Raw genomic sequence first — 57,671 nt, 5'->3', positions numbered from 1 at the left:
GAGAGTATGCAGCGATGTATAAGCAAAGCGACAGGGACAAGGACATTCTTTTCCGTGACTCTACAGGAAGGCTATTAGAACTCCCCAAGGACAAATCACGTATCGTATATCTGGATCGCAATACAACAAGTGACTTGATGGCCCTGGATTTGTTCCCAGTCGGTAGTCCCAAGAGTCTATTAGGCCAATTCATCGATACCGCTCCAATGCAAAACACAACTGAAATCAGCTTTCCCCCCAAGCCTGAGGAGATTCGAAAGCTGAAGCCCGATCTTATTCTCGTCGCCAACTACTATGGCATTTCTCTGGATGAAATGAATACCATTGCTCCAACCATTGTGTTGGATCGTGAGCAAACATTGGATAGCCGCTTGCGGACCTTGGGCCAAATTTTCGGCAAAGAAAAAGAAGCGGAACGTTGGCTGATCCGCTATGAAGCCATGGCTGAATACATGTGGAATGTGTGTAAAGGTGCATTTGAACACGGTACAAGTGCCACAGTTCTTGTGGACGGAAATGATGGAAAACTCTATGTCATGGCCTCTCAAGGTCTCACAAACACACTGTACCATGCCAATGGATTCAGACCTCCTCATGAAGTAGCGACATTAATAGAGCAAGGCGAGGCTTTTGTTAAGATCGAGGAAAGCGATTTTGAGCGTTATGTAGGGGATCGTATTTTTATGATATCTGCAACCAGAGATGGGGACGTCGATGACGCTACCTCTTATAAGCGCGAGATGAGTTGGCTGGAAAGCCCTCATTGGCGTGATCTTCCTGCTGTGCGTAACGGAAAAGTATATCATGTAGGACAACACTGGAATATGGAGGGTGCGCTGGAACGTATGCAAGTGCTACATGCTTTGCCAGAACTGTTGCGTAATCACTCCTACCCTGATAACTCGTGATGATAAACGAATCTAAACATCCATAAAAAAGAGCTACCAGAAAAATATCTTTGGCAGCTCTACAATCATTTTTGTAATCATCCGGAAGGCAAATGAACCTGCACCGTTGTCCCCACGCCCACCTGACTTTTCATTTCGACAGTTCCGTGATGGAGCATCACGATTTTTTTGACGATGGCAAGGCCCAGACCGTTACCACTGATGCTACGATCACGTGACAGGTCTGTTTTATAAAACCGTTCGAAAACATAATCCAGTTGCTCCGGCGCTATTCCAATGCCCGAATCGGTTATCGTGAAAATGATTCCATCTACCGACTGGCTCGTGCGTATTTCGATACGCCCACCCACGGGAGTAAACTTAATGCTGTTGCCTAGTAAATTCATCCACACTTGGTTAAGCTGATCCCGATCTGCCCTGATTTTGATACCGTCCGCCAATTCTAAGTGAATTCGAATGCCTTTGGCTGACCATTGAGGCTCGCAAGTCACCACCACTTGCCTGATTTGCTCATCAAGATTATAGGTGGTTGTCTCGAACGGATGATGATCGGAATCCAGAGACGCAAGCTCCAGCAGATTATCACTTAGTCTGGATAGTCGTCCACTCTCCGTAATAATGATATCGAGGTAATAGTTACGATCGGCCTCAGCGACCAGGCTGCTGTTTTTCAACGCCATGGCAAAACCGGAAATAGAGGTCAGCGGCGTTTGAATCTCGTGCGATACATTGGAAACAAAATCCTGTCTCATCTGTTCCAGCTGTTTAAGCTCACTCGCCATTTCATTGAAACTCTGCGTCAATGCTCCCATTTCGTCCACGCGCTTTGTTTGGATTTCCACATTAAAATCACCCTTCGCCAGTCGTTTGGTTGCCCGCGTCAACACCTGGATCGGCTTTACCAAATACCTTGCAGCAATAAGGATACAAAAACTCCCGATCAACAGTGCAAGCAATAACACCAGCAAAATCATCCGATTAATGATATTTTCGTTCTGCGGAGAATACTGCATAAACATGGCTTGTGGTTCCCCTTTGTATGGAAAAGGAAGACCGATGAACGTCTGCTCCACTTCTCCGGGAGAACGATAGACCTGACCCTGCAACACCTTTTGAACCACTTCTGGTGCGATTTCAACGGTCTCTGTATGGTCTAGGTCATAATAGGTTACGTTACCCGAAACGTCATATAGATGAATGGGATAGGTGGACACTTTCACCATACTTTTGATGAAAGCATCCCTGTCCTCAGGTTGCGTTTGCTCATATAGACGGATCAGTTCCTCCCCTACAGAAATCATGTCATTCTGACCGATATGATTTACTTCCTTTTTGAAAAGGAAGATCCCCATGAAGAAAGAGGTCAGCAAGCTGAAAACAATGACGACCAGAAACGTGCAAATAATACGAACATATAAGGTTTTGATCATGTGATGACTAACCGGTAGCCCAGACTACGAGCCGTTTCAATCTGAAAATGGTGTGCATCACCAGCGAATTTTTCACGTAGTCGCTTGATATGAACATCAACTGTCCGGTCATCTCCTTCATAGTCACTTCCCCAGATCTTAATGATTAACTGTTCCCGGGTAAAAATCTGCCCAGGCTGGTTTGCCAGCATGAACAGCAATTCAAACTCTTTTAAAGGCAAATTGATTGTTTCCTCTCCACGAATCACTTGAAAGCTGCGTCGATTCAGCATAATGCCCCCTAGTTGAATGGTCTGGGAGGAGACAATCAAGTAACGTTTCAGCAAAGCTTTTACTCGCATCACAAGTTCCAGCGGATCAAAGGGTTTTGTCAAATAATCATCTGTTCCCAACTGAAATCCCTTTACTTTCTGGGCCGATTCCCCTTTTACCGTGACCATTAGCAATGGCATATTCAGATCCATACGCCGGATCTCCCTGCATAATTCCCAACCATCCAATCGCGGCATCATAATATCAAGGATAACCAGATCAATTGGGGATTTCCCCACAATCTCCAGTGCTTCCGCACCGTCCTTGGCTACCACAATCTCGAATCCTTCATTCCGCAAAAACAAGGTAATCAGCTCACGAATATGCACATCGTCATCCACAACTAGGATTTTGGTCATATGAAATGTATGCCTCCGATATCTATCTTGTTCTTCCTATCTGGGCGCAGGTTTTCAACCAAAATGCCATCCCAGCAGGTTCCAATGATAGAAAAATAAACTCAAGATCACTGCTGCTACCATTACGAACGTATAATGCACACGCTTCAGTAACGTCCAATATTGGTTTTTCCATGCCAGGACGCTCATGATGAATATTGCCGCAGTCAACCCTACAAGGATAACCGGCATAAACAGATAGAGACGTAAAGATAGTGGAATATGGCTAAGCCGATCAATCAGATTCATGTTCATCACCAGAAGTGTTGCACCCAAGGTTAGCAATGCCCACACGGACGTAACGGTTGACAGTCGAACTGCCCATTTCTGTGCTTTTGGCATCACTCTGATTTCGCGTCTGCGATAAACAAATCCATGCAATACAGTGATGAACAGAACAACCGAAATGCCGAGCAAGAGGAGCCAGAACTTCGATTGGTTCATTAACGGTGCAGGTTCCAGCGGCATTGGGTTTAATATATCCAGAAACAGATACGTGACCTTGCCCTCTGCATCGGTGCGGAACCCCATCTGATGTGTCCCTCCGACCTCCTGGAATAAATTCACGCCAATCTGAGTATACACTTGCTGATCTGCACCACTTCCAATAAACAGTCGGTTATCCGAAAACTCAATATTGATTTGAGTCAGAAAACTGAAAAACTTATCGATCTTCGTGTGATTACGACGTGTAAATTGATAGGAGCCTGCATATTTTTCCAGAGACTCCCCTAATTCGATAGAAGTTTCATTAGGCTGCTTAGTTGCATGTACAGGATAGTATCGGTCAAAAAAGGCTTGCGCCAACCCTTCTGCTGCCGTTCCGCCTTCCCCTCCACTATAGGAAACAAAGATGCCCACTTTTTTGTCCGGTACAAGATAAAGCGCTGTATTAAACAGCTCATCGGCCCCTCCATGAGAGATCACACGTAGCCCATTCATATTCAACTCGTAAAAGCCCAGATCCATAGCGGGTAAACGTTCATCAAACTGGAATGCCGGAGAATGCATGAGCTTGGCTGTCTCCGGCTTGAGCATTTGTTTATCTTCATACCGCCCGTCTTGAAGATGGGCAATCATAAAATGAGCCATATCGTTCGCCGAGACGCTTCCTGATCCCGCAGGACGGAATCCTCCCTCATACGTTGGCCGTTTGGTTACAAACTCGCCGTTAGCTCGGGCGTATCCAAGGGCGGCATAAGGTTCCAGAGACGCTGGAACAGGCTCCTCTACCGTAGCATAATTCATGCCCAGCGGATCAAATATATTTTTCTGTATATAGTCATTGTAGGCAACACCGCTCACTTCTTCGACGATAAGTCCCGCGAGTGAAGCGCCATAATTGGAATACGACAGCATCTCGCCTGGTGGCTTAACCCGTGCAGGCATATGTTTCGCCATCGTTTCAGTAATAGAGACGGGAAGTTTCCCCGGATCGGTAGTGATCTGATAACCTACACCGCCTTCCTCAAAGCCTGCGGTATGGGTCATGAGATGGCGCAACGTAATCGGAACCTCATAGGTTTTCGGTATTTTCACCGTTTTTAGATAAGTGTTGACGTCTGTATCAAGATCAAGCTTGCCCGCCTCAACCAATTGCATCACGGCGGTCCATGTGAACAGCTTTGTTGTTGAAGCAATTCGAAATAAGCTGGTTTCGGGATCAACGGGTTTATTTTCTTCGATGTTGGAATGTCCGTATCCTTTGGAGAGCAGGATCTTCCCATCCTTCACAATCGAAATGACTGCGCCTGGGATCTGTAAAGATCGCATTTGCACATCCATCATCCCATCCATGAATGCCGTTAACTGATCAGCATCCTCCAGATTAGCTACGACTCCTTGCTCCAATTTGCCCGAATTTAATCCCTGATTGGATACTGCTGCCGATAGTGGCATGGTCCCTAATCCAGTTGCCCCTAATATCATGCCTAACAATAACACCAGTAAAATCATTTTCCCAAAAATCTTTCTTATCAACGATGACATGACTTGTCCCCACCACTCCGCATATTTTTTAATACCTGTTCCTTACGCTTTCTTTCGAGAGCATATCAAGCACGTATGAACGGAGCGTGAATCTTTTTTTCATATTTTGCCAAATTAAATTACCTTTAGTAAGATAGGAGCAGATTGAATAGGAAAAGGAGACTTTACATGCCTGACTTTTTACTGGTTTTATTTTTGTTTAACCTGTCTCTCTTTCTGCTTCACGAAATGGATGCCATCAGGCGGTCCGAGTGGAAATTGTTTATGGTGTTAAAAGATATGGAAGATGATAAAGCCTATAGGTATTTCACTTGGATTCACCTGCCAATGTATACCATCATCCTCTCTCTTCTTTTTAGCTCATATCAGACCATTACATTTTGGGTGCTGGATATCTTTTTCATCATACATACCGTATTACACTTCTTTTTCGAAAAACATCCTCGAAATGAATTTAAAAACGGGTTCTCCAGATCATTGATCTACCCTATGGGAATAATCGCTTTAGTTCATTTAATATCCCTAATCATCTAATCTGTTTACATCGACGGAATGAAGGAAGCTGGAAGGGTATTGTTGAATAACAGTGAATATGGAGGTGTGCCTATGCAGCAGCATCATGCAGAACGAGTTGAATTATTTGTTTCCAACACCCAGATCATCAAGAAGTCATTCAAATGGCAACATGCGATGATGCAACGTCTGGTTGCCCTGCTCTATGCAGCGGAGAATAAAACAGCGGATGGGGAAGCTATTCGTCAAAGCCATGAGTTGATTAAGCAAAACACAAAACTCTTCTCTGCATTCAGAGGTAATTCGGCCATTAGCATTGCTGCCATGCTCTCCCTTACAACGGATGAAGAGACGAGACTGGCAGACACCTTGCATGTCTATGACTTGATGAAAGAGATCAAATTTCGCAACTCCGATTATCTGGTTATTGCCGCCTATCAGATCGCTACTCAGACATCACCTGACCAGTTTCAACCTACGGTGGAGCGGGCCAAATCATTTTATGACGGCATGAAAGCAGAGCATCGTTTCCTCACTGGACAGGACGACTACATTTTCGCTGCCATGTTAGCCCTTTCCGATCTCGAGGTGGATACTGGTGTGGCACGTATGGAACAACTCTACGGGGAATTAAAAACAGAGTTCTCTTCCAGAAACAGTGTGCAGGCGTTAACACAGGTCCTGGTTCTTGGAGATGATCCCCCGGATGCAGGTGCTCGTGTGATTGCTTTAAATGAAGCTTTTCGCAAAAGGAATCTTCGAATGGACAAAACCTATACGTTAGCCTCTCTTGGAATACTTTCTCTACTGCCTTCGGACAGAGACTCATTAGTGGATGAAGTCGCGGAAACAAATGACTGGTTACGGACTCAAAAAGGCTTCGGTGCCTGGTCAATCGACAAACAGGAGTTGCTCCTGTTCTCGTCTGCTCTGGTAGCCATTCAACATGTGGAGAATCTGCGGAACGGTGTGCTTACGACAGCAATCTCAACCAGTATCACAAATATTATCATCGCTCAACAAGCAGCCATGGCCGCAACTGCCGCAGCATCGGCTGCTGCCGCTTCATCATCATCAAACTAGCAAATTAATTCGACTCATAAGACGCTCCGTGCAAAACAAAAAACGAGTACCCGGGTGAACCCTGAGTACTCGTTTTTCCTGTTGAACGCCACTCATTAATGGCTTAATTACTGTAAATCCTTGTCTTTCCCTAATCCAGAACATACAGAGGCAACGTGAAATAAAAAGAACTCCCTTTTCCGACTTCACTTTCTACGTGTATGTTTCCATCATGATACTGAATAATTTCCTTCGCAATCGCAAGTCCAATTCCACTGCCCTGAACCACATGCCGATCATGTTTCTCACGGAAAAAGCGATCAAATACAAATGGCAGTGACTCTTCCATAATACCCGCTCCATTGTCCTCCACACGGATGGTAAGTCGTCCTGGAGATTCACCGTCATTTTCCCATTCCTCAATGGAACAATGAAGACGAATCATTCCGCCTGCACCTGTATGCTGAATCGCGTTAAACACCAGATTGGTCAACACCTGAGTAATCCGATCCATATCAATCACGACTTGATATTCACTTCGCTGAGCAGTCGTAATGTTCATCTGAAATTCGTAGCTCATGTCAGCACGTGCGATGTCCAGCCTGAATTTGTCCTGAATGGTATCCATTAACTCCTGCAAGCTCATCATGATAAAGATCATTTCAGACTTGCCCGACTCCAGTCGGGACAACTCGAATAGATCGTGAATGAGACGGTTTAGCCCCAGCGCCTTCACTAAGACCATTTGCAGATATACTTTTTGATCCTCTTCATTATCCACCAATCCGGATACAATTGCCTCCACATAACCCTGAATCGCAGTCATCGGTGTGCGCAGTTCATGCGATATATCGCTCAGCAATCGTCTGCGTGACAATTCCAGACGGCCCATATCTTTATTTTTCTGCTCCAGCTCTACTGTACGATCCTGTATACGATGCTCCAGGTTGGTATTTAACTCGGATAACTGCTGATTCAACTCTTCAAGCTGCTGTGCGTTCAGACTCAGCTCCTGAGCAGACCTTTTTAACAACAACAGTGTGCGTACACGGCTTATGAGTTCATTACGTCCAATAGGTTTTGATATATAATCATTGGCTCCGGCGGCAAAACAGGCTGTAATTGTATCATCTCGATTACTTGCTGTCATAATTAGAATAGGTAACTCAATCAGACTGTAACGCTCCCTGATCAATCCGCATAGTTCATATCCAGACATGCCAACCATCATCATATCCGTGATCACCAGATCAAAATTCTGCAACTCATTGATACGCACGAGTGCTTCAGTGCCACTGTTCGCAATTTCAAACACACATGCCAGTGGTGCAAGCTGCTGAATCACCACCTGCAGGTTAACGGGCTCATCGTCCACAATTAATACACGATAAAGTTGGATCTCCGATTCTTTCGCGGAACTGACTTCCCTATTAAGAGCATGTGAACTTGCTGTCTTAACTTCTGCAACAGAACGAAGGGTGCTTACGCCGTTCTGAATGAATTCATTGTTTTGCTTATCCGGTAGCGCAGTTGGAACATTCTTCTTATGCTGCCTGATGGTGAACGAGAAAAGGGAGCCCTGATTCACTTTCGACTGTACTTTAATCTCTCCTCCATGCAGCTCGACAAGTTGCTTGGTGATTTTCAGTCCAAGTCCGGTACCCGTGTTATCAATGGATTCCAGCTTTTCGAATGGATTGAAAATCATTGCAAATTTATCCTCCGGTATGCCAATCCCTGTATCCTCTACCTGAATTTCTATATCGCCCTGCACAATCCGTGCACGAATCACGATATGACCCGATGGTGTGTACTTGATCGCATTGCCGACCAGATTAAACAAAATTTGCTGCATTCGATTCTCATCTGCTTCGATCGGTGGAAAGTGGGGATCAATTCGATTATGTAATAGAAGATCCCTACCAGTAATGAGCGGTTTAACCACGGTGAGGACTACCTGAACTAATTGGTGCAGATTTATTTTGGTTCGATTCAGACGTACATCGTTATTTTTAAGAAGTGCATAATCCAGAATATCGTTAATCAGAAAAGACATACGTTGACCACTTGAGACGATCATGTTCAGATGCATTCGCTGGTTATCTTCCAACCGGTCATCCATGCTGTGTAGCAACGACTGCGTAAGCCCGATAATTCCGTTGAGCGGTGTACGAAGCTCGTGGGAGGTATTGGCCAGAAACTCATCTTTTACCCGATCCAATTCAAGCAGGCGCGAAGATAAACGTTCATTGGTTTTAATGGCATTGGAAAATTTGGTGGATACAATAATCGACAGACAAAGAATGAGAAAGAGAAGACCATATGAGAAATAGATTCCTGTTTGAATTATACCGTTATTCATTAAAATATCATTCACTACGGTAATGAAGAATACGATGGTACCTGCCAGCATCCAGTGTGCCCCAGCAAGTTTTTTCATGGCAGCTCGGACCACATTTTGAATGATCACAATCCCGATCAGAATCGCGTATGCCTGCATGAACAACGCAAACTTCGTATATACCTGAGTAGGTGTGAACAGGATAAATACAGTGAATAGCAACCCTGGAATCCAAAATATACGTAATCGTTTGGACATCTCGTTGGGGAAAATGGAGTAACAAAAAAGTAGAGCAAGTGGAGAGCTGCCCAAGAAGCCTAAATACTCAATTTTAAGGAACGTATCACCACTCATTCCCGGAATAAGCTCTGATAAAATGTACTGGGAATCAGAGCTGTTCTTCATGGCCAGCAGAATGCAGATCAGACCAAAATACAGAGACTCCCGATTTTTGCGCAACAATGCATACAACAGGATATGGTAGAGCCCCATAATCAACATGCAGCCAATAATCATGCTCTCGGATACAATTTTGTATTTCATGGATTGATTCAATTGATTATATTCACCGATCGTTAGAGAGCCAAACAAACCCGCTTTTCGATGTGTATAGTTCGAAACTTGAATGATAATATCAGCTTGAGTCCGCCCTGCCTCCATTCGGATTAGAGCAGGCACCTTATATGAAGAAGATTCCTTTAACGTTCGTCCGACAATCCCACTTTCGGATACCAGTTTGCCATTAATCCACAATCGGTGTGCGGAAGTTATCCCTGAGGTTAGTAATCCCAGCTCTATATCTTGCTCAGGTAAATCCACCACCAGACGATACGTGGCGAATCCCGTATTATCCAGCTTATGCCCACTGATTTCATAATTCCCCCAAGATTCTGGAACATTAACGTAACTTACCGGACCCGTTCGTTCACTGGCAAAATCCTTGGGCTCCAGCAATTGTTTCCAATAGAATGCCCACTCGCCATCTAACCGACTTCCTTCTCCAGAGGACAGAGCTTCACTGGTAATCGTTAAACGCCCATCCTGAACTTCTGCATTCATCTGATTAGAAGGTAATTCGAACAAGATCAGTACCGTAAAAATCAGAAAAAATAGCATAACAGGGATGATGTAATACAGGAAAGAAGTACGTTTATTCATGAGATTCCCACCACTGTGTCCCCTCTTTTAACTGAATAAAAAACCGAACCACCGGGTTCATGCATGTATCATAGCACAACCCTATTGTTCAGATGCCATAGTTTTCAAGCCAGCGCTGAATCTTCTTCTCCTGCATGTGAAGATACGTATTGATCCACTGGTGGAGATGCATGCGGCGCGGATCAACGGCTATGGCAATATCGTCATCCTGATCCTCCAGCTGCACATATTGAAGGTCAAGGGAGTAGGCTGGATTCTGATCCAAATAACGTGAAATTTCAAAAGCATCATAGACTGCAGCGATCACTTCGCCTTGCCGCACACGATCAAACAATTCGGAAGTATTCTTGTAGGCAATCTGTTTTTGCGTGGGGAAAAGCTCACGTGTGAAGCCTACGTAAGACGTCCCTTGAACAATGCCGATCTGTGTTCCACGTTGCTGAAGCAGCGTTAGCACATCGGAAAATTCGTTTTTTTTGCCGAGCTCCGCAAGTTGAAGGCGGTTAATCAGCAGTGCTTGTTTGAAATGCAGATACGCATTAGAGAACAGTACTCGCTTCGCCCGCTCCAGGGTGATACTCAATTTGGATATGCCGACATCCACCTCCCCGGAAGACACCTGATCAATCACTTCATCGAAAGAATCCGCTGTTCGGATATACTCCGGTTTAACTCCAAGCTTAAGAGCGATGTCGTTGGCAAGCTCAACATCGCTCCCGCGCAGTAACCCTTCTTCATCGGTGTAAAAGAACGGATAACGGTCCTCTACCTTCAATCCAATCCTCAGCTTGCCCCTGCTCAAAATATCCCGAATATCTTGCGGATATCCTTCTAATTCTTCCGCAGTATAAACTCTTGGTTCCCTTCCCTTAACTGCATTAGCTGCTGTGATGTCCGTTTCTGCTGCCCGAGACGGAGCCGTTTCAGTCTGCGGACTTGGTATGGTTGATACAGCGTCTCGGGATACGCTTGTACAGGATGAGAGGATAAGTCCTATAGTTAACATGAACAACAGCAAGATGCACAGCCGGCCGTAACTTCTGATCATGGTTAGCCCCCTTCTCCTGCAAGTGGAAGCTGCGTTTTGCGAAAACAAGCTGCACATACGCTCATCTCGTACACTGCAATTCGAATGTGGCAGACTTTGCAACGCGCAATTGAAACAGTCGCCAGTCCACCGACAACCTCTTCCAGTTCTTCTTCCAGCAGTTCATCGGACTGGCGGTTCTCCTGCTCCGCATCGTTTCCATTCTGTTGATATCCCATCTTCTGCCTCTTTCGAAGATTACTGAAGCCGTATTGTCTCAGATCATATCAGAGAACAGACGGAATACCGTAACCCCACGTTATATTTTGACCACTCATGCCCTGACCATAATCAAGTAATAGGCCTAGACCTTGTACAAGCTCTTCCAATTCAGGCACAGAAGGTTTTAAGGTGAACATATCATAGATCTTCCTGCGACTTCGTCCGGCATTTATGTGGTTCTCCATACGGTGGTAACCAAACGTTAACGTATTGACCGAGACTCGAAAAGGCGTCATCTCTTTGGCAAAGCTTTTGACATATGCCTGGGCACCCTGGTTATACACCGGAGAAGAAGGAAATCCACTATAGTGCATCATATCTGCCAGTATGGGTACGATCATCTGTCCACTCTGTTTACGCGCCATAAAATGACCTGCTGCACGGGTATATAGAAAGAGTTCACTTAACTGACGATGGCTGGTTAGAGCAAAAGCCGCCGGATCACTTTGGAGCTTAGACAGTTCATCCACCCAGCTACTGCCATGAATATAGAAGTCGAGCCCCTGCATATGCTCGGCAGATGCTGACAGTACGGATTCAATTCCCTTCATTGCCAGGTCCGGCGCAACGATAGTCCGGCAGTTCTTCTGGTCGTGCACAGACAGATCGGAATGAAACTGCTCTGCTTGTTCTGATGTGGCGAAGCTTGCTGTAATCTGCAAGCCACGATGTAACAAATATACAACCATCATCTGCATAGCTGTACTTTCTGCATGATGCACATACGCCGTTTTCATTAGCTTCCCTCCCTCTGATTCCAATTCAAGTTTGCCCTTAACGCAAAAAGCCGCCATCCAGTTTTAATGTCTGTCCGGTATGATAACGTGCCGCGGGTCCTGCGAGGTATATTACCGCCTCAGCTACCTCTTCCGCAGACCCTTGCCTTCCGGTGAGGGTGTGGCGCAGAAAATCATTCAGCTTCTCTTGCGACACCTCCCCCGTCATCTCGGTATCAATCATACCTGGTGCGACGGCACTGACCTGAATGTTGTGTGATGCATACAGGCGGGCATATAACTTCGTCAGCCCCATCAAAGCGCCTTTGGAAGCTGCATAATTACACTGCCCTTCCCGGCCATATATACCGCTCACCGATACCAGGTTGATAATGCTTCCACTGTCCTGAAGAACCATGTAGCTGACTGCTTCCTGTGAGCAATAACAGGCACCAACATAATTGGTGTCCAGCACCTCATTCCACTGGTGCTCTTCCATCCGCAGTGCCATCTGGTCGCTCGATCTTCCGGCATTATTGATCAGGACATCCACACGACCAAATGTATCAAATACCTCTTTCATCACATCCGCTACAAAAGCATGGTCCGCAACAGAGCCCTTGAACAACTGCATCCGTCCGCCTGCTGCACTCACCTCTTCTGTTAGCCGGTCCGCTGCAGCGTCATCCCTGACATAAATGCCTGCCACAATGGCTCCCTCTGCAATGAATCTCATCGCTATGGCCCGCCCTATGCCCCGTGTTACCCCCGTAACCACAACGACGTGATCACGAAAGGTCATTGGCCTCGCGTTCCTTTGGTCTTTCTGGCCATAATCAGTTCGGCAATAGATTGCACATTTTTCAGATGAATCTGCAACTCTGTCGCGGGAAGGTCCTCGACCATCACGCCGTATACTTCTTCCATACCAACCATAACCTCAAACGCCTCCACAGAGTCCAGTCCCAGTTCTTCACCGAACAAAATCATGTCATCCGTAATTTCCTCTGCGGTGATGTCCTCCAGTTTGAGCCGATCAATTAACAACGTTTGTTTGATTGTCTGTTTGATCTCATCCATCTCTACCTCGTAATTCACTGTCATATGTGTAAGCCTCCTATAATTTTTTTCAATTAACACGGTTCACTCAGCGACGCTACTGACGATTGCCGCAGAATAACTGCCATTAACGGTAGAACTGATGGTCAAAATATGCTGATATGCAGATGTTCGCTCAGGCAGGCCCAGATGGGCGTAGGTACCTTTGGCAAGTTCGTGCATGACTCCCGGGCTTACAAGCTCTGCAGCCGCCGCGAGATGTAACATCGAACTGTACGATTCTCCATAGCCAGCCCATGCATTAAGGTTAATGATCGGCACAGATGGTACGGCCACAGCTTCCCCGATCGAAGATATGGCGCTCTGCTCTAACTCCAATTCACCGGGACGTCCCACTGAATTGAGCAAAATCAGATCCATTTGCCCCATGCTGGTTTCTGCTTCATGGAGTGCATCGGTAACTGCCCGGATCAACGCCTCGCTCTGTCTCGAAGCGTCATGTGCTGCGCCAGAAGCAACACCGAGTCCACTCAATTCCGCATAGATCCCGGATCGCGTCTGATCAGCTTCTTCCAGGTCACTGAGGACCATACAGACACTGCCTTCCGTCATCTCGTAACGGCTGTCCTGCAATCCCTTGGCCCGGTCGATATCCTCCGCAAGCTGGGATCGTTCATCTCCAGCACCAATCATACAAGACGTCAGGGCTCCCTCTCGGATCTTGCCCGTTGCATACAATGCGGCAGTCAATCCCTCAGTGCCTCCTGTGCTGAAGGAGCTATTGAATCCCTTAAATTGCAATTTCTCAGCCGTCTGACCAGCAATGGAATTAATGACCGTATGCGGGAAATAGATCGTACTTGCATACTCCGGGCCTTTGACAAATACAGATTCCAGAAAGTTCGAAATACTGCTCGTGCTTCCTCGTGCTGTACCGTAGATAAAGCCCGTATGTTCCCGCTGAGACTCGCCCAGCGCTGCATCCTCCAGCGCTGCAAGGACTGCACCAATCGTATTCTGTGTGAGCTGGTTCATTCTGCGCTCATATTTGCTCTTATCGTAATCTTTTAAGGAGAAGAAGGACGTTTCCGTTACCTGTTTGGTATCCTTACCAAAAGCCCCGAGTACATTTCCCTTACGGATATCCCCTTTGCTGACGGCACCCACTCCAGTAATGACAACACGTCGTCTGGGGACTGCCTCGCCCGGATGCTCTTCAAGTGAATTCTCACGTTCAGCATTCTGCACGCTCGAATACCACTCTTCTTCGATTCCATTTGTACGCAGCACAAGCGAAACATTGTGTCCTCCGAACCCCGAATTGTTACAGATCATATATGCCGGACGCATCGGACGCATCGAATGTTGAACGATATCAACATCCTCGCATCCTTCGCGAGCTTCTTCAAAATGAAGCGTAGCGGGAACGTATCCTTGCCTGATAGCGTAGAGCGAGGTAACCAGCTCCAATGCAGCCGAAGTACCTAATGTATGACCAAAATAGGCTTTGCTTGAGCTGATAGGAATCGACAGATTAGGCCCGAAACTACCCTGCAGACCACTAATTTCAGCACGATCATTCGCCTGTGTTCCAGTCCCGTGTGCGTTTACGTATTCAATATCCGTTTTGGATACTCCGGCAAGGCTGATCGCCATCTCCACTGCACGTTGTATACCCGCACCTTCCGGGTGAGAAGCCGTCATATGATGGGCATCGTTACTCAACCCATAGGCACATAATTCAGCATAGATCGTAGCACCACGTTCAAGTGCGGCGTCCAGTCTCTCCAGAACCACAAAAGCAGCACCTTCTCCCAGATTCAATCCGTATTGGGTGCTGAAGGGTGAAGAGGGACGGGAATTAAGTGCACGGAGTACATTAAATCCGGCATATACACTATGCGACAATGGATCAGATCCGCCAGCGAGCATCACATCGGCATACCCCCAGCGAATGAGATCACTTGCATAGCCTATGGCATTGCCACTCGCAGCACATGCCGTATTTAACGTTGTGACCGGACCTGCCACACCCAGAACTCGCGCTGCATCATCGCCCTGCTGATAAAATGGATACCTGGACGTATGATCAACGTCCAACTCAGACAGGTTCCACTGTTCTTCCAAAGATAGAACTCCACCGTTACACGTACCCAGCGTGAGTCCGATCCGCGCAGGAAGAACGGATGGCTTTCCGCCTGTTCCTTTTGCCCTGTCGTGATGTTTCATGTTATCCGCATGTGCTATTGAAAGGCCACTATCGATTAACGCTTTCCTCGCAGCAGCGATGGCATAACGTGCACATAAGTCCATGGATAGCTCCGCTGTGCCTGCAAGTGCTCCTTCACGGATGGAATCCTCCAACTGACCTGCAAGTGAACTCTGTAACTTATCTGTATTGAAGCGGGTGACTTCCCGAATTCCGGTCTCAGCAGCAACCATACGCTCATATACCATCTGCGGATGATCGCCAAGTGCGCATAATACGCCCATGCCTGTAATCACGATACGATCCTTCGTGTTGGTATTCTCTCTGTCGCTCATATCCGTCCTCCTCTCCTTATCCCAATCGGATATGACTGCTTCGCTTCTCACTCGTCTTCCAGGAATACGGTGCAAGCCACTGCCGGGAAAGCTTCATCATGATTGGTGTACTTTGGTTAACTGTGAACATCGCGTGGGGGATGCCTGCCTCCGTTTGAACCCGGATGGATCTGCCCAGCATCTGAAAAGCCAGACCGAACTGTTGATATTCCGGCGCAATATACAGTGCATCATACAAGATCGTGTCCTCGTCCAGTCGATACGTCATCGACCACCCCTGAACTCCCTGTGTAGATTGAATACCGAAGCTGTTGCTTGGTTCCAGAGGAGCAAAGGTTTTGAACGGAGACAAAAATGAAGGGAAATCAAGCTCTCCTGTTTCAATGGATTGTCTAAGTTGTCCCTCTTCCTGATCTGCCCATAGAAATAACTCCAGCCCATTGGGGATAGCTCGTTCCCTTAACCAGGTCGCCTCAGCAATTCCGCTTCCAAGATGGATATGGAAAACGACTGATTCACATTGCGGCTGTATCCAGCCTTCCTTATGCAATAAAGCTTCGATCGTATCCGTCGAAGACTTGTCAGAGTAATAGCTCAGAGAGAGCGTAGCCATTTCTTTCTCCATACCTAAAATTCGTGCTTCCTGGAGCAACGATGTAGCGATTTTTTGCCTGCGCCATGGCTTCGATACGAAGATACACTGTAAGACTGCATGCCCGTATCCACCCCGCTGCTCAAGCACAAGCAGGCCCACGGGGACACCTTGCGATTCTGCTCCGATTAACATGAACCGTTCAGATTCCATTGGATCATTCAAGCTCTGTTCCACTTGTTTGTATAACCACTGAAACATGAACGATTTATACTTCAACCTGTCCTGGAGTGTTAGCCGTTTGATAGTGATCATAGTTATCCTTTCTGGCTGACAATAGTGAAGTGGTTAGACATTGTATGGATACATTCGCAGCCGTAATGATAGGATCAATAATTGGATTCATAGCCAAAAGCAGAATGATGGTGACCTCGGAAGGCAGACCCAGCATCTCCGCAATAACCGCGATCATGCCAATAGAGACAACACCCGGGGAGCCTGCACCAGCAATCGATATCACCACAGCCCCTGCAAGCACCACGATCCACTGCGACAACGTAAAGTCAAAATCATACAATTGGACGGTAAAGGTGATGCCAAGCGTATACACAAGCACCATACTGTAACGGCACATGATCATGCCCAGAGGTACGACCAATTGTACGATACGCGGATCTTGCTGAAGCTTCATACTCAGTGCCTCCATACAGGTCGGAACGGTGGCGATACTATTCCGTGTACCGAATGCCAGAATTAACGCATCCTTCAATGCAGACAGGATGACCCAGACAGGCTTCCGCAATGTTACAGCCATGATCACAATAGATAGCACAATCAGAATCACGCTGGAAATGTAAAACATCATAATCAACTTCATCATGGCAGGTAGAATATCCAAATTTAGTGTCGCGAACTGCCCTGCCATCATACAGAAGAGTGCAAAAGGCAATGCGTACATGGACCAGGAGATCACCTTTTGAAACGCTCCAAACAATACATCAGCAATCTTCAGCACGTCATCTCCCTGCGGTGTCCGCATCATGCCGACTGCCACCCCAACGATCACGGAAAAAAACAAGATTTGCAGCGTATTGTTTTCCGTCAGCGCTGTGAATATATTGGATGGAATCATGTTAAGCAAAAACGAAAATATCCCCTGCGGCTTCTCTTCGATGGACAGGGCACTGTTATCGGCGCTCAGATCGTATACAATAGCCCCAAGTACATGTTTGGATTCTTCTGGCAGCCCTGCACCCGGACGAGCGATTCCACCAAGACTGAGACCCAACAGACCACAGAATATCAACGCTATGGTATATACCATGCACATGCGAACGATCATCTTCATCGCTCCGCTCTGGATAAACAGACTGCCGATGCTAGAGATGATGGCGGTCATCATAATGGGAATGACACACATCTTCAAAAAGGACAGATACAGATCGCCAAAACGTGATACGGCATGAGCCAACTCGGGAACGTATAATCCTGCCGCAATTCCAGATACCATACAGAGCACAATCATCCAGAATGATTTGATCCATTTCAATGAGAAAGCTGTCTTCCTTGACACGCAGGCACCTCTTGTTCGTCATTGTAGCCATGGTGACTGCTGCACTGAATTCCTGTTCAGACAGCGGACCTTTCGGCTCGTGTTAAGCAATTTGGAGTGCGATCCTACCTGGGTAGGGGATCACACTCCAATTCATTCCATGCTTTTTAATATAAGTATGAAGTATATAAGGAAGACTACTTGGCTTGTGCGTTACCGTAATTCTCTCCAACACGGATGGCTGCTCTTGCTGCATCCTCGGCAATACTACCCACGCCATTGAAGAAATCAGTTGCGCCGTCTTTGCTACCACCAGCCACAGATTCCAGCTCGGTTTCTGTCAACTCATCCGCCTCGCCGCGTGCTTCTGGCAATACAATCGTTGCGTGGTAACCTGTTCCATCTACTACATTGATTTTGAACTCACGTGGTACTTCTTGACCCGTTTCTTGCTGAATTGCTGCGTAGATGTCGCTTACAGCCAATGCGCGGAATGCTGCATCCGAACTTGCCTTAGCCATAACTGCGTTTACCGTTTCTTGAATCTGCTCTTCTGTCCAACTCATGTAATGATTCCTCCAATAGATCGATTTGGTTTCTTACCTTATTCAGCATAACAGCCCAGTTTCAAGCAACGCTCAAGGTTACTTCAAGTTTAGTTCAAATCTTAGGCCAGCTGACGGCTGGCCAGTTCCGCGAAGAGCCCATTCTGCTCCATCAGCTCCTGATAGGTGCCGGACTGAATGATTCTCCCTTTATCAAATACATAGATATGATCCGCCTGCGTAATCGTACTGAGCCGGTGTGCAATCACAATCCTTGTCACCTGAAGCTTGCTGAGGCTTTGGCTGACAATACGCTGTGTCCGGTTGTCCAATGCACTTGTTGCCTCGTCAAAAAAGAGAATCTTCGGCCGTTTGGCAATGGCTCTGGCAATCATTAAACGCTGCCGTTGCCCACCGGATAGTGTACCTCCACCTTCGGAAATTACGGTGTGCATGCCCATCGGCATGCTGCGGATGTCATCATCGAATCCAGCCATGGCTGCGGCCTCCCAAGCATCCTGAATCGTCAGATCCGACGTTCCTGTGATATTCGTGAAGATATCACCGGACATCAGTTTGCTATTTTGTAACACCACGCCGAACTGACTCCGAAGCAAGCTGATATCAAGCGAACGCAGATCCTGACCATCGAAATAAATAGAACCGCTCTGAGGTTGTTCGAAACCCAGTAACAATCGCATCAAGGTAGACTTTCCACAGCCTGATGCCCCGACAAAGGCTACATATTGTCCTGATTTGATATCCATCGACAGGTCGTTCAACACAAGTGCCTGATCCTCTTCATACCGGAACTGGATATGGCGAATCTCGATCGCTCCACTCACCTCACCCGGATCTTCCAACTGATCATGGATTTCAGGTAACGTTTTGAGAATGGGTTTGGCTCGTTCATATAATGGAATAATGTTCACCACGGATAATAGTGCTGTAGCCATACCGAGCATGGCCATAAGGAAGCTGGTAAATGCAGCGAAAAAGGCGATAAACTGTCCTGCCGACATTTCTGAACGGGTAGATACCACCAGGTAGAACAACACCATTGATGTCAGCAATGGGAAAAAGGCTTGAAAGACACTGGAGAAGCTATCCAGCATCCGAACTTTATAGGACCACTTTTTCTGCTCCGCAAATGCTCTGGCCCACAAGAAGAAAGCCCGGTTCTCGGCTGCTGCCATCCGAAATTTGCTCATTCCGTTCAATAGCTGAAGTACTGTTCCGGCAATCTGTCCCTGAAGCTCCAACAATCGGCGCTGGTAACGTACCTGTAGCAGGCCAATCGCAAAGGTAAATGACATGGAGATGAGGACAAGACCACCCGCCACCAAGGCAAGAACAGGACTATACCGGAACAATAATGCAAATTGAAAAATGGAGAACACACCTGTTAGCAGCGAACTGATTACTGCACCGGATAACAGCTGCCGAATCGCATTGATGCTTCCCGCTCTGGAAGCCAAATCCCCGGCTGAATAGTTTCGGAAGAACGAAACCGGCAGATTCAGCAATCGATCCCAGATGGCAGCCTGAACCGCATTCTCCACGCGTCCTTCCATACGCAGCGCGGCAAGTGAACCTGCGAGTCGGAACAAGGCAATCGATAACACGACCGCGATGAGGATAAAGGCCATCTGTACCAACGGCCCTCGATAAGACTCCGGTATAATGGTATCCACCAGAATACCGCTGGCGAGCGGGACCATAATGCCCAGTAATCCAGCCAGTGCCCCCATCAGAATCACCATCACGAGATCCCGACGAACCGAGTGGTGAGCACCATACTGAAGCAGGTCTTTGATGCCAAGCTCGCGCGCGGGAAAAGGCCGGTAAAACATGTACGCCATCGGTTGTATGGTAGCCGCCATTTCATCATTAACGAACCCATTTTCCCCGTGCAATGGATTCTCCCAGCGATAAGAATTGGCCCCTGCCGGGATTAATGCAATTGGCTCGCCTGATGTCTCCAGGTATCCAACAAGCGGTCCATTGTCCGCTTCCCACCATTCCCCTTTAAGTACGACCTGGCGGGAACGCACACCGGAAGCTTCCGCCATCTCCTGGACAGGTGAACGCTTCGATTGGCTTTTTAATTTTCGTGTAACAGGCTTCATCACGATACCAGCATAGTCCCCAACGATCTTGCCTACCGGGTAAAGCGGATCAGTAGAATAAAAAGAGACAACTTGCTGCTCATCCGGCCCGGTAACGGCAATCAGTTTTTTGAGCGCATGGTCCATTAAGGAATCATCATGCTCCGTACGCTGTTGCAAGCGTTCCTGTTCCTGCAAGCGTTCCTTGGCAACCACGACCGCAAGCCTGTTGGCGACTAATCGATGGAAGGCATATAACCCGTGAAGTGACGGATCTGTGGGTAACCAGGACTGTGTTACTTTTACATCGACCACAGCCGCTTGTTGCGTTTCCAGCCAGCCCGAGGACGTTACGGGTATGTAACAAGCATCTTCTGTAGTAACGGGATGTTCTTTCCCCCAGAGTACCATGCCATCCTGTACTTTAATCCATACGGTACGCATCGGCCTCCAGGTCTGATCAGGTATCAGATTCTGATCTTCCCCAGGTTCCAACAGTGTAAATTCAAGTGGTGAATTCCGTACATTCAGTGCTGCCGACCAACTACCAACCCACTGATCTACCCTGGATGCCAGCCACTCGTTATCCCACTGGTCGTTTACTCTTCGGTTCAGGAGTAACTCCTTATCTATCCGGAATACTTTGGTACCGACAGACGCTGTTAACAACAAGCCCATTCGCTCCACCATCTGACCATTGTCAAAGCCGAACAAGAGCGCTCCCTCATCCAGACTGAACATATAACGGCGTTTATGTCTTGTTCCGGCGTTCTCTCCTTCCATGACTACAGCGAATATATCCACGTAACCGGAAGCCACGTACCATACACTGTTCTCATCCGTGATCAGAATAGGGTTATTTCCTTCCACATCATGAATCGTTCCAACCTTTGTAAAAAATGACTCCATTTTCGGCCTGATCGGCTCTGCCACGCTTTCACCCCCTTCTGCACCCCTGTTACTGACTCTGAATAAGACGGGTGTAATATCCGTTTTGCTCCATCAAAAACGTATGCGTTCCCCGTTCAATTATCTTCCCGCGTTCCAGTACAATGATCTCATCGGCATCCCGGATGGTACTCAAACGGTGAGCCACCGTAATACAGGTCAGACCTCTGCGCCGAAGACTGTCATCGACCAATTTCTCTGTTGCCGGATCAAGTGCACTCGTCGCCTCATCCAGGATCAGAATCGACGGGTTGCCTGAAAGGGCTCTGGCTATTTCCAGCCGCTGTCTCTGTCCTCCGCTGAAGTTACCGCCATTCTCCGAAATCATGTGGTCATACCCACCGCTACGTTCTGCGATATGGTCATGAATGACGGCGTCTTTGGCTGCACGAACGACATCCGTCTCTGGAATCGTTGCATCCCAGAATGTAATATTTTCCTTGATCGTGCCTTCAAGCAGCACAATCTCCTGATCCACAACGGCCAGGGAATTGCCCATCCGATGCCTGGAGATCTCATCCCGACGCAGATCATCAAATCGAATCTCACCTTCCCATGGTTCATATATTCCGGCAATCAGTTTTGCAATCGTGGATTTTCCGCTGCCCGAACCGCCCACCAGAGCCACCTTCATACCTGGCTGAATAGACAGATTAAACTGGTCAATTAACGGTGCCTCCAGCTTGCTGTATCCGTATGTCAGATTACTGATCTGTACCTGACCGGATAACTTGGCACGGTCCTTCTGTTCGTCTGCTTCATCCAGATCCGATTGAATCTGACGATCCACCGGATATTGCAACACGTCATCCAGACGTTTCATGCTTCCTCCTGCTTCCTGAATCGTTCCTGCCAGCATGACCATCTCATTCACAGGCTGACTGAAGCTTGCCGCAAGACTTTGAAAAGCAACCAACGAACCAATGGTCAACGCCCCGTCCATGACTTGAAAACCGCCAAAAAATAACACGGCAACAGCCCCCAGACTGGTCAACAGTGTGGGAACAGACATCAGAAACTGATTGGATACGCCAAATTGCTGATTGGATTGCAACAGTTTTGCCTGATAACCTGACCATTTGACGAAAAAATCAGACTCAGAGCTATTGGACTTCAACGTCTCAATAACCTGAAGTCCATTCATGGAGACACCCTGCATCTTGCCGCTTTCCTGCAACAGGCGCAGATTCTGATCGTTGCGCTTACGTGTGATGAATTGCATGAATATAACATTAAGCAGGGATACCCCTACCGTAACTACAGCTAGCAATACACTGTACTGCAACATCAGGAGCAGATAAAACAGGATCATGACACAATTCAGTGCAGCGACTGCCAGCTGTCCAGACAACAGCTGCGCGACCCGATCATTGATGGCCACCCTTGATGCGATGTCTCCGCTATGCCGTTGGGAAAAAAATTCAATCGGCAACCGGAGTACATGCCAGAAAAAACGACTGGATGAGCTTAAAGCCAGTTTCATCTCCAGTCTGAGCAAGTAGTAGCGCTGCAGCCAAATCAGCAATGCACGCAGCAGCGCCGTTATTCCCATACCAACCAGAAGCGGGAATAACCAATTGTTCAGATGTCCAAGTAAAACCTGATCAATAAAAATTTTGCTGAACACCGGAATGACCAGACCGGGCAGAACCAGAAACAATCCTGCTATAATCGCATAGACCAGTGCCTTCTCCGAACCTTTGATTCGACTGGAGAGAGAGCTAAGCAGACTTGACGTTTTGCCTTGTGGGACATAACCCTCCGCAGGCTTCATCGTCAGTACAACACCCGTGAACGACTGATCCAATTCCTCAAAGGTAATCTCCCGCGGGCCCGTAACCGGATCATTGAGGAACACCCGATCCTTCTGAATGCCCTCCAATACTAGAAAGTGATTGAAGTTCCAGTGGATGATGACCGGCCATGGCATGTTTCTCAGATCCTCGGGATTTTTACGGTACCCTTTGGCTTCCATTCCATATTGCCTTGCTGCCTTGAGAATATTGTTCGCTTTACTGCCATCACGGGACACGCCACAGGATATCCGAAGCTCCTCCAGCGGAATGAAACTTTTGTAATAGGAAAGTACGATCGACAGTGAGGCAGCTCCGCATTCTACAGCTTCCATCTGTAATACCGTCGGCGTTTTCACTCTTCTTGGGGCCACTACTCCATCATCCTCCCTATGCCTGTTCGACTATATTGACTCCTCATTTGAAATAGGGAATGACGGTTGCAATCGGTCGCTGCGAATGAACCGTAATGGTTCCATCCATCGTCATTCCGCTATTCAGACGCACAGGCGGACCTTGTTTCGTTGTCCAGTTATATCCACTCGACAACTCCGAGTTAGGTGAGAGATTCACGCGTACTTCCAGCGAGAGACCTTGTGAGGCCATCTGCTCTACAAGACCCTCGTTACCTAATGTAGACTGTAACTCTTGTACCGTTACGGGGAATTCAGATACCGAAACGACCTGCCCGATCATGGAGCCATATTCTTCACGATTAACGGTACTTGGCGAGACACGGACTTCCATGCCCGGAAGTAACTGCTTGCCTTGATTTACGGGCACATACATAACCCCTATTAATTCATCCGTCTGAGACCCGTAGGTCTCCATCCGGAACATCTCCGTTCCTTCACCCACATACATTCCATTCTTAACTAACACCTCGGTGACCTTTCCTGTGTAAGGACTGACCACTTGAGTCTGGTACTCATAGTTCAGTAACTGCTGCTCCTGCTGCTGTTTTAACTTGCCCAACTCCGCAACACGCCCTGACTTGCCTTGAGATGAGGCACTTTGCAGATTGGTGATAGCAAGCTTCGTTTGCCTGATCTGGTCAAGCAATGCCGGTTGCTCGATCCGACCAATCACCTCTCCTTGCTGAACCGTATCATTCTCCACCACTGCAATATCGGAGATTGCGCCTTCTGAAGAGGTGTGTACCGTTTTTAGGCCGCCCGGCCGAATCAATACACCCTGTCCTTCTGCCATCGTGGTCATGGTGCCAAAGATTCCCCAATACAGCGCAGCTGCCAGAATTAAACCTGCTCCGATGAGCATCAACCAGCCGCGGGGAGAGGTGACACGTACCAGATTATCCAGCTGTTCAGGAGAAGACAGCCGCTCAAGGGCTACTTTTCGAAAAACCTGTTTATTCATCCTGACCTCCCCCTTTCGCTGAATCTCGTGATGAATTTGAAACGGGCGTCTCATTCAGGGTCTGAAATTTGCCCTGCTGTAACTTCTTCATTACAATGCTCATTCCCTGAACATCACCCTGGGTATCAAAAAAGTGTTCACCCGTAACCCCCTCCCAAGATGTAAGGTCGGACAAAGCTTCTGCTATCGCTTTCGGACTTCGTGAACCTGCTTCTTCTATACCCGCAGCGAGTAATTTCAGTGAATCATATGCCTGTGCTGCCCATTTGTCCGGTGCCTTACCATAGTGTTTAATATAGGTTGATCGAAAATCTTGATTGACGGTCGATTGTCCCTGATCATCGTATACGGAAGCGACTATTGTGCCTTCTACGGACCCGCCGCCTTGTGCAAACTCAGCCGAATCAAGCGCATCTCCCCCAATGATAGGGGTATCCATACCCGCCGCACGGATTGCTTTGACAAACGTAATGCCTTCGTCAGCCCTAGTCGCTACCATGATCAGATCCGTGTCCAGTGTTTCCCATTTATTCGCAATCCGCATCATGTCGGCTCCGTCCTTATAACCGGATACGCGGTCAACCACATTCTGTCCGGATAGGGTAGCCTGACGTTCAAATGCATTCGCGAGCCCTCTACCATACTCGTCATCGGTATAGTAGATTGCGATATTCTCATGTTTCGTGCCCGCAGCATACAGGGCAAGAGATTGCCCGATCTGATTATCATTCGGTATATTTCTAAAAATATAAGGACTGCTCACATCGGTCAGTTTGGGCGAGGTCGATGCCGGAGACAACAGTACAATGCCCGCATTGGCATATATACGTGAAGCCGGTACGGTTACGGAAGAACCCCGATGTCCAATGACCGCGCTGACGGAGGAATTATCGGCAAATTGCTGCGCAATGGCCATGCCCTTTGTCGTGGAAGCGCCATCGTCCATCTCCAGCAATTTAATTTTTTTCCCTCCCAGAACACCCTCTTTGTTAATCTGCTCCAGCGCCAACTGAAGTCCTTCACGGAATTGTTCATTCTGCTTTTCAAAAGGCCATACAGCTCCCACGATGACTTCATTTGATGAGCTTCCAAGCGTCTTTTCTCTGATCTGGTCTGGCGCAGTGTCAGATGAACACCCACTGATTACCAGTGCACCAAGCAGTACCACACTCCACAACACCCATTTCAGGCGATTCCCCCCACTTCCATTCACTAGACCTATCTCCCTCCAGAGCTCAAACCTGGAACGCCCAAGTTTTAATATCATTAATTATAGAAGGAGCCTAATCATCAAGACCATAAATTGAAATTCAAGTTAACCTCAATTTCATATCAAATTTTGTGTATCCAATCGACTTATCCCGGTCCACATGCGATACTTGAAACAGAATACATCGAGGACTTTCGACGAACGATTGGAAGGATACGGACTTTGACCAAAGCGATATACATAAGGAGAATGAAAGCCCTATGTCTTTGAAAAACACGATTTTGATCGTCGATGATGATCATGAAATCAATGAATTGTTAACGATGTCTTTGAAACGGGAAGGTTTTCAGACTATATCTGCATACACTGGCGTGGAGGCACTTCGAGCTGCACAGGAGCATTCACCTGATCTTGTACTCCTGGATGTGCTGTTGCCTGGGATGGATGGTTTTCAGATCTGTAGCGAGATTCGTAAAACGAGTAATGTGCCTATTTTGTTCGTAAGTTGTAAGGATGAAGCCACAGACAAAGTCATCGGACTTGGGCTGGGAGGGGACGACTTTATCTCCAAACCATTTAGTCCAATTGAGCTGATTGCACGAGTCAAGGCTCATATTCGGAGAAACAACATGCCACAGAAACAAGAGGAACAGGTGGATGAAACGCTGGTATTTGATCAACTACTCATCGACCCAGCTACCCATCGTGTACTCGTCGGTGACAAACCCATTGCTTTGTCGGCCAAGGAATTCAAATTATTGTTTCATCTTGCGAAGAACCCTAACCGCGTATACAAAAATGAACAGCTTTTCTCGCTGCTCTGGGATGATGTGCATATGGGCGATACGCATACAGTTATGGTACATATCTATAATCTGCGGAAGAAGCTGGAACAAAATCCGGCCAAGCCACACTATATCCGTACAATTCGGGGTGTCGGGTACAAATTCAATGACAAGCCTGTTGAATTCGCAGAGTAAACGTATTACAGCACACAGGTATGTACGTTCATTCAAACTAAAAAAGCCGCCAGAATGGCGGCATGATGATGGTAACTATATTCTCTTTTTCATTGAATGATTAACTAACGATACCTGCTTCCCGGAATTCTTCCACGAAACTATCCAGCCAATCCGAACCATAGTCCAGCGCACCCGTATCACTCTCAATAAAAGCAACATCTAGTCCCATCACCCAGAATCGGCGAGCAACAATAAAGAGATCAACCGCCTGCTCATCTTCGGCAGAGAAGCTTCTGACTGAACGATATCCTGCCATGAGCGTTTCCCATAATGCTGCTTTTCGTTCATCAGACTGTCTTTTTCGAACTTTCACTTGAGCTAAATCATAGGCACGCCAGCCTTTGGCTGCCCACTCGAAGTCATAATGGATGAACTGATGTTCCTGTTGAAATACATTGTTATTCCCATGCATATCGCCATGGCACAGACCAAAGTCCAGGTCTTGCCTGGAAGTGGCAACGATGCGTTCTTTTAATGTTGTGGCAAACGTATGGAGAAATGCTGCTGCTTCATTGTTCTCACCGATATAGTGAATAATTCGCTCAAGAGGTTCGTCAATAAGTAACTTCAGATCCAGCTCATATCGTGGCAGCTCCATGTTCACCTGATCCATAGCCTCATGCAATTCAGCGGCAGATTGACCAAAGGCGTAACAAGACTCCTCATCCTCCAGGTTGTTCTCCGTACCCTCAATATACCGAAACATTACAGCAACCCGCTTGCCTTCCGCAGCCTCCAACACCGTATATCCCGTATGATCTTTCTTCTCGATGTATTCTCCAATGTCGGTATGTTCCGCAGAACCTAGAACGTTCTTGAGTTGAGACAATAATGAAAGCTCATACTGAACATCTGCCTCCATGATTTCAGTGCGGTAGATACGGAGAATGTACATGCCACTGGACGTGCGAACCCGGTAGGTATCATTTAATCCTCTAAGCCAAAACAAACATTCTTCCCATGTTCCAATGTCATATTGATTACTCAATGCAGACTCCAGATACCTGGGGTTAAGCACTGAACGTAAAGCAGTCGGTTGAATGGACATATGGTTTCTCCTTCGGTTTAATATGATTATTTCTCATCTGATGGACGATGTAATCCTTTCACCTATCAACCTATAACATAGTATATTTTTCGTTTATTTTCCAGAATATATATTTTGATAAGCAAATACTCTCTAGACTCTTATAGCTCCATCTCTCATCAGCAGGTTAGATAGGGCTATTTGCATTGACTCGCTTTCCAGGTTTCAGCAGGTTATTACACTCTGGGTCGGTGCCAGCACTCGACAATGCAACGCATTCACGAAAGGCAAAATGTGTGCACCCCCTACATTTCTGAACATCCAGATGCAATAATGCATAATTGATGGCTTCACCCGTGTGCTCAAACATATGATCCGGACCAATCCGTTCAATCAAACCTGTTCTCTTCAACATCTCCAACGGTTGCGCCTGAATGCCTGAAAGTAAAATCCTGCCCCCGGATCTCTCCATATGTTTGACAACACGGGCCAGATTGGATTCACCTGTTGTATCCATAAAAGGCACCTTACCCATTCGCAACAGCAGAGTGCCTGGTCGCCGATGAATCGAATCCATGACCGACTTCTCGAACATATCCGCTGCGCCGAAAAAAAGTGGCCCTTCAATTGTGTATAGGCTTATTTGCGGGCAGTCATGTCCTTCCCGAACCATGTGGGCCATGACTTTCTCATGTTTATGATCGGGATCGGGTAGTACTTTGGCAACCTTCAACATCTCACTCATCCGTTTAACAAATAAAAGGACCGCCAGAATCAACCCAACCTCTACAGCCGTTGTTAAACTTGTAAATACGGTCAGCAAAAAGGTAATAAGCAGAACGAGTGAATCGCTCGTTTTGGTTTTCATGACATGCATGAAGGATCTCCGTTCACTCATATTCCAGGCAACCAGCATGAGAACGGGAGCCATACTGGCAAGAGGAATGTGAGATGCATATGGCGCAAAGAGAACAAGTACCAGCAAAACCACTACACCGTGAATCACGCCAGACCATGGCGATACTGCGCCGGATTTGATATTTGTTGCTGTGCGTGCAATCGCTCCTGTTGCAGGAATACCACCAAACAACGGCGTCACCATATTAGCAATCCCCTGCCCAATCAACTCTCGATTGCTGTTATGCCGACTTCCGGTCATGCCATCGGCAACAACTGCGGATAGCAGCGATTCAATTCCACCCAGCATGGCGATGACAAAAGCGGGTTGCAGCAAGTTCACAATACGCTCCCAAGTGATCTCTGGCACATGAAACTGAGGCAAAGAGTTAGGTATGGCGCCAAAGGACGAACCAATTGTAGCCACCTGCCCTTCAAAAAAGAACGCCGCGACTACCGTCGAAAGAACCAGCCCCACCAGTGATGCAGGCACCTTTGGTGCAAACTTGGGCACAAGCAGAAGAACAGCCAGACAGATTCCAGCTGTAAGCACACTGTATATATTAATCGTCGAGATATGCATCCCGATTTCTTTCATATTGGACCAGAAATCCTCGTGTTTCTCGATGCCTCGAAGTCCTAGAAAGTTCGTTATTTGTCCGCTAAAAATAATGACGGCGATCCCTGCCGTAAAACCAATAGTCACCGGCTTTGGAATAAACTTAATTAATGCCCCGAGCTTGAATACGCCCATTAGTACAAGCATCAAACCGGCCATCATTCCGGCGATCAGCAGATTCTCATATCCATACTGCATCACAATGGCAAATAGGATCGGAATGAATGCCCCCGTTGGCCCGCCAATCTGGAACTTGGACCCACCCAGCAAGGAAATGAGAATCCCTGCGATTACTGTGGTATACAATCCATACTCCGGTTTGACCCCGGAAGCGATGGCAAAGGCCATACCGAGTGGAATCGCAATGATACCTACAATCAGTCCTGATAACAGATCCTTGCGAAAAGCGGCAGCATTGTACCCTGCATATCTCCCCATCCATTTCATGTACAAAAACCTTCTTTTCTTCATATATTTGAATATTTGAATATATTTAAAAGACTACTCCCCTGCATACGTCCTGTCAATCGGATTACGCACAATCCCAGCAGGAACCTAACACAAAAAAACAAGAACCTCCGGAGCTTACACCCAGTTGCTCTTGTTTATTGTGTCAGGACTCTTTACGAATATCTTCCAGCATGGAAATGGCATCAACCAGATGATTGTCAAAAATCTGTTTGGTGACTGCCAGCAGGTCCTTAATCAGCGGATCACGCAGCGAATAGGTGACGGTTGTCCCTTCTTTGATTCCGTGGACAACGTTTTTGCTGCGCAATACAGCCAGTTGCTGTGAAACGGCAGAGCCTTCCGATCCCAGAATGCTTTGCAGTTCATTCACGTTTTTGGCTCCTTCACTCAGCAGTTCCAGAATCTGAATCCGCATCGGGTGTGCCAATGCTTTGAAAAAATCCGCTTTAAACTGTTGTATGCTCTGATTCATACGCTATGCCCCTTCAATCGAACTTTTGAAGATGCAAATATCATAACATAGAACGGGTACCATGCTTTACTCTAACCGTAAACGGTTTGATGGAAAAATTAAGATTGACCTTGAAGTACACTTCAACCTTTATACTTCTCTTATAGTCTCAACAGATTGTATATCTGAACTCCATCAGGAAGGGTGATTCCTCAATGAACATGTATATCCATAATCACAAACGCTCGTTGACGAGCTTTCTATTCGAGAAATATATCGGAACGTTAGATACCAAGAAATTTTTTTCAACACGCGAGCTTACCCGAAAACACCTGGATCATATGGGCTTGGAAAACATTAAACCTTATACCTTGGGTAAAATAAAACTGTCATCTTCCATTAAAGATCGCTCCCATGAAGACATGCAGGTGTTCACATTAAACGATCAGCATTCCCGTGAACAGAGGGTCATTCTCTACATTCATGGCGGGGCACATACACACCAGCCGCTGTCTTTACACTGGAAATTCATGGACCGCATGGCTCAGGCTCTGAATGCCAAAGTTGTTGCTCCCATCTATCCAAAGGTTCCGTATTTTAATTATCAGCACACGTATCCGAAACTGCTCAATCTATACCGGGATCTGCTTGCCTCCGTGGACGACCCGGCACAACTGACCATTATGGGCGATTCCGCAGGCGGGAATATATCCCTAGCCTTGGCTCATTATCTGAAGATGCATGATCTCCCGCAGCCCAAAGATATCATCTTGTTATCACCTTGTGTGGATATGGTGCTGGACAATCCAGTCATATTTGATTACGAGACCCGCGACCCTATGCTCGCTGTCGAAGGGTATGATGTCATCCGGCGGATCTGGGCAGCTGACAAACCGTTGAACGATCCGTTAATCAGTCCAATCTACGGAGATTTCGCCGGTCTGGGCAAAATCAGCATCTTTATCGGGACTCACGAGGGTTTGTTTCCTGATAATATGAAGCTCGACAAACTGCTGACGGATCAAAGAATCGATCATCAAACGTACGTTTACCCCAAAATGAACCATGTCTTTGTCCTCTATCCGATTCCGGAAGCAAGGGATGCTCAGCGTAAAATGGTTAACATCATAAAAAGCTCAGCACATGAAGCTGGACAATAAACTGTAACGCCTCCCCATAGCCGTTTGGCAAAAAGAACGAAAAAAAGCTCAATTCCTGGACTACCGCCACCGGATTGAGCTTTCTTGCTGTTATTCTGTCATCTAAATATTATTTATATGAACCATATTCAAACCAGTCAAAGTCCGCTACCTGATCGGAAGAAGTACCGTTGCTGCTGCTAAACATTCCGATACAACAGCCAACAAAGCCGCCGGCTACTTCGGTGCTCAAGCTGCTTGTATCCACCTGTTCCGCCACCAGATGATACTGACTTCCATCTGTGCTGTAATAGAAGTTTAGTTGCTGACCTGTTGCGGCCAGTTTGATATACACCCGCGATACATCACCCTCCAGTGCGATTTGCGCTATGTGGGTATCCTGACCATCTATACAGGTCAATACACGCAGCACCTGCTGTTTATCCGCCAGAGCACGCTCAATCCGTACGTGATATAGATCGTTCTGAATGACGACAAGACCAGCCGTTTCGTTGGTATTCCCGGGCACAAATTCCATCGCTGTAGCTGCGACATAATCCATATGCCTTTGACGCAGACAAACAAAGCTGGAATTTTCTTTTTCCTTCAATGTTTGCGGTTTCAGCTTCAGTCGCAAGTATCCTTTTCGTTCGGTTAATGAATAGAGATCCTCCTGAGGATTGCGCAGGAACATCCATTGCAAGCCCAGTTTATCACTGTCAAAATGGTCAAAACGCAGTTGCGGCTCTACCGGAACAGGCTTCAAATCCAACGTGCCCTGCTCCTCCAGGATTCCGCGGCCCTCATTGACAACAGGCCATCCGTCCTCCCAAACGACAGAAGCAAGGAACGTCTCCCGCCCCAGGTTGCTATAGCTCCCTCCATATGGACGCGAAGCAAGCATGACCATGAACCATTGACCATTCGCAGCCTGCACCAAGTCGGCATGTCCTACATTAACAACAGGGTAACGTTTACCCAAATGGCGATGTGTAATGATTGGATTATTCGGATTCCCGACGTATCCTTCGGTCAAACTTTTGCTACGAGCAATGGTCACGGCATGGTTTGGCCCTGTGCCTCCCTCTGCAATCAATAAATAGTAATACTCATCGATCTTATACAGATGCGGGCCTTCCGGCCAGATGACATCCACCATCGCCCCGCGCCACAGAACGTAACTGTCTCCCACCAGTTTCATACTGCCCAGATCCAACTCCCGCAGCCACACTTCCCAGTTCCCATTGTAACGAACTCCCTCGGAGCAAGGACGTGTACCAAGGTAATACGCTTTGCCATCATCGAAGAAAATTGTAGGGTCTATGCCTTCTGCGCCTTCAATAAAATAAGGATCAGACCATGGCCCAGCCGGGTCGGTAGCGGTTACAACAAAATTGCCGCCATGTGATACATTAGTTGTAATCATATAGAAGGTGCCTTCATGATACCGAAGCGTTGGAGCGAATATCCCCTGTGAATGGCCTGCTCCCTGAAGATTTAATTGCGAAGGGCGGTCCAGCACATTTCCAATCTGTTTCCAATTCACTAGATCACGGCTCTGAAAGATCGGAACGCCAGGAAAATAGGCAAATGTTGATGTCACCAGATAAAAATCTTCACCCACCCGGCATACGGACGGATCTGGATAAAACCCGGGCATAATCGGATTGTTAAACGTGCATTGTTCGCTTTGAGTTGTATTCTTCATTCTTTTACCCCTCCAATGGTTAGTCCAGTCACAAAGTATTTTTGCAAGAACGGATACAGTAAAACAATCGGCATTGCCGTCACAACCGTGATTGCTGCCCGAATGGATACAGGCGTCACCATGTTGGTTACATTTTTGAATGAATCCACGTTGACGGTCCCCCCCTGTGAGGTCGCAGAGGATAACAATTTCATCAGCTCATACTGCAAGGTGGTCAAATTCCGATTTCCCGCCGTGTACAACATGGAGTCAAACCAGGAGTTCCACTGACCTACAGCAATAAACAGTGCAACCGTAGCCAGAACCGGTTTGGATAGGGGAAGCACGATACGCATGAAAATCCGAAAATCTCCGGCTCCATCCATCTTCGCGGATTCAATCAATCCCTCCGACAGTCCCTGAATGTAGGTACGAATGACGATCATGTTGAACACCCCGATCAACCCGGGAATAATGTATACCCAGAAGCTGTTCAGCAGCCCCACTTGTTTGATCAGCATGTATCCCGGAATTAAGCCGCCGCTGAAATACATCGTCATGACAAACAGCGTTGTGACCAATTTGTTAAACATATACTCCTTGCGGCTCAGCACATAGGCCAGCATGGCTGTACAGAACAGCTGTACAACCGTTCCCACCACGGTTCTGGCGACCGAAACAAATGCGGCTTGTGTCAGATTCGGGTTTTGGAATACGGAGACGTAATTTTGCAGCGTCCATTCCCTCGGCCAGAGATAGATCCCCCCGCGGATCGTATCCAGCCCGTTATTGAAAGATACGGCAATGGTGTTTAAAAAAGGATATAACGTAACAACCATGACAAGCAACATAAATATGCCATTGGTTATAGAAAAAATAGAGTCTCCTAAGCTTCGGTTTCTACTAAATCGTTTCACAGCTCTGCCCCCTTATCATATCAATCGCTCTTCACCAAGAGACTTGGCAATCCCGTTGGCGATAAATATGAGCACCAGACTGACCACACTTTTGAAAATGCCTGCTGCGGTGGCAAGTGAGTAGTTGCCGAGATTAATCCCGTATTTCAAAACAAAAATGTCGATCGTCTCGGATACATCCTGCACAAGTCCGTTCCCCAGCAAGTATTGAATCTCAAAACCCGCGTTCAGTACGTTACCAACGTTGATGATAAGCAGGATAATAATCGTTGGTTTGATGCTTGGAAGCGTGACATTGAACATTTTACGAAACCGTCCGGCTCCGTCGATGGAAGCTGCCTCGTACAAGCTCGGATTAATCGACGCCATGGCCGCCAGATAAATAATCGTGCCCCAGCCAATTTCCTTCCACATGCTGGACAGACCTACAATACCCCAGAAGTACTTTGGTTCGGCAAAAAAATTGATCGGTGCATCAATCAGGCCCAATTTCGTCAACAGCACATTCACTATTCCTGTTTCCGTTGATAATACATTCGCAACAATACCTGTTACGATGATCCACGACAGGAAATGTGGAAGGTAGGAAACCGTCTGTACCACGCGTTTGAACAATACCATTCGCAGTTCATTCAATAAGAGCGCCAGACCAATTGAGCCGACAAATCCCAGAAACAGACTGATCAGGCTCATCGCCAGCGTATTGCGAATGACACGTAAAAATGTAGGGTCCGTGAATAACGTTCGAAAATGATCCACCCCAACCCAATCCTGCTCCATAAAACCAATGCCCGGTCTATAATTCTGAAACGCCATCAACCAGCCCCATAATGGTCCATACGCAAAAATAGCGATAAACGCAATAAACGGAAATGACATCCACATTAATTGTCGCTGACTTTTCATTCTGGACAGGTTGTACCCGATCCAGCTTGTTCCCGCAGGGATATGGCTGGTTTTTAACGAAGGCTGCAACTCCTTTTTGGCCATGTTTTTCTCTCCTTGCTTACGAGTTTATCTATATCACCCAGTCTGGGTGAATCGATTCCATTCCTATCCAATCTCCCAATCTAGCGTGTAAGAAAGGCTACGGGGTTCCCCATAGCCTTTCTGTGTGACAGGCCTTTATCCCCACAGTTCCATACGTCTGCGGACTTCTTCCGTCAGCGCATCTTCATACGCTTTAATATCTGCACTTTCCTTGAGCGTGGCTTGATATTCTTCCCAAGCCTTATCAAATTCGGCTGGTGAAGTCATAATCACTTTGGGCAGCCATTTGCGTTTTACATCGTCCATTTTCTGTCTGGCGATGGTCTCCGGTTTATTCGGTTCAAAATTATAGGTATAGATTGGGAACCACGGTTCATTTTCCTCCGCAGGCTCAAGGAAGTCGGTAAACTTCGTATATCCATAAGCCTTCAGCACTTTTTTGTCGATGTCATTCAATGTAGCAAGATACTCCTCCGGCTGCTCCTTAGGGTCAAGGGCATTTTTCCCGTCAGCGGTCATGCCTTCATGATGCGGGAAATAGACCAACGGGCTTCCCGTGTTTGCCAGCACCCAGTCCGGATCTTTGGAATTCGCACGTTGCTCTTCATTCCTGGAGAACACGCCTTTGTCATCTACTTGGTAATCCACGCCTTCCTGTCCCCAGGTTCTCAATACCTCCATCTCAGGGTCCAGCAAATCATTAATATATTGAAGTGCTCCCTCGATATCCTCGCAGCTCTTTGTAATGGCCAGGCCACCATTCACGTTAAGGATTGGATTGTTCTGATAACGCCCTTTAACATCCTCGGAGAGTGTAATGGACAACGGTACATAGGTTTTGTCGTACAATTTTTGCTTCACGAGTGATGCCTCGGCGTCAAGGAACTGCCATCCTTGATCCACCATGCCCAGCACACGTCCGGTTGAAATTTTGGAGATATATTGATCATAGTTTGCTGTAAAGGTTTCGTTATCGACCAAACCTTGATGATATACCTCATTGATCTTCTTGAAATATGCCTTCGCTTCCGGAATGGTATTATAGTTTTTGGCCGTCAGTGTTTCTTTATCAACGATGGCTGCGCCTTCGTTCGGATAACCAGCCATGAAGAGCGGAGGGTTCTCCAGTGCGAAATAACGCCAGTCATAGGAGATAATTTCAAATCCAATGGTTGGCTGACCATCAACGGTCGGGTGAGCTGCTTTATACCGTTCAATCAAGTCGAAGTATTGGTCAAGCGTTTTGATTGTCGGATAATTATCCCACTCCAGTACGGCCTTCTGAATCCAGAATGCTTCTCCGTCATGGGATACTTTCATCGACTTTTCTTGTATATTGCCGAATTGAGGAATGAAGTAGATATGTCCATCCGTCGTATTTTTCATCTTCTTCCAGTCTTCGCCCAGGTAATTTTTGATGTTTGGATATTTATCGATGTAATCCTCAAGTGGTACTAACGCCCCTGCTGCTACCAGTTGCTGAGTACCATCACTCCCATCGATAAAATCGGGATATTCGCCGCCTGCAATGAGTACACCAATCCGCTCTTTGGCTGTTTGGCCCGTAAGCCAGTCCATCGTTACTCTGACGCCTGTTTTCTCCTCAATAGCCTTTAACACCCGATTATCGTCAGGCGCAATTTTTCCTGGTACGGCAAAAAATGCGGAAAATTGTTTCAATTCCCTTCCATCTGCTGTCTTTTCCCCTTTCGAGGACGATCCCGGTGTACATCCAGCGAGTGCGATGACCAGTATTAAAGCGAGCAGAGCACTATACTTGATTCTTTTTCTAACATCCTTTTTCATCATGACCCCTCCATCGATTATATTGACAGAAGCTTTTTGGAAAGCGCTTTCCAAAGGCTGACTTAAAATTATCATGCTTCCATGCCCCTCTCAACGGGATAAACTATAGATGGAATCCCACTAATTCCAGCATCTGCGAAAAAAAATATCCCGCCGCTCCGTCAAGGAGTGCAGGATGTTAATCAAGAGAGTACGCAGCATGGGCACTTTTACGATATTGTGCAGGAGTCTCCCCCATGAGTTTCTCGAACCGGCTAATAAAGTAATCGGAATCCCGATATCCCACCATTGTTGCGATTTCGTATACTCTTTGATCTGTTCTGCGCAACAGCCGGGCGGCTTCCTCAATACGCAATTGATTCAAATAATCACTGAAGCTGATCGAGAAATGCTTTTTGAAAATCTGACCCAGATATGCACTATTCATGTAAAACTGCTCCCCGAGCAATTTCAGGCTGATATTTTCTCTGTAATGCTCGTGAATGAAGGCCTCGATTTTGGCTAATACGCCCATCGCATTTGACTTTTGCTGCTCCTTCAGTTTCTCTGCGCACATGAGCGAAAATCCGCATAAATGTTCAATGTTTTCCTCCATGGATAACATCGCGTAGTTCACCTTCAGAAAAGTCGATTCCATCAGCCCGGAATCTGGAGTAACCGTATCGTTATTCACGAGATCCAGCAATGTGTATGCCAAATAATGCAAGTGGATGCGGACAATACCAGGCTCGATTCGCTCATCCAGAAAAAATTGAAAAATGGCCTTTGCATGACTATATAACTCATCCGTCTGCTGTTCCTCAATAGACTTAACAAGCCCATCAAACAATTGTTTTTCGAACTGTCCCGGCGGATTAACAAATAGGGTCGTATCCATAAGTTCGAAATAATAAATGGGCCTGCAAGTGGTGAAGAAACGTAAGCTTTTCATTATGCCGCAGGATTGATAAGACTCATGCAGCGCCTCCAACTCATATACTTCCTTCCCGACATAACAAGCAATAGCCGCCTCTTGACCATGGCTCAGATCGGCATGTAATCGGGTCAAATATTGCTCCAAGGTCACTGCCTCACGGTTCACCATCAGGTCCGTAACCATGAGCAGAACCGCATTTTTATCACCTGTGAACGGCTTCAAAATTTGTCCCGGCAAGGGCCTGCCCACCCATGCCTCAACCCGAGCGCACCAATCCGTTCCCTGTTCTGGACCAGCTTCCGCCTCAATCAGGATGCAACGCAGTATGCCGGCATCTTGATAGTGGGACTGTAGGCTCGTAACAGCATCCTCCTCAGCCACCCCAAGCAAAATTGACTGCATATGCTGAGCCATAATAATCCGATCTTTTTTTTGCTGATATCGCTTCTCTTCCGTCCGCTCATTAAATGCGACTCTGAACTCCTCAAGCACCTGAACCAGTTCGGTCTTCACAATAGGCTTGAGAATATAGTCATCCACCTGATATTTAATTGCCTGCTTGGCGTATCCGAACTCATAGAATCCACTAAGAAGAATCAGCTTGATGTCACCGCTATATTGCTCGTACAAGGTTTGGGCAAGCTGCAATCCGTCCATTTCCGGCATCTTAATGTCGGAAATCACCAGATCGGGCTGCATAGCGCGTATACACTCCAATGCCTTCATGCCATTGGAAGCCTGACCGCAAATCTGAAATCCGTAAGACTCCCAATCAATTAACAATAGAAGTCCTTGGCGAATAAATGGCTCATCGTCCACAATCAGCACGTTGATCATATCCTCGCTCCTTATTCTTGAGATGCCTGCATAAGAGGAATTTGAATGCCAATCGTTGTTCCTTTCCCCTTTTCACTGAATATGTGCACCTGAACGAAATCATCAAAATACATCCGCAGCCGAATATATGCATTCATCATACCAATGCTGCTAAGCTCGCTCATCCGATCCATACTCGGGTCTTGCATCATTTTGCGGAGCGAGGCCAGCTTGTCCTGATCCATACCGACTCCGGTATCTCGAATGGAAATGTACAGATCCTTACTTCGAATTTCGAATAATACCTCCACGACCCCATCATTCGACGTCCCCTCAATGCCATGGATACAAGCATTCTCCACAAAGGTGAGGACGGTGAGCTTTGGTATCATCATGGCAGCAATGGATTCGTCTGTGATCCGGATTGCGAATTGCAGCTTTTCGCCAAAGCGATACTGCTGGATACTCAGATAACTCTCCACAAAATTGATTTCCTCTGCAATTGTAATCAGATCGTCGCCCCAATTGATCGTCTGACGTAACAGCAGTGCCAGTTTATGAATGACATCGGAGGTTTCAAGCTCGTCCTTGATCAAGCTCCGCATACGGATCGTTTCAAGCGTGTTGAACATGAAATGGGGATTCACCTGACTCTGAAGGGCTTTCAGCTCCGCCTGCTTTTTGGAGAGCTCAAGGGCTTGCCGCTCCACCTGACCCTTAAACACAATCTCAATCAGGTTCTTGATCTTGATGACCATCATGTTATAACTATGGGTCAGGCTGCCGATCTCGTCCTTGCCCACAGGTCCCGATATCACTTCAAATTTCTCATGCTTCACTTGATCCAGGTGCTTCGCTATCCGATCAACTCTGATGACCAGTGATCTGGATATCAACCAGATTAGCAGTGTCGGCACCAACAGATTAAGAATGATTAGTAGAGTCAAATTAATCTTTGAATTAACAATCTCCGACAGAACGTCCAGTTTCTCCGTACTGACAATAATCTGCCAATCCTCGGATACGACGGGAATCGATTGCATGGATTGAACAGGGTCAATTGGACTGTTTGCAATCAGATTAAATGGCTTGCGCATCTGATTCATTTTTGAATCGTTCGAGAAAATGACCCTGCCATCCGAAACGACATACACCTTCCCATTTGCTCCCTCATTTTTAAGCGATTTGTTGATGAAAGCGTAGTCCAGATCTACCTTTAACACCTTTTCAACCTGTTGCTCCCCAAAGTAATCCAGCTTACGAATAATGCTTACTTTGCGTCCTCCCTGACTTTGCGACATCTCCGCCTGTTGTTTGTCAAAATACGAATAGATCATGATATGGTCGCTCGTGTTCATCAGCGCTTGATACCAATCACTTTTCTTCACCTCATCATCCAGCTTAATGAAGTTTCCTCCATTGACGAAGGTATCATTGCCAACATAAAACATAATTTGATTCACCTGCTGGTAGCTGTAATAGTACCTGACCAGATTGTTGTTGCTAAGCATATCATAGTAGGCAGAGTAATAGTCTTCCTGATCGCGATACTTGAACTCCATGAACCGGTTCAGCGTTCCATCGGTATAGAGAAAATTGGACACATACAAGCTATTGTCTATACTGTTCCGCAGGTTGAACTTGATCCTTTGCTGCATTTCATTGAATCGGCTATGCTCCTTCTCTTCAATATTACCTTTGATACTTTGGTAAAACACGGTATTTGTGACCAGGACCGGGACCAGCACACAAAAAATGAACAATATGTACAACTTGGTTTTGAGACTCCAATCATCCAGAAACTGAATACGCTTACAGTATGTCTTTCGGCTCATGTTATGTCTTTGTCTCCTCTAACCATGTCATATATCAACATTATTATAACGAGTACAGGATGGGTTGGATACTGCAATCCAGGATTTCCGGGAAGCCTTTATTCAACCTCCCGTTCAACTGGTCCAACAAGACAGACGCTAACACCCCACATATTTTCGTTTGAACCCGATCTGATCTTAAGTCGAAACGACGATCACGTTATAATTTCAAGAGCATTTCGTACTGGCCCACATGATATGCAAAACCTGATTTGACCAAGAGGAAATCTTGCATCGGTTTCAGATGAGACTCCACATTGAGGACACTGATTCTAGGCGATTCTGTGCGTTGGACCATCTCTGTCAGGATGCTGCTTGCAATACCTTTGCCCCGGTAATTTTGGTTCACTGCAAGCTGTGGAATATCACCTGTTTTTTGATCTATAATGCCATAACCAACAATGCTGTGATCCTGACGTGCTACCACATAGATAAAAGCCTCCGGTACAGCGTAGATGGAATCAATTGAATTTTGCCAGGAGGGCTCCACATCCCAAAATTCCTTAAACTGCTCCAAATCGATTCTCTCCACACATTCCACCGTGGAGGTCGTTTGCGGTATGAATTGATCTTTTTGCAACTGGAAACATGAAAATTCCCTTTGAATTTTGAAGTTTTGTTTACTGTACAGTTGAACTGCAGATTCGTTGGATTGGATGACTTCCAGCAAATAGTGCTCTACATTTTTTTCTTTTAACAGCTTTTGAATATTCAAGAGCAGATCGCTTGTAATGCCTTGCCGCCTGCAATCTTTTACAACGCCTGTCCCAAGATCATATGCAGTTGTCTTTCCATTCCAGCTTCGAAGTCCATTGATAACAAATCCGACCATTCTCTCATCTTTAAAGGCTCCCATAGATATTTCGGGGTGATAACCCCTTCGTTGGAGCATTTGTTGAAACTTCCAAAAAGGCAAATCCATTTTAACCTGATAGTCGGAGAACGCATCCACAAACGCCTCGTGAAGTGTCTCCATGCTTATTTTGTCCAACAATTTATAACTGTACATTAGGGCACTCTCTCCTTTAAAAAGATGAAAACAATAATATATTAGGGCTCATGATCCCTATCCTTATTTAAATATTCTACTAAATAGTGTTAAAACTATAAAGTAATATCCGTACGATAAAATCTGCTTTCTTCAGAGTTTTCAGACACGCCCTAATAACTAAAATAGACCGCTCCCTGGTTAAGGAATACGGTCTATCGAGTCATTATTCTATGGGGATACCGATTTTGTTAAACCAATTTTGGTGATCACCGTATCATACGGCTCCAATTCCACGGTCTGTTTTTCATGCTCTGTATTGATCGTCGTGGACTGAACCTGATTGCTATTATTGATCACAACCAATATGTTGCTCTCGGGGTAATAGGCGCACTCAGTATACAAGTTATCCGTGATGTACTTTGTTTCATGGAATTCATTGCCCGCAAATCGAATCAAATTCAGAAGTAGTCTTGTATTTTCCCAGCTGAATTCGAAGGAAGGCAGGTAGATCCCTTTTCCTTTTCCAAAAGCATGTGTGGACAGTGTGATCTGACCATCCGTTTCACTCACTACAGCTGCTGATCCATCAGTAAGATAAATGTTATCTTTCGGAAGTATGCTGGCCCCCTCAGGCACCAAACCATACTCATCATTAACCTCATACGACCATTTTCCATGAACAACCCTTGCACCTGTATCCTCATCCACCCCAAGCACATGAGCCATTCTGAAAAAGCTGTCGTACCCGTCCATTGCCGAAGGCTGGTTAATGCCAATAAAGGTACCACCCTCATATACCCATTGTGTCAATAAGTCCACAGACTTGTGGTCACTCCAGTGCTCTCCACCGCTCCATGCTGAACCTGCAGAGCCGGCATTGATGACGACATCTATATCCTTCAATGCGCCCTGACGAATATCATCAAAATCAATAAACTGCACGTCAACAGGCAACCCGGCTAATGCCTCATTCACATGAATCAGATCATGCATATGCGTTTCATGAAAATGACCGGACAAGGTCCACGATCTTAACTTGCCCCAGCTATGCAGCACGGCTACCTTTGTCTTGATCTGATAAGGCTTTCCAGCCTGATGTAGCTCTTTCATTTCCCTGAATTCATGGGCAATCTTCTCGATATAATCCACAAAGTCCGGGTAAGGCTCAACCAGATGCAAATATCCACCCAGTCCAATCCGGTCAATCGACTCACGCAGCAGCGCACGCCGGATATTAATCCAGTATTTCTTCGCATCCAGGGTAGGGTCTCCTCCCTCTTTGAAGGTAGGAAGCCCGCCTAAGCCAACTGGGAACAAGTAGGGATGCAAGCGAATCTCATGGGTATCAGCCTTAACGCCGGAGCACATTCTTGCCTCGTAACCGGAGAACACACATTTGATCATGCCGTCGAATCCAAATTCCTCAAAGCGATCATTATACGGCTCCATGCCCACCCAGCTGTCATCATAGAAGACATACGCCAGCTTGTCATGTTTGTGTACAATATCAATTAACTTTTTACCGAATTCAATGACAAAATCATTGATAAATGCCATCCAGTCCAGTTTGCGCTGATCCGCAGGCATATGAGTGACCTGATATTTACCGCCATTTACAAAGTCCTCGGCGGAGAGTGAATACCCATATTTTTGAGCAAACAGATCCAGCGCTCTCGAACTTACCGTGAAATCGTATGAACCCCAATCCGAGAACAGATGGCGATTCCGCTCATCACTGCCCCAGATCCAGGCGAAGTTATAAAATAGGGACGTAAAACGTACAACGGTTGTTTCCGGGTGTTCTTGGCACCACTTTTCCATCCAATCCAGCAAATAGGTTTGGGTGTCTGTATAGATCGGGTCAATCTGCATCAGATGCTCTTTGTCCCAATTATTCGTCGTGTGATTGTACATGGAAATCTCTTCCCATATCCGATAAACCATGAAACTCACCGTGTATTTATGCCAAGGAGCAACGCCGGTAATGACAACATTGCCAGATTCCCTTTCATAATTCCACTGTCCTCTAGGAACTTCTTCCCCAGTCGTTCGGTCGTACACCTGCCAATACTTAAACGCTTCTTTCGAATCATTCACCCTGAATTGTTCAGCGAAGAAGTCCTCCATCAGATAGATGGATACATAATCTTGGACAGCAACCTTTGGATTCGTTATTAGAAAACATTGCTGCAGCTTATCCAGATTACGGGATGCCCACTCATTATGATCCCGAATAATGCAAATGGTTGAATAGATGCCGTATCCGGCATTAATAATCTCATCGGACAATTTTGTACCGTCACTGTCACGGATCACATCGGCACCCCAGCGGTCGGCAAGTTCAAGCGTCAGTGCTTCATAACCGGATTCTCCCGGTAGTGTAAAGGAGCCTTTGGTTAATTTGGACAATTGGGTTCCCTCCCTATCTCAACATATCGGACAGAAAAGCGAGTGCCAGGCCCTGACCCCAGCCCTGAATCCAGTCTTTTGGTATATTGCGATAGCCATCCCGATCCTTCATTACCGCCGTACCGCCAGATACACCAAGCACCCGTCCATCTTCGCTAATGTTGTTCAGGATGCCTTCCAATGCCTTTTGCACGTATTTGGTATGCAGTGGATTGCCGTTATTGATCATCGCTGCTGCAATACCCGCGGAGGCTGACACCTCTTCATACGATTCTTCGTCATCCAAAACGGTACGCCACAAGCCATTCTCGGTCTGCACCAGCTTGAGAGCCGCCAATTGATCACGAAGGGCACACTCTACGTCCATACATTGGGGATACAAGTACCAGTCGTTGAGCTGAGGTTTCACCTGAGACATGGTATAGGCTCCCCAAGCGTTCGCTCTTCCCCAGTAAAATCCGGACATATGGTCCTTGTTGATATTGTTATAACCGTGATACCACAGACTGCTGCTCGGATCTTGCAGGTATTTGATATGCCAGTAATACTGATTCAGCGCATCCTGAATCATGGCTTCGTCTTTTAATTTGCTACCTACGCGGAGCAGGAAAAATGCCGCCATAAACAAGGTATCCGCCCAAGCCTGTTCCGGAAAATCATTGGAAACCGATACCGTATGCTGAAGCACATTGTCTCCAAAACGAAGCGCATGATTCTGGAGATAATCAACCTTGCTGAGGACAATGTTCCAATATTTCTGATCCCCGGTTTCTTCATATAAAGTGATGAGCACATGGCCCATGGCACATGTATTCACCGTCCAACTTGGCAGACCCAGCTCGATATATTCGTCTGCCCATTTCACCAGTCTGTCCAGAATCTCTTGGTTGCCTGTCGTTTGATAGGCTCTGGATACACCATAATAAGCCACTCCACCGGGCCAATCCCATGTCAGATCCATATCCAGTGTTTTCTTGGTAACGTTCTCGATTACGTGTAGAATCTGATCCCTGTCATATTTCACTTGAAGCATTGTTATTCCCCTCTCCCTGTGCACACGCCCCCAAGTGCGCCCTGAGAGGTGTCCGTCCATTAATGTAAACGCTTTACTTATTCCATTGTACGCAGTAAAATAGTCACAATCTAAGCATATTCATAACAAAACTGTGCAATTTCAATCATTTATACATAGGAGTCCTCGAAAATGCCCAAACCGAAGAAACCTGTCATTGAATATCGTCACTATAGCCTGCCCATTGATTTCCCTGTCCTGTTACTCAGTGGAGACCGCTGGAGAATATCCGATATCAAGAGTGAGCATCTTCATTTCCATAACCACATGGAGATTGGCATCTGTTATTCAGATGGGGGGATCATGGAGATTAAGGGAGAATCTGTGCCTTTTCGAGCAGGGGACATCACGTTCATTCCCCGATATCTTCCGCATACCACATACAGTTCACCTGATAACGCCAGCCTGTGGGCTTATATCTTTTTTTCACCGGAAGAACTCTTTCGTCATTCGCTCAAAAGAGCACAAACTCACATTGAACCGAATCTATGGGCGATTCAGGGAACCAATTGCATTCTGAATAAGGAACAGCATCCCAAAATTCATATGCTCGCAACTTCAATCGTTGAAGAAATGAAGCAGCAGTCCCCCTACTATCGGGAGAGCGCGTACGGCTTGTTGATGTCTCTATATATCGAACTGCTTCGAATTCATGCGAGCAGCGAACGCTTGTCATCTCAGGATCACGAACGGGAAAGAGACCTCCAAGGTGACTTGGTCATCTCACCCGTGCTGGAGTTTATCACCAAAAACTATATGATGCCTGTGACCATCGATTACCTCGCTGATCTGTGTCATCTGAGTACAACGCATTTTCGCCGCAAGTTCCATGAAATTATGGGAACCACGCCGCTTGATTTTCTGAACAGTACCCGGATTGAAGAGGCATGCAAACGATTAAAAAGCACCGAGGCCTCCATTCTGTCCATCTCTGAGCAGGTCGGCTTCCGATCCATCTCCAGCTTTAACCGCTGCTTCGCCAAACTGATGGGCGAATCGCCTAAAGCCTGGCGCAAAGGCGCTCATACAGAAGCACAGTCTGCAAAAGCCTCAATATTGGAATTCACGGGGTGGGTATGAAGGAATTTGTCGAAATATGATTGCACCCCCCAGAGATATTCGCTACAATGCCGATAGAATACAAGAGATTTTGTCCGAAGCTACCAAAGGATTGAACAATCTCTAAAGGAGCAGCATTTCGTGTTATTAAAAATTTCAGGCGTTGTCCTGACTGTTGTACTCGCTATTACCGTACTGCTGCTGTCAACGATCAGAGAACCACAATCTGCTGCGCTTCATGCCCGTCAAGGTGTTCTGGACCTCTCGGCCTGGGACCCTGAACAAGACGAGCGGATCAAGCTGGACGGGGAGTGGGAATTTTACTGGGAGCGATTGCTTCCTGACGAATCTGCAACATCGAATCAGGCTGGTCCAACGAAAGCACCCGACACCTATGCAACCGTTCCCGGCTCCTGGAATCGACTTAAAGTGGATGGTGAACGACTGCCAACCCACGGCTTCGCCACGTATCGACTGGTACTGCGTAATGCACCTGTTGAGGGAACACTGGCGATCAAAAAAATGAACATCCGTTTTGCCAGCGAGATCTACATTAATGGCAACAAGCTGCTGGAAGACGGGCATGCCGTGGCAAAATCCGCAGGTTACCGACCAGGCAACTCCCCCCAGATTGGCTTTTTCCCCTATCATGGCGGTGACATTGAGATTTTGATTCGGGTGGCTAATTACGATTACACGGACTCTGGCATTCCGGGTCCACTCTTTTTTGGCGAACAAGCAGCCATGCTGAAAAAACATCAATTCAACACAGCTATCGAATTTGGCACGCTTGCTGTACTGGGTACCATTTCGATCATATTCCTCATCAGTTACCTAGGGTCTGCACTCTACCGAAACAGAGACGATTCCCTGCTGCTGATTGGTCTAATCTGTCTGCTGTATGCACTTTATAACGGCATGATCAGCGAACGTGTGTTATCCATGGCGGGCACGGAAATCTCCTTTAGCACACTCTATAAATTAAAAGATTTCTGCTCCGTGGCATGTCTGGGTCTGTTAACCTTTTACTTCTACCGATTCAAAACAGGCATCCTGTCCGGTATGCTCACGGCGGTGATCCTGATCATCTTTGGAGCATACTTATGTATGGTCGCGCTCCTGCCTATTTCCATCTATGGGCTGGCTGCACCTTACGTCGTCGTTATGTACACGTTGCTGTTAATCTGGTTGCTGTATCAATGTGCAAAACAGTTCCTAACTAGTGAGAAGGGCGAACGGCTGTCTACTTTTCTGTGGTACGCAGCTCTCTTAAGCATCATGCTGTATTGTCTGGACATTAATCTCTTCTCGATCTCGCTCAAGGAAAATATGAACATCGGACAGGCTTCCATTGTCCTATTCAGCATCCTGATGCTGTTTCTAGCGGTGCTTCGGTTCTTCGAGGCCTATCGTACGGTCCGCACTCTCAAAGATCAGTTGCTCTTGCTGGACAAGGTGAAGGACGACTTCCTGTCCAATACTTCGCATGAGCTCAAAACACCGCTGAACGCGATTGTTAACATCAGTGAAAGCCTGCTTAAAGGCGCAGAAGGTCCCCTTACCGATGAGCAAGCGCACAATCTCGCGATCGTGACGGGAAGTGGCAGACGATTAACCTATCTGGTCGATGAATTACTGGATTATTCGAAAATGAAACATGGCGACATCCCGCTCCACCGGTCTTCGACCGATCTGTACTCGTTTGTCGAATCGGTCATGCGTATGCACTCCTTCCTGCTTGGCGCGAAAAAGGTGGAGCTTATCAACCGCATCCCGGCGCATTTCCCGCCGATCTATGCAGACGGCAATCGACTGATTCAGATTTTGCATAATCTGATCGGCAATGCCGTTAAGTTCACGGAACGTGGCACGGTAAGCATCAAAGCGGCGGTTGTGCAAGGCAAAGCGGAAATACGCATTGTGGATACCGGCCGTGGTATCGGTACGGACAAGCTGGAACATATCTTCCTGCCGTTCGAGCAAGAAGCGGATACGGGGCCAGTCGTTGCTGGAGGCACCGGTCTAGGACTAAGCATTACACGCAAGCTGGTCGAGCTGCATGGCGGAACCATTCATGCGGAATCAGCACCCGGCATGGGTGCTACGTTCATCCTGACCTTTCCGCTGGCAGAGAATAAAGGAGAGAAACGTTCCAACGTCATGCCACTTACCATCGCTCCTACAGGTCCTGGTAATCGGCTACTCCGGTTCGAAGAACCAACGATTGTACAAGGGAATAAAGACGAATGGATCATCGTTGTGGATGACGACTCGGCTAATTTGCAGACGATTGTTAATCTCTTGAAGCTGGAAGGATACAGTTATGCAGTCACTTCACGCTCACCTTCAGTACTGGAGCTGCTGGACAAACTACCTGCCGTGCATCTCGTCATTGCTGATATCATGATGCCCGACATGTCGGGTTACGAATTGCTGGAACGGATCAGGGAGCGCTTCTCTCCTTCCGAGTTGCCTGTACTCATGCTGACGGCGAGTAATAAAGCCAATCAATTGAAGCTGGCCTTGGAGAAAGGCGCCAATGATTTTGTATCCAAGCCGTTCGAATCGGAGGAACTGCTGGCACGGATCGGCGGTTTGACTCGGATGAAAACATCCGTGCAAGCTGCGCGAGATGCGGAAATATCTTTTTTGCGGTCTCAGATGAACCCACACTTTCTGTATAACGCCCTGAACGCCATTGCCGAATTGTGTGTGGATGCGCCGAATCGGGCAGAACAATTGATTTTGCAATTATCGAGTTACTTACGACGGAGTGTGCACTTTAAACATCTGGACTCAAAAACTAGCCTAATGAACGAACTGGAGATGATCGAGGCATATGTATCCATAGAGCAAGCCCGTTTTGGCTCAAGGTTGGAGGTCATTATCGATGTGGATGCGGACGTGAACCGGAATATGGACATTCCACCGCTCACGTTACAGCCCCTGATCGAAAACGCGATTCGGCATGGGCTGATGTCCAGCATTCGCGGTGGTCGGGTCATGTTGTCTATCCGCAACCTGAATGATACGGAAACACGGTTCACCATCGAGGACAACGGAATCGGCATAACCAAGCAACGGATGGACGAAATTCGGCAATCCACGGACGGCAGTAACGGTGTTGGACTATGGAATATTTCCAGCCGGTTGAACCTGCTGTATGGCAGACACCTTCAGATGGAAAGTCTGGACGGCGAGGGAACGCGGATTACCTTTGATCTTCCAAATCAACGTCTAAGCACAGATGGGAACGGAGGTTATGAAACATGAAGATGAAAGTCATCATCGTGGACGATGAGGATTTGTCGCTGAAGCGACTGAATCGCATTTTGACAGAAAGCGGAGAAGTTGAGGTATCTCGTGCGTTTCATGACCCGGAGGAAGCCTGTGAATATGCGGCAGAGAATAGCTTCGATGCGGCATTTCTGGACATTACGATGCCTCGCATCTCGGGTATGCAACTCATTGGTGAATTGCGTAAACATCAACCTTCGCTTCCAATCGTGCTGGTGACCGGTTATGAGGAATATGCGGTGCAGGCCTTCGACAAAGAGGTCATCGATTACGTCATCAAGCCGGTCACGGCTGAGCGACTGAACCGCAGCATCAAACGGTTGCAGGAAAAGCTTCACAAGTCCGTGACAACACCTGAACCAGCGGTGCCTGGACCCAAACTGAACGTTCGTCTGTTCGGTGAATTCACCGTGTTTGGCGGTGCCGGAGCAGACAGTCCCATCAAGCTTAGAACGCCCAAAACCGAAGAGTTACTTGCATTCTTGCTGTATACCAAATCAACCACCCGCGATGCCTTGGCCGATACGTTATGGAAGGACCTCAGTCCGCAGAAAGCCTGGACCAACATCAATTCCACACTGTACTACGTGCGACGTGCCATCGGTGATAACAGTGACGTGCCGATCATTCTCAAGGACAGAAACGGTATCCGTATCGACCGGGAAGCGATTAACTGTGATCTGTACGAGTTCGAAACTTTGTTCCGGCAGATGCGTCAGGCCTCGGCACATCGCCCCGAGCTCTTCGAGCGGATGGATACGTTGTATACGGGTGAACTTCTGAAAGGAAGGCATTATGAGTGGGCTTTTGCGTGGTCCAGACAGCTGGAACTGGATTTCATCATGACGATGGAAACTGCGGCCCACTATCACGCGAAGGCAGGCGAGCCGTTACGGGCGCTGTATTATTTTGAACGTATCCTCCAGATTGATTCGATTCGGGAAGATATTCATCGCGAGATCATCCTGTTGTATCTGTCGCTTGGACGAAGAACCGAAGCGCAACGACAGTATCTGGTGCTGGAGGAATTGCTCAAAGAGGAGCTTGGCTCCAGTCCGGCAGCGGATATCAAACAACTGCTGCGACAGTCATGAAACAGCAAAAAAGCCCATGCCTTGGCGATAATGAACTGCTCCCATCGTAGTCTTCTACGGTCTACTATGACAGGGAGCAGTTCAGTGTTGCTTTTGGCTTGGGCTTTTTGCAATAAATGGACGTTTATTCGTCCATAACTGATGATTTTACATCATCATTGTCTAGAATCAATTACTCATTTATGAGTTTTTCTGTATTAAGGGTAAAGCCTTCAATCACTACATCTTCGTCCACTTCAATCATGATGCAACGTCTGCCTTGATAATTTACCTGCTTCACATATCTCAGGTCTTGCGGGCTAACCGAAATCGTAGCAACCTTGGTCTCAATCTTAATGGACTTGGACGTAAACTTCGGCATAACACTGGTTGCCTTCATCTCATAGTTCTTGTTATCAACGATGGTTTCGAAGGCCCGTTCCACTTTCTCCGTTGTCAGATCCTCTATACCGCTTGCGGTCAGTACACGTTCCAGATCTTTATAATCCAGCTTCGGAGGTTCTTCCTCATGGGACTCTTCGTTAATCTCGATGACTCGGTTGATCTCCTCGTATACATGTGCAATTGTGGCTGAATCGAGCTGTTCACCGGCCACTTCCTTCACGATATCTTCGAAGATCGCCCGTTCTTCCAGTGCGGTAACGGATCTTTCTCCATTCAATACATTTTCAACAAAATGCGGATCCGGGAAATTAGATTTCCCTGTACAATACAGTACACGATTCACATCGGAGTAGTTGTCCGTCACGCTAGGGTACAAGAATCCTTGCTCTGGCGTGCTTAATTTGATAATCGGATCTACAATAATGTTGTATTTAAATTCTCTCTCCACGTAATCAAACAAGAGTGTCTTCCGCTGTTTCTCCGTGGAATTCACGCTGCACAGAATGAACGGATGGGCGAACACCTCATTCTTCTCACTCTCTTCCGTGGCTTCGTTTCTAGCCTTGGTCGGCAGATAATACTGTCCACGCACAAACGTAGCTACCATGTCCCGCTCAAACTTCGCATCCACTAACATTCGATCCACGAGCAGCAGCATCAGATCCTGCCATTCATCCGGATCACCTGTTACCAGCGCCTGGTGAAGCAATACTTGTGCTGGATCCTCCGCCGCTTCCTGGAACTTCAACTCAAACAACTTCTGATCTAAATCACCTGTCAGCAATTTTTTGAAATTGCCCATGTACAGCTCCTGCTTCTCTCTGTCCACCAGTTCGAACGGGTGACGCTCCCAATGATATACCTCATTCGTTTCCTTCGTAATATACACATTGAGAATATCGTAAATATTCAGTAGATCGTGATCGAGTTTAAATTGCTTGCGTATATGCGCGACTTCTTTTTTATTCATGATTCGTTAGACAACTCCCACAATATATAATTTTATCTGCGTGCAGCTCTATATCCTAAAAGCCAGTGCTCCCTTGGAAGTCTTCATCTGAGCAGTAGGTCACAAATGGGCGCAGCTATGGAGTAGCTGGATCAAGCCGTTCTTGCTCTCCATTTCTGTACTCTCAGTGAGAAATTATATCATATAATGATGACGATTAATGAGAAACAATCTATGGTATTTCCCTCTTTATCACGATCCATTTTTGAATATGGAAAATAGCTCGCCGTATGGGAGCACGAATGAGATTTAAAAGAAAACAGAAAGACGCAACAGGAATGACTCCCGTGCGCCTTTTTTCGTTGTTTAACAATTCTTAAATAATTAACTACTGCTCGGCAATATATCCGTATTCAACAGGGGTGCTCTGCTGGAAGAAACTTTCCTTGTTTCCCGCAGAAACAGTAATCCTATAAACAAGGACACTCCGCCAATAATAATCAGCAATGCCCCCAACTCCTGACTATAGGCTGTCAGCGCTCCGTCCCTAAACGCCATTCCACGAATCAGACGGTTAAGCCAGTTCATGGGTAATGCCCATGCGAACATTTGGAACGGTTCTGGGAACGCCAGTGGCGTTAGTTGAATTCCCGTAGCCAGAAAGGAGGGATACAATACAAAACTGGTTCGTAGGCTTACTTTCGACATTTCTTTGGCAGTGTATCCTATCAGCATACCCATGAGTGACAAGGCAAAAGCATAAACAACTAACGGAATGATAAAAAGATAAGCCTCTGCTTCAAACCGCATTCCCCCCACCTGCTTTAATAATCCATAGGATAGAAGTAGCGAAAGCGAACTCAACACAGTGTAAGGTACACTCCGAACCCATAGCTGGAAAGGTGACCTTCCGTTTGCAAACAGTTTCCCTTCCTGACGAAGCCGGGGTACAATTGAGCCCGCCGCGCTTGTCGTAATCATCAATACTACGATATTTACAAATCCAAGCACCATAAAACCGACATAACTGGAGGTTGGATTAAACAGCACCCGCTGCTGAAGGGATAACGGTGACACGATTCCTTTAGCTGTCTCGGCATCCATACCCTTTTGGATCAGACTTGTCATGGAAAGGGTCATATTCTCTGTCTGGATGATCTCCTGAATCGCAGTGCGAATACCGGTTAACCCCGAGGGCATCGTGTTATCCATCAAGATGCCGATATTTGTCGATTTCCCTTGTTGTTGACGCAATCCCAACTGATTGGGAAGCATAATGACCGCTACAGCCTGCTCGTTGGCAAGCAATGTTTCAGGACTCATTCGGCTCACATATACGCTTTTGACGCTCATATATTGTGACGCATTTATCTTGGAGATCAATTGCCGTGAATATTCGCTATGATCCTCATCAATAACCACAACTGGTGATTTATTAAGTTGATTCTGCGAGAACATTAATCCAAAAAATAGGGCTGCAATCATTGGCCCAATTAAAATCAGCCGTATATACTTACTGTCCGCGACGTACTTCCATTCGTCAATCAGTGATTTCATCAAGTTTCACCTCTGCTGTCATCCCCGGAAGCAAATCGGTATTCGAATCCATCGATATTCGGACCAGAAACATGCTCAAATCGGCTTGCCCTTTTTCCCGCGACATACGCAAGTTCGCAAACTGAGGAGCAGTTGAGATGGAAATAATACTCCCCTTCACCTGCGTTGGCTGATCCAAATAAGGGAAATGAACATCAATGCTTTGATTCACTTCAAGCTGTTGAATTTCACTTTCCTGTATGTAAAGGTCGGTGTAATACGTATTCTTTTGCACAACTGCTAGCGGGACTCCTGCTTGGACTTGATCTCCCTGTATTACAGCAACTCGGTCAACCAACCCGTCATACGGTGCAAGTACCTCCTTATCTCCCTCCCCCGCTGATTTCACTTTGAAAAGTACCTCTCCCTCTTTCACGGAGTCACCTGCAGACACACCAACCTCTGCAATCGTCCCGGGACTATTCTGATAAAATAATGTCGTTTGCTCTGCCTCAAGTATGCCTTGTTTACTGCTCTCGGCCTGACTTACAGCATCCTTTCCTTTAACAGCCAGAAGTGAACCTCCAACAATGAACACCATCGCAATTCCGATATACAAACCTGCTTTTAACTTCATCTTTTTATCTCTCCCATTCCCAATCCTCGTGTATGGTTAAATTTGCTGACTATTTTTGCTTTTTCATTTTGATGACCGCGTTCTCGGCTGCCTCCATGATCACTTCTCCCAAAGTGGGATGAGGGTGAATCGTCATGGCCAGATCTTCCACGGTTGCGCCCATCTCGACCGCAAGTGCAAGCTCCGATATCAGTGTGGATGCCTCCACTCCGACGATTTGCGCACCAATGACAATTCCTGAAGTCGGGTCAGCCACTATTTTCACAAAACCTTCGGTTTCCCTTAACGCCAATGCTCTTCCGTTGATCCCAAAAGAAGATTTTCCGATAACCACCGGAATGGCCTGCGCTTTGGCTTCCGTCTCACTTACCCCAACACTGGATAGCTCCGGATTAGAAAAGACAACAAGCGGAATCACCTTGTAATCCACTTTGGAGGTGAGACCCGCAATGGCCTCTGCAGCTACTTTAGCTTCATAGGAGGCCTTGTGAGCAAGTGCCGGACCGGCTGTAATATCTCCAATGGCATAAATGTGCGGGATAACCGTTCTGCACTGTGCATCCGTCTCAACCAGTCCTTTGTTTGTTACGGGCAAGCCTATGCGTTCCAGTCCTAACTGGCCGTCTGTATTGGGTTTCCTGCCGATTGTGACCAATACATATTCCGCTGTAACCTGATGCTGCTCCTGATTTTTTGAATAATGAAGTGTAATGGAATCCGCCTTGTGCTCCACCTTTTCGGCAATCGCTCCGGTTACGATCTGGATGCCGTCCGCCTTTAATTGTTTGACTACAGGGGCTGCAAGTTCCGCCTCGAATCCAGGCAATACTTGTGCGCCTCCCTCCAGAATCGTTACCTTGGTTCCGAATTTGGCATACATCTGTCCGAGCTCCACCCCAATATAACCTCCGCCGATCACAATCAGACTACTCGGAACCTCCTGTAGAGATAATGCTTCAGTGGAAGATAAGATGCGACCTCCAACTGGAAATGCTGGCAGCTCAATTGGACGAGACCCCGTTGCCAATATGAGATTTTTAAAAGAAATGCTTTGCTCCTGTCCAGTTTGCTGGATCATGGCTGTGTGCTCATCCAACAGACTGGCCTCGCCTTCAAGAATGGTCACACCCGCAGTCTTTAACAAATAGTGGACACCACCTGCCTGTTTATTCACAACCCCCTGTTTAAAATCCTGAGCATTCTTAAATGTCGCTGCCGCGTCAGCTTGATTAAACTGTCTGAACCAATCATAACGATGCGATTCCGCAATTAAGGCTTTGGATGGTATGCAACCCACATGTGTACAGACCCCGCCAAGCTGTTTACGTTCAACAATTGCCATCTTCATCCCCAACTGCGAAGAACGAAGCGCCGCCACATATCCCCCTGGACCTGATCCAATAACTAACGTATCCACAGATTCAAGCTTGCCCATATTCTGATACCTCCCGATTTGAAGTTGATTTAAAATATGATGACCATAATATATTATAACCATCATATTTTAAGACCGTCAACAACCGTATTTGGCCCTTTTCTAAATCAACTGATATCCAGTCGCCAAATTGACAGGATTTATTATGATGACTATAATATTTTATAAAAGCAGAACGATGAAGCTATGGAGTGAGTGATCATGCCCTATCCCAAAGGACATAAGATAAAAGTACGAGGTAAGATTGTTGAGAGTGCTGCTCGAGCTTTTCGCACCAATGGTATCCAGGAGGTGAGTGTCCCGTTTATTATGAAGGGAGCTGGATTAACTCATGGAGGGTTCTATTCACACTTTGACAACAAGGAACAATTGGTTGCCGAAGCCTGCGAATATGCCATTAGTGATACCATTACACTTCTAAAGAACGTGGCTGATCAGGAAGAGCAGAATTCCAAAATTAATAAAGTAATCGATTATTATTTGAGTCCGTATCACCGCGACCAAACGGAAATGAGCTGTATTTTCCCCGCCCTTTCCAGCGAAATATCCCGTTCGTCCGAAGAGGTTCGGCAGGTATTTACCCATGAATTGGAGCGGATGATCGCTTTTATCTCCAATCTGGCTGAGATTGATGTGTCCAGAGGTCGTGCACTGTTCAGTACAATGGTTGGTTCGCTTGTACTTGCACGCTCTGTTAGTGATCCTGAGCTTAGCGACAGCTTTCTCTCGGCGGGCAGGCAGCAAGCCAAAGAAATGGTTAAAAGGAACGATATGTAGCCTCGATGTTGCTATATGCTTATTATCTAGCTGTCAACAAAAAAAACGCCTATAAATGGCGTGTTTTTCTTATCTGTTTGCAACTAAATAAATTCCATACTAGCCACCGTAACGCTCTTTTCGCATTCAAAGCACGGGGTCATTAACATTCCCAAACTTTTATAAAAAACGAATTATTGTTCATCTATTAGGTCCAAGAAAAATATGGTATACTCACAGAGCAATGGAAAGGCTTATATGGGCGGTCGGCTAATCTCCCGGAAGGGAGGTGATGCCTTGTGACAGTATTTGAAGCAATTATGCTAATGCTTACCTTCGGTTTGCTGATTGTAGCGCTGCTGTCCAATAAACACAAGTAGACCGCCCACCCTTGCAAAGGTTGCGGTCTACTTGATCGTGTATCCTCTTGTTAAGCCCACCGCCCTTAAAAGCGGCTATTGCGTCAGAGAGTCGTGTTACCGCACGGCTCTCTTTGCATTATAAGCTGTTTCTGTCCTCATTATAACATGGAGATTGTGGATTTCAATCCCACGATAACCATATGTTCCATATGTTAAAACTGACGATACGGCGAAAATTTCAGCATCTTACATATTTTCGCTTGAACCCCGTCCGCCCTTTTTCCACTGCCTTTTGGATATTCTCAGAGGCATTCAGCAGCTTGCTCTTGGGCATGTCCTTGTTCACTTCGACAGGGCCAACGGCCTTGGCCGTTTCCACTGCCTGATCATGCAACGGTTGATAGGATGTTGCAACGGTATATAGGAAGTTGTTCATCGAATATTTTGTTCGTTCCGGAGATTCGTGAATCGTCTTTTTGACCTGTTCAAGCATCTCCATTAGTTTATTCTCCGAAAATTCAGCATCCTTTCGACTGCCGAGCAACCAACAGTAACAGCTCCATCCTGCTGACATTTTCAGCTCATCTCCGCTGGCGATCCACTTATCCGAAACTTCTTGAGCAATATCCGTCTCGGCTAACGTCACAGCAACGATAAAGTCAGAGATCATGTAAAAATAAGCAGCGTCAATCCAACGGTCAAAATCAGCTTCCGTCATCGCTTGAGGATGGGCAATCACGCCCGCAAAGTACATCGCATCATAATTCCCCGTCGCATATAGTTGCTCTGCCAAAGGTTGATCCTTTTGGATCCGCTTCGCCATTGGTTTCATCGCCCCGGTTGCCACGCCAAATAGCGGTTCATGCGCACCATTGGAGATATAGATTTTTTTTGTTCGTTCTTTGCCCAGAGCTTCAAGCTCCTGCATTACTTCATCTAGATTCATTTCACAACACTCCCAATCCTATAAATTATATATCTAATCAAATCAAACAGACACTTATGTTTAACGAAAAACCGATGGGGAAATCGCACATTATCCCATTCGAACTATTCCGCCATTTGCATAATCATTCCGACGAGATTACTACCTTACGTATGAGGGATTCCCCACTGGGGTATTTTTCCTGAAAAAACTGAATTCTATTCAAATTTCCCTGTGGCTCTGACAACCTGTTCGAGCATTATAACCGA

Annotated in this window: 44 protein-coding genes (1 of these 44 running past the window's edge); 10 read left to right on the top strand and 34 right to left on the bottom strand. The window is 46.7% G+C overall.

Annotation, left to right across the window (positions count from 1 at the left end; all coding sequences use genetic code 11):
- Window positions 1-908: the 3' portion of a helix-turn-helix domain-containing protein gene (locus MHI48_RS04450; RefSeq protein WP_076329515.1), read on the top strand. Its footprint begins 784 nt before the window's first position; 908 of the gene's 1,692 nt are visible here — the last part of the coding sequence; its start codon lies beyond the left edge, outside the window; its stop codon occupies window positions 906-908.
- Window positions 909-985: 77 nt separating this feature from the next.
- Here MHI48_RS04450 and MHI48_RS04445 read toward each other — a convergent pair whose 3' ends face one another.
- The 3 genes from MHI48_RS04445 to MHI48_RS04435 are packed head-to-tail and all read right to left on the bottom strand — an operon-like array spanning window position 986 to window position 4,977.
- Window positions 986-2,338 (bottom strand): cell wall metabolism sensor histidine kinase WalK, encoded by a 1,353-nt coding sequence (locus tag MHI48_RS04445; protein WP_076329516.1) that lies wholly within the window; start codon window positions 2,336-2,338, stop codon window positions 986-988.
- Window positions 2,335-3,009, bottom strand: a complete 675-nt coding sequence (locus MHI48_RS04440; RefSeq protein ID WP_036605998.1) for a response regulator transcription factor — start codon at window positions 3,007-3,009, stop codon at window positions 2,335-2,337. The genes MHI48_RS04445 and MHI48_RS04440 overlap by 4 nt, the downstream gene beginning before the upstream one ends.
- A 54-nt stretch (window positions 3,010-3,063) precedes the next feature.
- A complete protein-coding gene (locus MHI48_RS04435; RefSeq protein WP_245838457.1) occupies window positions 3,064-4,977 on the bottom strand; it encodes a serine hydrolase in 1,914 nt (637 codons plus the stop codon).
- 228 nt (window positions 4,978-5,205) lie between these two features.
- On the opposite strand from MHI48_RS04435, the gene MHI48_RS04430 reads away from it, so the two are divergent.
- Together MHI48_RS04430 and MHI48_RS04425 are read left to right on the top strand one after the other, a co-directional pair.
- Window positions 5,206-5,571, top strand: a complete 366-nt coding sequence (locus MHI48_RS04430) for a DUF6713 family protein (RefSeq protein WP_405143173.1) — start codon at window positions 5,206-5,208, stop codon at window positions 5,569-5,571.
- Window positions 5,572-5,643: 72 nt separating this feature from the next.
- Entirely contained in the window at window positions 5,644-6,633 is a 990-nt protein-coding gene (locus MHI48_RS04425) for a DUF4003 family protein (protein WP_405143171.1), read from the top strand.
- 130 nt (window positions 6,634-6,763) lie between these two features.
- On the opposite strand, the gene MHI48_RS04420 is transcribed toward MHI48_RS04425, so the two are convergent.
- From MHI48_RS04420 to MHI48_RS04355, 14 genes are all read right to left on the bottom strand, one after another.
- On the bottom strand, window positions 6,764-10,111 hold the full coding sequence (locus tag MHI48_RS04420; RefSeq protein WP_405143169.1) for an ATP-binding protein: 3,348 nt from the start codon (window positions 10,109-10,111) through the stop codon (window positions 6,764-6,766).
- 88 nt (window positions 10,112-10,199) lie between these two features.
- Window positions 10,200-11,159 (bottom strand): substrate-binding periplasmic protein, encoded by a 960-nt coding sequence (locus MHI48_RS04415; protein ID WP_405143167.1) that lies wholly within the window; start codon window positions 11,157-11,159, stop codon window positions 10,200-10,202.
- A gap of 2 nt (window positions 11,160-11,161) precedes the next feature.
- Window positions 11,162-11,377, bottom strand: coding sequence for a hypothetical protein (locus MHI48_RS04410; protein ID WP_017690588.1), 216 nt, complete (start codon window positions 11,375-11,377; stop codon window positions 11,162-11,164).
- A gap of 48 nt (window positions 11,378-11,425) precedes the next feature.
- Complete coding sequence (locus MHI48_RS04405; RefSeq protein ID WP_405143165.1) at window positions 11,426-12,157, bottom strand: hypothetical protein; 732 nt, start codon at window positions 12,155-12,157, stop codon at window positions 11,426-11,428.
- 37 nt (window positions 12,158-12,194) lie between these two features.
- A complete protein-coding gene (locus MHI48_RS04400) occupies window positions 12,195-12,938 on the bottom strand; it encodes an SDR family oxidoreductase (protein WP_340031907.1) in 744 nt (247 codons plus the stop codon).
- Complete coding sequence (locus tag MHI48_RS04395; protein ID WP_083684981.1) at window positions 12,935-13,240, bottom strand: phosphopantetheine-binding protein; 306 nt, start codon at window positions 13,238-13,240, stop codon at window positions 12,935-12,937. The genes MHI48_RS04400 and MHI48_RS04395 overlap by 4 nt, the downstream gene beginning before the upstream one ends.
- Before the next feature lie 39 nt (window positions 13,241-13,279).
- The gene (locus MHI48_RS04390) at window positions 13,280-15,739 is read right to left on the bottom strand and encodes a beta-ketoacyl synthase N-terminal-like domain-containing protein (RefSeq protein ID WP_405143163.1); all 2,460 of its coding nucleotides are present in this window, start codon (window positions 15,737-15,739) and stop codon (window positions 13,280-13,282) included.
- 16 nt (window positions 15,740-15,755) lie between these two features.
- Entirely contained in the window at window positions 15,756-16,592 is an 837-nt protein-coding gene (locus tag MHI48_RS04385) for a GNAT family N-acetyltransferase (protein ID WP_405143161.1), read from the bottom strand.
- 7 nt (window positions 16,593-16,599) lie between these two features.
- Window positions 16,600-17,904 carry a dicarboxylate/amino acid:cation symporter gene (locus MHI48_RS04380; protein ID WP_405143159.1) on the bottom strand — a complete coding sequence of 435 codons (1,305 nt, stop codon included), beginning with the start codon at window positions 17,902-17,904 and terminating at the stop codon, window positions 16,600-16,602.
- A gap of 176 nt (window positions 17,905-18,080) precedes the next feature.
- Window positions 18,081-18,449 (bottom strand): hypothetical protein, encoded by a 369-nt coding sequence (locus tag MHI48_RS04375; protein WP_017690595.1) that lies wholly within the window; start codon window positions 18,447-18,449, stop codon window positions 18,081-18,083.
- 101 nt (window positions 18,450-18,550) lie between these two features.
- Window positions 18,551-21,469 (bottom strand): NHLP bacteriocin export ABC transporter permease/ATPase subunit, encoded by a 2,919-nt coding sequence (locus MHI48_RS04370; RefSeq protein ID WP_083677559.1) that lies wholly within the window; start codon window positions 21,467-21,469, stop codon window positions 18,551-18,553.
- A 25-nt stretch (window positions 21,470-21,494) separates the two neighbouring features.
- Window positions 21,495-23,651, bottom strand: a complete 2,157-nt coding sequence (locus MHI48_RS04365; RefSeq protein ID WP_076329527.1) for an NHLP family bacteriocin export ABC transporter peptidase/permease/ATPase subunit — start codon at window positions 23,649-23,651, stop codon at window positions 21,495-21,497.
- A gap of 43 nt (window positions 23,652-23,694) precedes the next feature.
- A complete protein-coding gene (locus MHI48_RS04360; protein WP_076329528.1) occupies window positions 23,695-24,654 on the bottom strand; it encodes an NHLP bacteriocin system secretion protein in 960 nt (319 codons plus the stop codon).
- Window positions 24,647-25,867, bottom strand: a complete 1,221-nt coding sequence (locus tag MHI48_RS04355; RefSeq protein ID WP_076329529.1) for an ABC transporter substrate-binding protein — start codon at window positions 25,865-25,867, stop codon at window positions 24,647-24,649. Before MHI48_RS04355 ends, MHI48_RS04360 begins: the two co-directional genes overlap by 8 nt.
- 257 nt (window positions 25,868-26,124) lie before the next feature.
- Between MHI48_RS04355 and MHI48_RS04350 the strand changes: the two genes are divergently transcribed.
- Complete coding sequence (locus MHI48_RS04350; protein ID WP_076253775.1) at window positions 26,125-26,844, top strand: response regulator transcription factor; 720 nt, start codon at window positions 26,125-26,127, stop codon at window positions 26,842-26,844.
- A 100-nt stretch (window positions 26,845-26,944) separates the two neighbouring features.
- Here the strand turns inward: MHI48_RS04350 and MHI48_RS04345 are convergent, their stop codons facing one another.
- From MHI48_RS04345 to MHI48_RS04335, 3 genes are all read right to left on the bottom strand, one after another.
- The gene (locus MHI48_RS04345; RefSeq protein WP_076329530.1) at window positions 26,945-27,934 is read right to left on the bottom strand and encodes a phosphotransferase; all 990 of its coding nucleotides are present in this window, start codon (window positions 27,932-27,934) and stop codon (window positions 26,945-26,947) included.
- Between the two features lie 166 nt (window positions 27,935-28,100).
- On the bottom strand, window positions 28,101-29,876 hold the full coding sequence (locus MHI48_RS04340) for a SulP family inorganic anion transporter (RefSeq protein WP_405144582.1): 1,776 nt from the start codon (window positions 29,874-29,876) through the stop codon (window positions 28,101-28,103).
- Window positions 29,877-30,042: 166 nt separating this feature from the next.
- Window positions 30,043-30,372 (bottom strand): metalloregulator ArsR/SmtB family transcription factor, encoded by a 330-nt coding sequence (locus tag MHI48_RS04335; RefSeq protein WP_017690603.1) that lies wholly within the window; start codon window positions 30,370-30,372, stop codon window positions 30,043-30,045.
- Window positions 30,373-30,566: 194 nt separating this feature from the next.
- Here MHI48_RS04335 and MHI48_RS04330 point away from each other — a divergent pair, with 194 nt between their 5' ends.
- Window positions 30,567-31,511, top strand: a complete 945-nt coding sequence (locus tag MHI48_RS04330; RefSeq protein ID WP_405143154.1) for an alpha/beta hydrolase fold domain-containing protein — start codon at window positions 30,567-30,569, stop codon at window positions 31,509-31,511.
- 109 nt (window positions 31,512-31,620) lie between these two features.
- Here MHI48_RS04330 and MHI48_RS04325 read toward each other — a convergent pair whose 3' ends face one another.
- The 9 genes from MHI48_RS04325 to MHI48_RS04285 all read right to left on the bottom strand — a co-directional run bounded on the left by MHI48_RS04325 (window position 31,621) and on the right by MHI48_RS04285 (window position 44,929).
- Window positions 31,621-33,198, bottom strand: a complete 1,578-nt coding sequence (locus tag MHI48_RS04325) for a glycoside hydrolase family 43 protein (RefSeq protein WP_051449569.1) — start codon at window positions 33,196-33,198, stop codon at window positions 31,621-31,623.
- Entirely contained in the window at window positions 33,195-34,094 is a 900-nt protein-coding gene (locus MHI48_RS04320) for a carbohydrate ABC transporter permease (protein WP_036668326.1), read from the bottom strand. The genes MHI48_RS04325 and MHI48_RS04320 overlap by 4 nt, the downstream gene beginning before the upstream one ends.
- Before the next feature lie 15 nt (window positions 34,095-34,109).
- A complete protein-coding gene (locus MHI48_RS04315; protein WP_036606005.1) occupies window positions 34,110-35,084 on the bottom strand; it encodes a sugar ABC transporter permease in 975 nt (324 codons plus the stop codon).
- 135 nt (window positions 35,085-35,219) lie between these two features.
- The gene (locus tag MHI48_RS04310; RefSeq protein ID WP_249913522.1) at window positions 35,220-36,893 is read right to left on the bottom strand and encodes an extracellular solute-binding protein; all 1,674 of its coding nucleotides are present in this window, start codon (window positions 36,891-36,893) and stop codon (window positions 35,220-35,222) included.
- Window positions 36,894-37,068: 175 nt separating this feature from the next.
- Complete coding sequence (locus tag MHI48_RS04305; protein WP_405143151.1) at window positions 37,069-38,643, bottom strand: response regulator; 1,575 nt, start codon at window positions 38,641-38,643, stop codon at window positions 37,069-37,071.
- A gap of 11 nt (window positions 38,644-38,654) precedes the next feature.
- A complete protein-coding gene (locus MHI48_RS04300) occupies window positions 38,655-40,457 on the bottom strand; it encodes a sensor histidine kinase (RefSeq protein ID WP_405143149.1) in 1,803 nt (600 codons plus the stop codon).
- A 199-nt stretch (window positions 40,458-40,656) separates the two neighbouring features.
- The gene (locus MHI48_RS04295) at window positions 40,657-41,505 is read right to left on the bottom strand and encodes a GNAT family N-acetyltransferase (RefSeq protein WP_405143147.1); all 849 of its coding nucleotides are present in this window, start codon (window positions 41,503-41,505) and stop codon (window positions 40,657-40,659) included.
- A 210-nt stretch (window positions 41,506-41,715) separates the two neighbouring features.
- Entirely contained in the window at window positions 41,716-43,896 is a 2,181-nt protein-coding gene (gene gnpA, locus MHI48_RS04290) for a 1,3-beta-galactosyl-N-acetylhexosamine phosphorylase (RefSeq protein ID WP_405143145.1), read from the bottom strand.
- A gap of 13 nt (window positions 43,897-43,909) precedes the next feature.
- Entirely contained in the window at window positions 43,910-44,929 is a 1,020-nt protein-coding gene (locus tag MHI48_RS04285; protein WP_076329538.1) for a glycoside hydrolase family 105 protein, read from the bottom strand.
- Between the two features lie 171 nt (window positions 44,930-45,100).
- On the opposite strand from MHI48_RS04285, the gene MHI48_RS04280 reads away from it, so the two are divergent.
- The 3 genes from MHI48_RS04280 to MHI48_RS04270 all read left to right on the top strand — a co-directional run bounded on the left by MHI48_RS04280 (window position 45,101) and on the right by MHI48_RS04270 (window position 50,418).
- Entirely contained in the window at window positions 45,101-46,048 is a 948-nt protein-coding gene (locus tag MHI48_RS04280) for an AraC family transcriptional regulator (RefSeq protein WP_076329539.1), read from the top strand.
- Window positions 46,049-46,168: 120 nt separating this feature from the next.
- Window positions 46,169-49,300: an ATP-binding protein gene (locus MHI48_RS04275; protein WP_405143143.1), complete on the top strand. Its 3,132-nt coding sequence runs from the start codon at window positions 46,169-46,171 to the stop codon at window positions 49,298-49,300.
- Window positions 49,297-50,418 (top strand): response regulator, encoded by a 1,122-nt coding sequence (locus tag MHI48_RS04270; RefSeq protein WP_340019254.1) that lies wholly within the window; start codon window positions 49,297-49,299, stop codon window positions 50,416-50,418. The genes MHI48_RS04275 and MHI48_RS04270 overlap by 4 nt, the downstream gene beginning before the upstream one ends.
- Before the next feature lie 172 nt (window positions 50,419-50,590).
- Here MHI48_RS04270 and MHI48_RS04265 read toward each other — a convergent pair whose 3' ends face one another.
- The 4 genes from MHI48_RS04265 to lpdA all read right to left on the bottom strand — a co-directional run bounded on the left by MHI48_RS04265 (window position 50,591) and on the right by lpdA (window position 55,359).
- The gene (locus MHI48_RS04265; RefSeq protein WP_211083093.1) at window positions 50,591-51,772 is read right to left on the bottom strand and encodes a DUF4317 domain-containing protein; all 1,182 of its coding nucleotides are present in this window, start codon (window positions 51,770-51,772) and stop codon (window positions 50,591-50,593) included.
- Window positions 51,773-52,135: 363 nt separating this feature from the next.
- Window positions 52,136-53,308, bottom strand: coding sequence for an ABC transporter permease (locus MHI48_RS04260; protein ID WP_405143140.1), 1,173 nt, complete (start codon window positions 53,306-53,308; stop codon window positions 52,136-52,138).
- Entirely contained in the window at window positions 53,292-53,924 is a 633-nt protein-coding gene (locus tag MHI48_RS04255) for an HlyD family efflux transporter periplasmic adaptor subunit (protein WP_036606016.1), read from the bottom strand. The genes MHI48_RS04260 and MHI48_RS04255 overlap by 17 nt, the downstream gene beginning before the upstream one ends.
- A 49-nt stretch (window positions 53,925-53,973) precedes the next feature.
- Complete coding sequence (lpdA, locus tag MHI48_RS04250; protein ID WP_076253791.1) at window positions 53,974-55,359, bottom strand: dihydrolipoyl dehydrogenase; 1,386 nt, start codon at window positions 55,357-55,359, stop codon at window positions 53,974-53,976.
- Window positions 55,360-55,560: 201 nt separating this feature from the next.
- On the opposite strand from lpdA, the gene MHI48_RS04245 reads away from it, so the two are divergent.
- Window positions 55,561-56,136, top strand: coding sequence for a TetR/AcrR family transcriptional regulator (locus MHI48_RS04245; protein WP_315370434.1), 576 nt, complete (start codon window positions 55,561-55,563; stop codon window positions 56,134-56,136).
- 278 nt (window positions 56,137-56,414) lie between these two features.
- Entirely contained in the window at window positions 56,415-56,495 is an 81-nt protein-coding gene (locus tag MHI48_RS04240; RefSeq protein WP_353957565.1) for a putative holin-like toxin, read from the top strand.
- Between the two features lie 220 nt (window positions 56,496-56,715).
- Here MHI48_RS04240 and MHI48_RS04235 read toward each other — a convergent pair whose 3' ends face one another.
- On the bottom strand, window positions 56,716-57,423 hold the full coding sequence (locus tag MHI48_RS04235; RefSeq protein WP_405143137.1) for a DNA alkylation repair protein: 708 nt from the start codon (window positions 57,421-57,423) through the stop codon (window positions 56,716-56,718).
- Window positions 57,424-57,671 lie beyond the last annotated feature (248 nt).

Origin of the sequence: Paenibacillus sp. FSL H7-0942 (assembly GCF_045040715.1) — a bacterium.
In the GTDB taxonomy this organism is placed as follows: domain Bacteria; phylum Bacillota; class Bacilli; order Paenibacillales; family Paenibacillaceae; genus Paenibacillus; species Paenibacillus amylolyticus.
This window is presented reverse-complemented; position numbering and strand designations above follow the sequence as displayed.

Excerpts from the sequence above, each read along its gene's own strand:
- MHI48_RS04295 (WP_405143147.1), bottom strand. The coding sequence starts at position 41,505 with ATGTACAGTTATAAATTGTTGGACAAAATAAGCATGGAGACACTTCAC.
- MHI48_RS04270 (WP_340019254.1), top strand. The coding sequence starts at position 49,297 with ATGAAGATGAAAGTCATCATCGTGGACGATGAGGATTTGTCGCTGAAG.
- MHI48_RS04300 (WP_405143149.1), bottom strand. The coding sequence starts at position 40,457 with ATGAGCCGAAAGACATACTGTAAGCGTATTCAGTTTCTGGATGATTGG.
- MHI48_RS04360 (WP_076329528.1), bottom strand. The coding sequence starts at position 24,654 with ATGAATAAACAGGTTTTTCGAAAAGTAGCCCTTGAGCGGCTGTCTTCT.
- MHI48_RS04445 (WP_076329516.1), bottom strand. The coding sequence starts at position 2,338 with ATGATCAAAACCTTATATGTTCGTATTATTTGCACGTTTCTGGTCGTC.
- MHI48_RS04390 (WP_405143163.1), bottom strand. The coding sequence starts at position 15,739 with ATGAGCGACAGAGAGAATACCAACACGAAGGATCGTATCGTGATTACA.
- MHI48_RS04340 (WP_405144582.1), bottom strand. The coding sequence starts at position 29,876 with ATGAAATGGATGGGGAGATATGCAGGGTACAATGCTGCCGCTTTTCGC.
- MHI48_RS04330 (WP_405143154.1), top strand. The coding sequence starts at position 30,567 with ATGAACATGTATATCCATAATCACAAACGCTCGTTGACGAGCTTTCTA.
- MHI48_RS04350 (WP_076253775.1), top strand. The coding sequence starts at position 26,125 with ATGTCTTTGAAAAACACGATTTTGATCGTCGATGATGATCATGAAATC.
- MHI48_RS04245 (WP_315370434.1), top strand. The coding sequence starts at position 55,561 with ATGCCCTATCCCAAAGGACATAAGATAAAAGTACGAGGTAAGATTGTT.
- MHI48_RS04235 (WP_405143137.1), bottom strand. The coding sequence starts at position 57,423 with ATGAATCTAGATGAAGTAATGCAGGAGCTTGAAGCTCTGGGCAAAGAA.
- MHI48_RS04325 (WP_051449569.1), bottom strand. The coding sequence starts at position 33,198 with ATGAAGAATACAACTCAAAGCGAACAATGCACGTTTAACAATCCGATT.
- MHI48_RS04400 (WP_340031907.1), bottom strand. The coding sequence starts at position 12,938 with ATGACCTTTCGTGATCACGTCGTTGTGGTTACGGGGGTAACACGGGGC.
- MHI48_RS04285 (WP_076329538.1), bottom strand. The coding sequence starts at position 44,929 with ATGCTTCAAGTGAAATATGACAGGGATCAGATTCTACACGTAATCGAG.
- MHI48_RS04375 (WP_017690595.1), bottom strand. The coding sequence starts at position 18,449 with ATGAGTTGGACAGAAGAGCAGATTCAAGAAACGGTAAACGCAGTTATG.
- MHI48_RS04280 (WP_076329539.1), top strand. The coding sequence starts at position 45,101 with ATGCCCAAACCGAAGAAACCTGTCATTGAATATCGTCACTATAGCCTG.
- MHI48_RS04430 (WP_405143173.1), top strand. The coding sequence starts at position 5,206 with ATGCCTGACTTTTTACTGGTTTTATTTTTGTTTAACCTGTCTCTCTTT.
- MHI48_RS04415 (WP_405143167.1), bottom strand. The coding sequence starts at position 11,159 with ATGATCAGAAGTTACGGCCGGCTGTGCATCTTGCTGTTGTTCATGTTA.
- MHI48_RS04440 (WP_036605998.1), bottom strand. The coding sequence starts at position 3,009 with ATGACCAAAATCCTAGTTGTGGATGACGATGTGCATATTCGTGAGCTG.
- MHI48_RS04260 (WP_405143140.1), bottom strand. The coding sequence starts at position 53,308 with ATGAAATCACTGATTGACGAATGGAAGTACGTCGCGGACAGTAAGTAT.
- lpdA (WP_076253791.1), bottom strand. The coding sequence starts at position 55,359 with ATGGGCAAGCTTGAATCTGTGGATACGTTAGTTATTGGATCAGGTCCA.
- MHI48_RS04255 (WP_036606016.1), bottom strand. The coding sequence starts at position 53,924 with ATGAAGTTAAAAGCAGGTTTGTATATCGGAATTGCGATGGTGTTCATT.
- MHI48_RS04425 (WP_405143171.1), top strand. The coding sequence starts at position 5,644 with ATGCAGCAGCATCATGCAGAACGAGTTGAATTATTTGTTTCCAACACC.
- MHI48_RS04435 (WP_245838457.1), bottom strand. The coding sequence starts at position 4,977 with ATGATATTAGGGGCAACTGGATTAGGGACCATGCCACTATCGGCAGCA.
- MHI48_RS04405 (WP_405143165.1), bottom strand. The coding sequence starts at position 12,157 with ATGAAAACGGCGTATGTGCATCATGCAGAAAGTACAGCTATGCAGATG.
- MHI48_RS04385 (WP_405143161.1), bottom strand. The coding sequence starts at position 16,592 with ATGTTTCAGTGGTTATACAAACAAGTGGAACAGAGCTTGAATGATCCA.
- MHI48_RS04395 (WP_083684981.1), bottom strand. The coding sequence starts at position 13,240 with ATGACAGTGAATTACGAGGTAGAGATGGATGAGATCAAACAGACAATC.
- MHI48_RS04335 (WP_017690603.1), bottom strand. The coding sequence starts at position 30,372 with ATGAATCAGAGCATACAACAGTTTAAAGCGGATTTTTTCAAAGCATTG.
- MHI48_RS04315 (WP_036606005.1), bottom strand. The coding sequence starts at position 35,084 with ATGGCCAAAAAGGAGTTGCAGCCTTCGTTAAAAACCAGCCATATCCCT.
- MHI48_RS04305 (WP_405143151.1), bottom strand. The coding sequence starts at position 38,643 with ATGATCAACGTGCTGATTGTGGACGATGAGCCATTTATTCGCCAAGGA.
- MHI48_RS04410 (WP_017690588.1), bottom strand. The coding sequence starts at position 11,377 with ATGGGATATCAACAGAATGGAAACGATGCGGAGCAGGAGAACCGCCAG.
- MHI48_RS04310 (WP_249913522.1), bottom strand. The coding sequence starts at position 36,893 with ATGATGAAAAAGGATGTTAGAAAAAGAATCAAGTATAGTGCTCTGCTC.
- MHI48_RS04420 (WP_405143169.1), bottom strand. The coding sequence starts at position 10,111 with ATGAATAAACGTACTTCTTTCCTGTATTACATCATCCCTGTTATGCTA.
- MHI48_RS04265 (WP_211083093.1), bottom strand. The coding sequence starts at position 51,772 with ATGAATAAAAAAGAAGTCGCGCATATACGCAAGCAATTTAAACTCGAT.
- MHI48_RS04345 (WP_076329530.1), bottom strand. The coding sequence starts at position 27,934 with ATGTCCATTCAACCGACTGCTTTACGTTCAGTGCTTAACCCCAGGTAT.